A 54934-nucleotide genomic window follows, 5' to 3' on the forward strand; every position below is an offset into this window, starting at 1 on the left:
ACACGCTCGATCGCGTCGATCATCAGCGGATCATCGACTTCCAGCGTCTCGTCGGGTTCGCGCATGTTCGGCGTGTACAGCGCGGGGATCTTGCCGGGGTTCAGCCGGGTGATCGAGGGCAGCGACCAATGCGACAGCGGCTTGTCGGATTTTGGATCGCTAAGGATCAGTGTCGCATCGCCGACCGATACGATCACATCGCGAAGGCGCGCCTTGGGCGTTTCCCGCCACGCGCCCTGCGCCTCGAGGCGTTCGAATTCTTTCAGCGCCGTCATGATCGTGGGAACTGCCCGGATTTTTCCGACACCATAACGTCGGCGTGATCCGGGTCAATATCCCCCGAGGGGCAGGGGATTGGCCTGGCCGTCACTCTTCCCCGTCGGGGATGCGCATTCCCTTTTCGCGCGCCAGGGTCCGCATCCGTCCCTGCAGCTTTTCAAAGGCCCGCACCTCGATCTGGCGGATCCGTTCGCGCGACACGTCATAGCGCGCGGAAAGATCCTCCAGCGTCATCGGGTCGTCGCGCAGGCGGCGTTCCATCAGGATGTCCTTTTCACGATCGTTCAGGACATCCATCGCGGCAAGCAGCATCTGCCGACGTGTATCCAGTTCCTCGGATTCGGCATAGGCGTCCGCCTGATTGGCGTCTTCGTCTTCCAGCCAGTCCTGCCATTGCGCGGTGGATTCGCCGTCGCCTGCGCCGACCTGCGCGTTCAGCGATGCGTCACCACCCGACAGGCGGCGATTCATGTCGATGACTTCCTGTTCGGTGACGTTCAGATCATTTGCGATCTGGGCCACGTTTTCCGGACGCAGGTCGCCATCTTCCAAGGCGCCGATTCGGGATTTCGCCTTGCGCAGGTTGAAGAACAATTTCTTCTGGGCGCTGGTCGTGCCCATCTTCACCAGCGACCAGGACCGCAGGATATATTCTTGGATCGAGGCGCGGATCCACCACATCGCATAGGTCGCCAGACGGAAGCCCTTTTCGGGGTCGAAGCGCTTGACCGCCTGCATCAGGCCGACATTCGCCTCGGAAATCACTTCGGCCTGGGGCAGGCCATAGCCGCGATAGCCCATCGCAATCTTTGCGGCCAGCCGCAGGTGGCTGGTGACCATCTTGTGGGCGGCCTCGCTGTCCTCGTGATCGACCCACGCCTTGGCCAGCATATATTCCTCTTCGGGTTCCAGCAGGGGAAACTTGCGGATCTCTTGCAGGTACCGGTTCAGACCCTGTTCGGGACTGGGGGCGGGGAGATTGCCATAATTTGCCATCAGCGGGGCCTTTCACAACAGACCGGGAAACGCGGCGTGCGGGCATGGGGTTCCCCATGCGCGGGGTGCAGCGCCTTGGAAGTCAAAGTCGGGTCACGACGCCAGATATTCTGCCGAGGTTTCCGGGCCAAGTAACGTGGGAATGCTTCACGTTCATGTCAAGCGCGCGTGTCCGCCGCGTGGCCCCCGCTGTCAGACGGGTGACGAAGCTGGTTCAAAAGATTGGCCATGTCGGCGGGCAGCGGGCTGTCGAAGGCCAGCGGTTCGCCGGTGATCGGGTGATCGAAGCCCAGATGCGCCGCATGCAGGGCCTGACGCGAAAACGCCGCGATCCGCGCCGCAACCGGGCCAAGCGCCTTGGCCGAGGCCTTGCGTGCCCCGCCGTAAACCGGATCGCCGATCAGACCCAGCCCGGCATGTGACATATGCACGCGGATCTGGTGGGTGCGGCCGGTTTCAAGGCGGCATTCGACCAGCATCGCGGCGGGCGGCGTGCCAAAGGACTCGATCATCCGGGCGCGGGTCACCGCATGGCGGCCCTTGTCGAAATAGACCGCCTGCTTTTGCCTGTCGGTTCCGTGCCGGGCCAGGCGCGAGGTGATCTTCAGGATCGCGCCATCCTCGAAGCTGACGCCGGGTGTGCCGCGCAGGCGGGCATCCGCGCCGTCAATCACTCCATGAGCCAGCGCAAGATAGCGGCGCTGCGCGCTATGCGCCTCGAACTGGGCGGCAAGGCCGTGATGGGCGCGGTCCGATTTCGCGACGACCAGCAGCCCCGAGGTGTCCTTGTCGATGCGATGCACGATGCCCGGACGCTTTTCGCCGCCAATCCCCGACAGGCTGTCGCCGCAATGGGCCAGCAGCGCGTTGACCAGCGTCCCCGACGGGCTGCCCGGCGCGGGATGGACGACCATGCCCGCCGGTTTGTCGACGACGATCAACTCGTCATCCTCATAGGCGATGACCAGCGGAATCGCCTCGGGCCGGGTTTCGACGGGTTCGGGATCGGGCAGGGCGATCAGGTATTCCTGCCCCTCGCTAACGCGCGCCTTGCCGTCGCGAACGACGCCCGATGGCCCCGAAATCGCGCCATCGGCCAGAAGTTTCGACAGACGCGACCGCGACAGGCCCGCATCCTCTGGCACCGCAAGCGCAAGCGCCTTATCAAGCCGGTCAGGCGGATTGGCCGGAATGGTGACGACAAGGTTGGACATGGACGACGATCTTAACGGCTGGAAGGAAACGGCGAAAGCGGTGCCAGAGCTGCGCTTTCTGCGGATGCTGGTGACCGGGCTGGCGCTGGTCATGGGGCTGGGCATGATCGCCATTGTGGCGCTGCTGTGGATTCGGCTGGGTCAGCCGCAGATGCCGCAACTGCCCGACGCGATCAGCCTGCCCGAAGGCGCAACCCCCGAGGCGGTTACCTATGGCCGCAACTGGACGGTCATTGTCACCGATCTGGGCGAGGTGCTGCTGTATGATCAGGGGGGCAGCCTGCGCAGCCGCACCCCTTTGACGGCGCCCTAGGCGTCTTTTTCAAGCGCGTCCAGGCGGGCCTTCAGCTCGGCATTTTCGGTACGCGCCTTGATCGCCATTTCGCGCACAGCCTCGAATTCCTCGCGGGTGACGAAATCGCGGTCGGCCAGCCAGCGATCGACCCAGCCCTTCATCGCGGTTTCCGCCTCGGACTTGGCGCCCTGCGCCACGCCCATCGCATTGGTCATCAGCTTCGAGATATCGTCGAAGAACTTGTTTTCCGTGGTCATCGGTTCTGGACCCCCTTGATCTGCTTGGCCTGTATATGGGCCGGGTCGCAAAAAGGTTCAATCCGCCCTGAACCGGCGGGCAAGCTCACGTCCCGGTGTGATGGGCCCGGTCTTGGTTGACATCGCCCCTTGCGTGACTAGCGTGCGCCGCGTCAACCAGCCGAGGCCGCATGATCCCCTTTCCCGATATCAGCCCCGAGATTTTCACGATCAATCTAGGCGGGCTGTCACTGTCGCTGCGCTGGTACGCGCTGGCCTATCTGGCGGGCCTGCTGCTGGGCTGGCGGATCATGGCGCGGATGATGCGCGGCGCGGCGATCTGGGGTGATCGCGCACCGATGAAACCCGAAGAGGTCGACGACCTGCTGACCTGGGTGATCCTGGGGGTGATCCTGGGCGGGCGGCTGGGCTTCGTCCTGTTCTACGAACCGGGCTACTACCTGTCCTATCCCGCCGAGATCATCAAGGTCTGGCAAGGCGGGATGAGCTTTCACGGCGGCTTTGCCGGCGTCATCGTCGCGGCCTGGCTTTACGCACGCACGCGCGGCATCCCGCCGCTGCGGCTGGCGGATGCGATGGCTGTCGTCGCGCCGATCGGGTTGTTCTTTGGCCGGATCGCGAATTTCATCAATGCCGAATTGTGGGGTCGTCCGACCGATCTGCCCTGGGGCGTCATCTTCCCCGGCGAGGCCGCGCAAAGCTGTGATGGTGTCGCCGGAGCCTGCGCCCGCCATCCCAGCCAGCTTTACGAAGCGGGGCTGGAAGGGCTGTTGCTTGGCCTGATCCTGCTGGTCGTGGTGCGGGCGGGCGGGCTGCGGCGTCCGGGTCTGTCCTTTGGCATTTTTCTGGCGGGTTATGGCGCGGCACGGATGTTCGTCGAGTTGTTCCGCGTTGCGGATGCGCAGTTCATCACCCCCGACAATCCGCTTGGCCATGTCATCGGCGGCCCTGTGATTGGCCTGACTATGGGGCAGGTGCTGTCGCTGCCGATGGTGGTTCTGGGCCTGCTGTTCGTGTTGCGCGCGATGGGGCGGATGCCGGTGGCGCGGGCCGCATGACGCCGCTGGCCGATCTGATCATCCAGCGCATCCATGCAACGGGGCCGATCACGCTGGCCGATTATATGGAACTGTGCCTGCTGCATCCCGATCACGGCTATTACGCCACGCGCGATCCTTTTGGTGCTGCGGGCGATTTCACCACCGCGCCCGAGATCTCGCAGATCTTCGGTGAACTTTGCGGATTGGCGCTGGGACAGGCCTGGCTGGATCAGGGCAGGCCGGGTGCCTGCACGCTTGCGGAACCGGGGCCGGGGCGCGGAACGCTGATGGCCGACATGCGGCGCGCGATGCGTTCCGTACCCGGAATGTCGGAAGCTGCACAGACCCATCTGATCGAGGCGTCGCCCCATCTGCGCCGAATGCAGGCCGATCTTCTGGGTCCGGTGACCCATCTGGATCACGTCGATGCCTTGCCCGATGCCCCTCTGTTTCTTGTCGCGAACGAGTTTTTCGATGCGCTGCCCATTCGTCAGTTTCAGCGCGTCGAGGGCGGCTGGTCGGAACGTGTCGTGACCCTTGGTCCCGACGGGCTTGTCTTTGCGCTGGCGCCGCCCGTCGATTTGCCACGTCAGGGTAAGATCGGCGACGTGATCGAGGATTGCCCGGCCGCCACGCCGATCATGATGGCGATCGCGGGCAGGATTGCACAGCATGGCGGCGCTGCGATCATCGTCGATTACGGTGGCTGGAACGGATTTGGCGATACGTTTCAGGCCCTGCGCGGGCATCAAGCCGAACACCCGCTGGCCCACCCCGGCGAGGCCGATCTGACCGCGCATGTCGATTTCGCGCCGCTGGCCGCCGCGGCGCTGCGCGCCGGGGCCCAGGTGTCGCGACCGCTGCATCAGGGCGCGTGGTTGCTGGGCCTTGGGGCCGAGGCGCGGGCGCGGCGGCTGATGGCGGCGGGCGATCAGGGGGCGATGTCTGCGCTTCGCCGCTTGACCCATGCCGATGAAATGGGTCACCTGTTCAAAGCGATGGCCATCTGGCCGAAGGGGGCGCCCCCGGTGCCCGGATTTGACGCGCTGAGGCTGCATGCAAACCACGCTTGAGATACTGACCCATCCCTTGCTGCAGGACACGCGCCACGGGTTCTTCACCCGCAAGGGCGGAGCCTCGTCGGGCCTGTTCGCGGGACTGAATTGCGGTCGGCGGTCGACCGACCAAAGCGAGATGGTCGCCATAAACCGTGCCCGCGTGGCAGTGGCGATGGGCGTCGCACCCGAAGGTTTGGCGACGGTCAAGCAGATCCATTCTGCCGATGTGGTGACCTTGACCGATGGCGATGATGTGGTCGCGACCCGCGATATCGCAGCGGATGGTCTGGTCACGAACCGTCGCGATCTGGCGCTGGCCGTGCTGACCGCCGATTGTCAGCCGATCCTTCTGGCCGATAGCAGGGCCGGTGTGATCGGCGCCTGTCATGCCGGGTGGCGCGGCGCGCTTGGCGGCGTGATCGAGGCGACGGTGCAGGCGATGCAGACGCTTGGGGCGACGCAGATCAGGGCGGTGATCGGGCCGTCGATCAGCCAGCGCGCCTATGAGGTCGGTCACGACTTCATGGAGGATTTTCTGGCCGAAGATCCCGATCATCACCGCTATTTCGCGGGCGGCCCGAACGGCAAGCCGATGTTCGATCTGCCATCCTTCGGATTGTCGCGCCTGCGCGACGCCGGGGTCGTGGCCGAATGGTCGCAGCATTGCACCTATTCCGATCCGGACCGCTTTTTCAGCTATCGCCGCGCGACGCATGAAGGCCAGGTTGATTACGGTCGCCTGATTTCTGCAATTTCTTTGCCCTCGTGATTTACTATCTCAGGCATGGGTTGGTATTGCCGTTTGTTTATTAAACTATGGCGTGTATCACGCGGAAATAATTTCAATCCTTAATGGAAATTTGTTTGATTCTTCCTAGTTTTCGTTGACACGTTCTTGTGATTGACGTTCCATGAATGGGCGATTTGGCTGGGCGGCCATGTTTTCGCTGATTTGGTATATTTGTGGAGTGTTAATGATGAAACTAGGGACCTGGCTAAGTGCGGCAGTCATCGTCGTCGGAACGGCGTTCGGCGCCTCTGCCAAAACCGTCAACGATACGTCGAACGTGGTGTTCATCGTCGACGAATCCGGCTCGATGAGTGGCGAGCACAACTTTCTGAAAGACGTTGTCACATCGCTGGATTCGGCCTTGGCCGCGGCCGGGGTGACGACGCGCAGCTATGGGGTGGTCGGTTTCGGCGCAAGCTTCAGCAACCCCGGTTCGCCGCGAACGCTGACCGATTTCGTCAGCGCCGAAGACGCCAAGACCGCGATGTCCGGCCTGCGGCTGAACGGTGGCACCGAGGACGGCTATACCGGCATCAACCACGCGCTGGATAATCTAAGCTATGCCAGCGGAGCCGCGATCAACTATGTTCTGGTCACAGATGAGGACCGTGACAATGTCGACAACGCGCTGACCTATGGATCGGTCTACAAGGACCTTGCCGATCGCAAGATCCTGCTGAACGCGGTGGTCAATGCGCGGTATAATTCGGATGGCGGTTACGCGCTGGGGATCGACAGCACCGGCGAGGCTTATGTGGCCGACGGCAGTGGTGGCTTCACCCGTTCGACCGGCGGCGTGGCTGTCAGCGGTTCGGGCACGACCATCAGCAATTATGTTCAGCTGGCATTGGATACGGGCGGCGCCGCATGGGACCTGAACCAGCTGCGCGCAGGCGGCAATACCGCGATGTCGTTCACTCAGGCCTTCCTGGATATCAAGGTCGAAGAAATCACCACCCAGCCGACCGACCCGAGCCCGGTTCCGGTTCCGGCAGCCTTCCCGCTGTTGCTGGGCGGTCTGGGCGTGATGGGCGCGATCGGTCGCCGTCGTCGCAAGAACAGCTAAGCGATACTTGAAGTTGAACGGAAAGGGCGAGTTACCTCGCCCTTTTTTCGTGGCTTACGCCCGATTTTTGCGGCGGCGTGCGGCGAAGATCCCCATCGCGCCCAGCAACAGCGCGCCTGACGCTGGTACCGGGACAGATGAAACATCCCTGACCGACACCTCGTCGATCGTGAAGCTGGCAGTTCTGTTCCAGAAGTTAAATGACCCAATATCGGTGGTCAGATAGCTGCGATAGCCGAGGTTGAACATATAGCTGAGGGTCTCGCCTTCCACCAATCCAGCATACAACGCTTTCGTATCGCCGGAACTCATCGAGATGTTTTCCTGGTCAGCTCGTACGTATTCGAAGGTGCAATTGCATTGGGTGCCGGCAAGAATCCACCACTTTGCCTTACCGCCGTTGCCGTAGTCGTTACCCCAGACGTCCGGCCCATCCGGGGTGTAAAGCTCTGCCGAAAAGCTGGTTTGATCGCCCGGGTTAAGCCTGGAGTTCAGAACCGGAAGACCATAGCTGTTTCCGTCTGCAAGGAAGAGGTCTTCGTCAACGTGGATGTCGTTGCGATCGTCGCCATAAATGGTTCCCTGTAATTCTGAATAGGTTGTCCCCAGATAGGTCAGCTTCAGATCATAGCGGTAGGTGGCTGCACTTGCCGGTGCGGCGGCGGCTGCGGTGATGGCCGCGGCTGCCAGGAATTGAAAAACCTTCACGATGTACCCCTTTTTTCAATGCCGTAGGAAAGTCACGGCACCGTGATGGGTAAGGTATCCTGTCGGTCTAAAGAAGAATTTAAATGTTGCGCATCGCGCAACTACAGGGCGTATTTCGCGGGTGGGTCAGACCGCGGTGCGCACCCGCTCTTCCACGATTTCGAAGGGCACGGAAGGCTCGTCCTTTGCGCCGCGAATGACCAGCGAAGTCCTGACACTGGCGACATTGGGGGCGGCGGTCAGATTCTCGGTCAGGAATTTCTGGAAGGTCGACAGATCCGGCGAAACGCATTTCAGGATGAAATCGATCTCGCCGTTCAGCATGTGGCATTCGCGGACCAGCGGCCATTCCTTGACCAGCCCCTCGAAGGCGGACAGATCGCGTTCTGACTGGCTGGCCAGGCGGACCATGGCAAAGACCTGCACCTCGAAACCCAACTCGCGGGTATTCAGATCGGCATGATAGCCCCGGATATAGCCCAGTTCTTCCAATGTGCGGACGCGGCGCAGGCAGGGCGGGGCCGAGATCCCGACACGACGGGCAAGTTCGACATTCGTCATCCGGCCATCGGCCTGCAATTCGGCCAATATCTTGCGGTCGATGTCGTCGAGTTTTGCGCCAGCCATGCTGCCCTTAGTCATTTTGCCGTTTTGTTTTCCGGAAACTACAATGCTGGCCCCGGGTGCGCAACAATGTTTCTGTGGATAAGCCCCCGGCGCAGGGCATTGCGCGGGGCGGTCGCGATGTTTACCTAGGCGCGGAACACAGGAATCCGGGGACGCTGGCCATGACTGACCGCACGCATGTCAAACTTCTCATCATCGGTTCGGGGCCGGCGGGCTATACCGCCGCCGTCTATGGTGCGCGCGCCATGCTGGAGCCGATGCTGATCCAGGGCATGCAGCCCGGCGGGCAGCTGACGATCACCACCGAGGTCGAGAACTGGCCCGGCGAGGTCGAAATTCAGGGCCCCGAACTGATGGTCAAGATGGAAGAGCATGCCCGAAAGATGGGCACCGAAATCGTCACCGACATGGTGACCCGTCTGGACCTTCAGCAGCGGCCCTTCGTTGCCGAATGCGACAGTGGCCGCCGAGTGACTGCCGACGCGGTCATTCTGGCGACCGGTGCGCAGGCGCGTTGGCTGGGCCTGCCAAGCGAAGAGAAGTTCAAGGGTTTCGGCGTCAGCGCCTGTGCCACATGCGACGGCTTTTTCTATCGCAACCGCGAAGTGCTGGTCATCGGCGGCGGCAATACTGCCGTCGAAGAGGCGCTGTTCCTGACGAAATTCGCAAGCAAGGTCACGCTGGTTCATCGTCGCGACAGCCTGCGCGCCGAAAAGATCCTGCAGCAGCGGCTGTTCAACCATCCCAAGGTCGAAATCGTGTGGGATCACGAACTGGCCGAGGTGAAGGGCGCCGAGGATCCGATGGGCGTCACCGGTGCCGTGCTGAAATCGACCAAAGATGGCAGCACGCGCGAGGTTGCCGCCGACGGCGTGTTTGTCGCCATCGGTCACGCCCCGGCCAGCGAGTTGGTCAAGGATCAGCTGGAATTGCACGACGGCGGCTATGTGAAGGTCGAGGCCGGCTCGACCCGCACGTCGATCGCGGGTGTCTTTGCGGCGGGCGACCTGACCGATCATATCTATCGTCAGGCCGTGACCAGCGCGGGCATGGGCTGCATGGCGGCGTTGGATGCCGAGCACTATCTTGCCACGCTGGACGAGGCCGGCCAGCCCGATCCGTCGCATGGCGAATTGCCGGAAACGACCCCGGCAGAATGATCGCAACAGGGCCGGTCCCCACCCGGCCCAAAGCGTTCCGGTGAAAGGCGGGCCTGATGCAATTCTCGAACCGGATCGCGATCCCGCAACTGTTTGTGTCCGACGCTGCGGCCGACAAGCTGCGAGACGAGGCGCAGAAGCTGCCCGGCTGGAACCTTTGCGGGGAACAGGGCCAGATCTTGCGTTTGCTGATCTGCGGCGGTCTGTTCCCGCTGCGTGGCTACATGTCGCAAGCCGAGGCACAGGCCGTCGCCGCGACCGGCACCTTGCCCGGTGGCCATGTCTGGCCTTGCCCGATCACCCTTCGGATCACCCCGGATTTTTCGGCCGGGGTCGAGCCTGGGCAGGATATCGCGCTGTGGCTGGACGGGCAGGTCGTGGCGATCCTGTCGGTCACCGACAGTTGGGTCATGGATGGGGAGCTGCATCTGGGCGGTCGGATCAAGGGGCTGCCCATGGGGGACGGCACGACGACACCCAATAATCTTCGGGCGATCTGGGACCGCATCGGGGCCGATCGGGTGGTTGCCGGGTCTGACTTGCGCGATCTGCCCGCCGATGCACCAGCCATCCTGATGACTGATGCAGGCAGGATCCCTGCGACGCTGCCGGGACTGGTTCAGGGGTTTGCGCTGCCGCATTTCGATGCGCAGGACCGTCCCATGATGAGGGCGATCATCGCACGTAATGCGGGCGCGACACATCTGGCGGCCAAGGATGCCGCTGGGATCGCCGACGCGTTGGCCGATCTGGGCCTGTCGGTTCACGGTCAGTCATAAAAACCTGCCGGATCATGAACCCCAGTGTGCTATGCTGCGTTGCAGCATCGTGGCTTGCAGCGAATTGAGATAGCTCTGATGGATTGGCGATCCTCGCTTGAGATATATGATCTGGCGACCGGGCAATGCCGGGTGATCTTTCAGACGCCCCGTCTGATCGAGGCGCCCAATTGGCATCGTGATGGCTGGTTTCTGGTCAATGGCGACGGGCGGCTATGGCGTATCGACCCGCAGCGCCCCGATCTGCGTGCCATCGATACCGGCGGGCTGATCCGCTGCAACAATGATCACGGGTTTCTTGACGATGGTCGGATCGTGTTTTCCTGTCACAACGACCAGGGCTCGGGCATCTATGTGCTGAACCCTGATGGCCCGGCCGAAATGCTGTCAGAACGTCCCAGTTGGTGGCATGGCGCGGGCAGGGGGGCGATCACCTATGCCTGTGTGCGGGGCCGCGACCGCGTGGTGCGGATCGCGCTGCTGGATCTTGCCAGCGGTCGCGAAACCGTGCTGTCGCCGGGGCCGGGTCATCATGATGGGCCGGATCTTTCGCCCTGCGGCGCTTATGTCTGGTTCAACAGCGACCGGGGCGGCCATGCGCAGATCTGGCGTGTGCCAAGCGCGGGCGGCGACGCCGAACAGGTGTTTAAGGACCGCCACGTGAACTGGTTTCCGCACCCGTCGCCCGATGGGCGGCATGTGCTGTATCTGGCCTATCCCCCCGGAACCGAAGGCCATCCCCGCGATCTGGATGTCGGGCTGTGGCTGATGGCGCCCGATGGCAGCGACCGGCGTCAGGTCGTGGCGCTGTTCGGCGGGCAGGGCACGATCAATGTGCCCTGCTGGGCGCATGACGGACATGCGTTTGCCTTCATGCGCTATCGTCCTTTGGCGCAAGACAAAGCCCCCGCCATGTGAATGACGGGGGCTGTCTGACGCCGCACGGAGCCGGACGGCGTCGGGTCGGATCAGTGAACGCTGACCGGGGTCAGTTCATTCTGACGTGCCAGCATGAAGGCCATCGAACGATCGCGCACAAGGGCAAGACGCTCGCCCTCGGTGTCATGGACGGCATACATGCGGTCCAGCCCCGGCACCTGTTCCTGAATTTCCTGCGGAAGGCTTTGGGTGGCCACTTCGCGGATATAGACGGTGTTTTCTTCTTCGGTTTCACCGAAATCGAATTTGGTATCCATGATACACCTCTTATTTTTGGCTGATCGGGATGGTCTGCACAACCTGCTGCGGGGCAACCCGTTTCAAATCGATGTGAAGCAAACCGTTTTCCATCAGGGCCGAGACGACCTCGACCCCGTCTGCCAGAACGAAACTGCGCTGAAAGGCGCGCGCGGCGATCCCGCGATGCAGAAACACACGGTCGCCATCGGCATCGGCCATCTTGCCGCGAATGACCAGTTGGCGATCCTCGGTCGTGACCGACAGGTCCTTTTCGCCAAAGCCCGCGACGGCCAGCGTGATCCGGAACCCGTCCGGCGCGATATGTTCGATATTGTAGGGGGGATAACCCTCGGCCCCCTTGGCGGCACGTTCGGCCAACCTTTCCAACTGATCGAACCCCAGAAGGTAGGGATGCGCCCCCAGCGAAATCTTGCTCATCTTCAGCCCTTTGCCTGTCAAGCGACTGCCTGGTGCGGGCCCCGTTGCGGCGACCCGATTGGTTACAATATGTGAACCCGACCGCCGGGACGCAAGATCTTGCCTGACCGCAACAGGGGTCGAAATAGCGCCCGTCGGGGGAACGAGCCTGTTAACAGGGACAAAACAACGCGCTATAACAAAGAAACCCCGCGTCCAGCCGAGCGTCGCCAGATGAATATGCACCACGAAATGTCCCATGATGAAATTGTCCGCTGCAAGCTGACGGCACTGCGCATGGAACATCGCGATCTGGACGAGGCAATCGCCGCCCTGTCCTCGCAACAGCTGACCTCGTCGATCAGCCTGCAACGGCTGAAAAAGCAGAAGCTGTCGTTGAAGGATCAGATCGCGCGGCTGGAAGATGAACTGACGCCCGATATCATCGCCTGATTGCGAGCGGCGTCCGTGCAGGCTATGGCCTCTGCAGCAAAAGCCAAGGGGGACGCGCATGACCACGCCGGTCGGAATTATCATGGGCAGCCAGTCGGATTGGCCGACGATGAAGGAAGCCGCCAACATCCTTGATGAACTGGGCATCGCCTATGAAGCCCGGATCGTCAGCGCCCATCGCACGCCTGATCGCCTGTGGGAATACGGCAAGACGGCCGCGGGGCGCGGGTTGAAGGTAATCATCGCGGGCGCGGGCGGTGCCGCGCATCTGCCCGGCATGATGGCCTCGAAGACGCGCGTGCCGGTGATCGGGGTGCCGGTCCAGACGCGGGCGCTGTCGGGCGTTGATTCGCTGTATTCGATCGTGCAGATGCCCAAGGGATATCCCGTCGCGACCATGGCGATCGGCGCGGCCGGTGCCGCCAATGCCGGTCTGATGGCGGCCGGCATCCTTGCCATCGCTGACCCCGCCCTGGCCCAACGCCTGGACGATTGGCGCGAGGCGCTGTCGGCCTCGATCCCGCAGGAGCCGCGTGATGAGTGACATCAGGACCATCGGCATTCTGGGCGGCGGCCAGTTGGGCCGCATGCTGTCGGCGGCGGCCAGCCGTCTGGGGATCCGCTGTCACATCTATGAACCCGGCGCCGCGCCCGCGGGCGATGTGGCCTGGCAGGTGACGACCGCACCCTATGAAGACGAAGCCGCGCTGCGCGCCTTTGCCCAATCCGTCGATGTCATCACCTATGAATTTGAAAACGTGCCGACATCGGCGCTGGATCTGCTTGAAACGATCCGCCCGATCCATCCCAACCGTCGCGCATTGGCCGTGTCGCAGGATCGTCTGTCGGAAAAGACCTTCCTGAACGAAATCGGCCTGAAGACCGCACCCTTCGCCAATGTCGAGGCGCAGGGCGATCTGCCCGCTGCCATCGCTGCGGTGGGCACGCCCGCGATCCTCAAGACCCGGCGCATGGGATATGACGGCAAAGGGCAGCTGCGGATCAGCGATCCGGCGCAGGCCGGATGGACCGGCGCCCCTTCGGTTCTGGAAGGCTTCGTCGATTTCTCGGACGAGATCAGCGTGATCATCGCGCGCGCCGCCGACGGGCAGGTCGCGGCTTTCGATCCCGGTCTGAACGTGCATCGCGACGGTATCCTGCACAGGACCACGGTGCCCTGTGGCCTGCCAGCCGCGTTGACCACGGACGCGATCCTGATGGCGGCAAAGATCGTCAATGCGCTGGATTATGTCGGCGTGATGGGGGTCGAGCTGTTCGTGACGCCGTCCGGCCTGATCGTGAACGAGGTTGCGCCGCGGGTCCATAACTCGGGCCATTGGACGCAGGCGGGCTGCGTCGTCGATCAGTTCGAACAGCATATCCGCGCTGTTGCGGGGTTGCCCCTGGGCGATGGCAAACGTCACGCCGATGTCGTGATGGAAAATCTGATCGGCGACGATATCGACCGCGTGCCGCAGCTTCTGTCTGAAAGCGGCTGCCAGCTGCATCTCTATGGCAAAGGCGATGCCAAGCCGGGTCGCAAGATGGGCCATGTGAACCGGATCACCGGCCAGACCCGGAGCGTAACCTGAACATCATGCGCGACCCGCGGGGGTCCGGGGGCAGCCAGCCCCCGGCCGTCGCGGGACGCAATTACTCGGCTGCCAGTTTGCCCGCCGTCTCGGATCCGGGCTTCATGCGAAAGCCGCGTTCCAGCTGATCGAAGGGGGCGACCGGGTAATCGCCGGAAAAACATGCGTCGCAATGCTGCGGGCATTTTGCGTTCCGGCCTTCGGCCTCGCCGACCGCACGATACAGACCGTCCAGCGAAACAAAGGCCAGGCTGTCGACACCGATCCAGTCGCGCATCTCGTCGGGTGTCATCTGGGCCGCCAACAGCTTGTCGCGGTCGGGTGTGTCGACCCCATAGAAACAGGGCCATGCCGTCGGGGGCGAGGCGATGCGGAAATGAACCTCGGCCGCGCCCGCATCCAGGATCATGTCCTTGATCTTGCGGCTGGTGGTGCCCCGCACCACGCTGTCATCGACCAGAACGACGCGCTTGCCCGCGATCAGCGACCGGTTCACGTTCAGCTTCAGGCGTACACCCATGTTGCGGATCTGTTCGGTCGGCTCGATGAAGGTCCGGCCCATATACTGGTTGCGGATGATTCCCATGCCGTAGGGGATGCCCGATTCCTGTGCAAAGCCGATCGCGGCCGGGGTGCCGCTGTCGGGAACGGGACAGACCAGATCGGCCTCGATCGGGGCCTCGCGGGCCAGTTCAACACCGATCTGACGACGGGTCTCATAGACCGAGCGGCCGCCGATGATCGAATCGGGCCGCGAGAAATAGACATGCTCGAAAATGCAGAAACGACCGGTCGACGGACCGAAGGGGCGACTGCTTTCGACTTCGCCCTTCGAGATCACGACCATTTCGCCCGGCTCGATCTCACGCACGAAATCGGCGCCGATGATATCCAGGGCGCAGGTTTCCGATGCCAGACAGAACCCCTCATCCCCGATCTTGCCCAGAACCAGCGGACGCACGCCCAACGGGTCGCGCACGCCGATCAGCTTGGTGCGGGTCATGGCGATGACGCTGAACGCGCCTTCTACGCGGCGCAGGGCGTCCTTCATCCGTTCGGGAATGTTGCGCTGGATCGACCGCGCCATCAGGTGGATGATGCATTCGCTGTCGCTGCTGGACTGGAAGATGCTGCCGCGTTCGATCAGTTCGCGGCGCAGGGCGGCGGCATTGGTGATATTGCCGTTATGCGCAATGGCGCAGCCGCCCATCGAGAATTCGCCGAAGAAGGGCTGCACGTCGCGGATCGCGGTCGCGGCCTTGGTCCCGGCGGTGGAATAGCGCACATGCCCAATGGCCAGCGGCCCCGGCAGCGTCGCCATCACCTCGGCCTTCGTGAAATTGTCACGGACATAGCCGAAACGGTGGGCGCTGTTGAAACCCTGTTCGGCATCATGGGCGACGATGCCCCCTGCTTCCTGCCCGCGATGTTGCAGGGCATGCAGGCCGAGAGCGACGAAATTCGAAGCATCTGCAACGCCGATGGCGCCGAAAACACCGCATTCCTCGTGCAAACGGTCCGAATCGAACGGGTGGGCCAGGAATGGTTCCATGGGCGATCCTGAATGGCTTTGGGCTGTCGAGGGCTATGTAGTGCGGACAGACCCTAAAGTCACGCCCCCGAAATCACTCGGGGGCGGATTTTGCGTCATCTGACTGTCATGATCGCCGCGATGGCGGCTTAGTTCGCGGGGGTGTCGTCGGCGTTCACCTCGGCACCGCCGCTCAGCGGGCAGGTGCGGACCATCTGTTCATAGCGGCGCACGATCCAGCCCGGCGCATCATCGGGGATCTGTTCGTCCATCTGGCCGCGCATCCGTTCGAACACGGCCGCTGAACGCGATTGTTCAACCATCGTGATCTGCTGGCTGGTCATCACGCGGTCATAGACGATGAAGGCGATGGCGACCAAAAGGATGCCGCGGGCCACGCCGAACAGAAAGCCCATGCCCTGATCGATGCCCCCAAGCGCCGAGCGCTGCACGACCGAGGAAAACAGCGGGGTGATGATCGAAAAGACCACAAGCGCCAGCGCAAAGACCACGGCAAAGCCGGCGATCGTTGCAAGTTCGCAACTGTCGCCAAGGAAACGTTCCAGCACCGGCAGCTGTGCGATCATCGGCCGGACGGCGGCCGCGAACAGAAAGGCCAGCACCGCCGCCGCGATCCAGCCAAGAATGGCCAGCGATTCGCGTACGAAGCCGCGCGACCATGCCAGAATGGCCGAAAGTACGATGACCGCCGCAACGACCGCGTCAATGATGGTAAAGCCGTCCATAAATCCTGCCCCTGCGCCGGATATCGTTTCAAATCAGGCGATTCAGCCGGCGCCGAAGATTTCGCCCACAAATCCTGTCAGATCGGAAATGCGCCTTGTGCCCATTCCGTCCGCGCCCTCGACCTTTTGGCCTTCGGGCAAAATCGCTTGTGAAAAACCAAGTTTCTGCGCCTCTTTCAACCTGTTTTCCGCCTGAGAAACCGGACGCAGCGCGCCGGAAAGGCTGATTTCACCGAAAAGAACGGCCTCGGCGGGCAGGGCGCTGTCCTCGCGCGCCGACAGCAGCGCCCCCGCGATCGCCAGGTCGGCGGCGGGTTCCGCGACCCGCATCCCGCCCGCGACGTTCAGGAACACATCCAGCCCGGTGAACGGGATGCCGCAACGCGCTTCCAGCACGGCAAGGATGGTGCTGACCCGGCCGCTGTCCAGCCCCACGACCGTGCGGCGCGGACTTGCCAGGGTCGAGGGCGCCACCAGCGCCTGAACCTCGGTCAGGACCGGGCGCGTGCCCTCGATCCCCGCAAAAACGGCGCTGCCGGGCGAGGGCTGACCGCGTTCCGACAGAAACAGCGCCGAGGGGTTGGCGACCTCGGCCAGCCCTGCGCCTGTCATCTCGAAAACGCCGATTTCGTCCGCCGGTCCGAACCGGTTCTTGACGCTGCGCAGCAGCCGGAACTGGTGGCCGCGCTCGCCCTCGAAATACAGGACCGTATCGACCATATGTTCGACCACGCGCGGCCCGGCGATCTGCCCGTCCTTGGTGACATGGCCGACGATGATGATCGCAACGCCGCGTTTCTTGGCAAAGGTCACCAGTTCATGTGCGGCGGCGCGGACCTGTGCGACACTGCCCGGTGCGGCCTCGACCGTATCGGACCACAGCGTCTGCACCGAATCGATGATCGCCAGATCGGGACGCTCGGTGTCGAGGGTGGTCAGGATGTCGCGTAGGTTGGTTTCCGCGCCCAGCCGCACCGGCGCATCGGCCAGTCCCAGACGCTGCGCCCGCATGCGGACCTGGGCGCTGGCTTCTTCGCCGCTGATATAGATGGCCTGCTGTCCGCGCCGGGCAAAGGCCGCCGCGCCCTGCAGCAGAAGGGTCGATTTCCCGATACCGGGATCGCCGCCGACCAGCACCGCCGAACCCGGCACCAGCCCGCCGCCCAGAACCCGGTCCAGTTCGGCCATGCCCGACTGGCTGCGCGGTGGCGGCGGTTCATGCGTGGCAAGCCCCGACAGCGGCACCGAACGCCCCTTGGCCGCGCCAAGCCCGCGTCCCGGACCCTGTGACAGCGGGGCTTCTTCGATGATCGTGTTCCATGCGCCGCAGGCATCGCAGCGCCCGGCCCATTTCTTGTGTGCGGCACCACAGGCGGTGCAGGTGAATGCGGTAACGGATTTGGCCATGCCATATCTTGTGGCATCGGGGCGCAGGGGCCGCAATATGCTTTTGCCGCACGGGGAAATTCCCTCACGGCATTGTCGGCTTGATCTTCGTGCGTTCGGCGGTCAGGTTCCACGCGATCCCTGCAAGGTTTGCCCATGTCCAGTCCCGCCCCGTTCTCGCGCTATGAATTCCTGATCGCCTGGCGTTACCTGCGTGCCCGCCGGGCCGAGGGTGGGGTCAGCGTGATGACATGGATCAGCCTGATCGGGATCGCGCTGGGGGTGATGGCGCTGATCGCGACGCTGGCCGTGCGTGCCGGGTTTCGGGCCGAATTCGTCGATACGATCCTTGGCGCGAATGCCCATACCAGCGTCTACATGGCCCCGGACCGGTTCGAAAACGAACTGACTGGCGAGGTCTATGTCACGCCCGGCCGGATCGCCGATTATGATGCGATGGCGCAAAAGCTTGCCGATATCGACGGCGTGACGCGCACCGCGCCGGTCATTCGCGGGCAGGTCATGGCGACCGCGAACGATGCCTCGAACGTGGCCGAGGTCTATGGCATCCGTCTGGACGATTTGAAGGCGATTCCGCGTATCGTCGATCCTGAAACCTCGTCGGGCGAGATCGAGGATTTCGGCAGTGGCATTGCCATCGGCTCGGGCATTGCGCGCGACCTGAACCTGCGCCTTGGCGACAAGCTGCGGCTGATCGCGCCGCAGGGGGCCAAGACCGCCTTTGGCACGACGCCGCGGGTCAATGCCTATACCGTGACCTATGTGTTCAGCGCCGGACGCTATGACATCGACCAGACGCGCATCTACATGCCCCTGACCGAGGCCCAAAGCTATTTCAATCGCGAAGATGTCGTCGACGAGATCGAGGTCTTTGTCAGCGATCCCGAAAAGGTCGATGACTGGACGCTGCCGCTGTTGCAGGCGGCCGGCGACCGCGCCCAGATCTGGAGCTGGCGCGACAGTTCCGGCAGCTTTCTTGCGGCGCTGGACATGGAGGATGACGTGATGTTCGTGATCCTGTCTGTCCTTGTGCTGATCGCGTCCATGAACATCACCTCGGGGCTGATCATGCTGGTCAAGAACAAGGGCCGCGATATCGGCATTCTGCGCACCATGGGCCTGACCGAGGGCGCGGTGCTGCGCGTCTTCTTTCTGTGCGGGGCCTTCACGGGCATCATCGGGACCATCGCAGGCGTGATCCTTGGCGTGCTTCTGGCGTTGAATGTCGACAGTATCATGGCGCTGATCAACAGCCTGACGGGCGGCAATGCCTGGCAGCCCGAAGTGCGCGGCATCTATCGTCTGCCCGCCGATCTGCGCGCCTGGGACGTGTTCCGCGCCGTGGCCCTGTCGCTGACCCTGTCCTTCGTGGTCACAATCTTCCCCGCGCGCCGCGCCGCGCGCATGAACCCCGTCGAGGCGCTGCGCTATGAATGATGTTCTGCAACTGACCGGCGTGTCCAAGACCTATGGCAAGGGCGGCCCGGCCCCGGTCGAGGTTCTGTCCAGCATCGACCTGCGCGTCGCGCGGGGCGAGGTGGTGGCGCTGGTCGCGCCGTCCGGGGCGGGCAAATCGACGCTGCTGCATATCGCGGGGCTGTTGGACACACCCGATTCCGGGCAGGTTCTTCTGCGCGGGCGCGACATGACCGGTTTGCCCGACAAGGCCCGGACCGAGGCGCGTCGCGCCGAACTGGGCTTCATCTATCAGTTCCACCATCTGCTGCCCGAATTCAGCGCCGCCGAGAACATCGTGCTGCCGCAGCTTGCGAACGGCACCCCGGCCCGTGCGGCGCAGGCGCGTGCCGCCGATCTGCTGGATCGTGTCGGTCTGGGCCATCGCGCCGCCCACCGCCCGGCCGAACTGTCCGGAGGCGAACAACAGCGCGTGGCCTTCTGCCGCGCCCTTGCCAACGGCCCGGCGCTGCTTCTGGCCGATGAGCCGACCGGCAACCTTGATCCCGACACCTCAGACAGGGTGTTCGATGTGCTGATGGCGCTGGTCCGCGAAACCGGGCTGTCGGCGCTGATCGCGACACATAATCACGACCTGGCTGCCCGGATGGATCGAGTGATCCGTCTGAAGGAAATTGTTGCCTGAACGACCTGAACCCGGCAACCTGCCGTCAAAAGCATTATGGTACCGGAGGGGGCTTGGATGCGGGCAGTGGTGTTTTCTGGTCTGGGTGCGGTCACCCTTGCGGCGCTGATCGGGGCATGCGCGCCGGATGCGCAGGTGACGACCGCGCGCAGCGATTACAAGGAACTCTGCGTCGAATGCCACGGGCCGACCGGCAGGGGTGATGGCCCGCTGGCCCAGGGGCTGGACCCAAGACCCGCCGACATTACCCAGGTCGCGGCGATGAATGGCGGCGTCTTTCCCAAGAACCGCGTCATGAGCCATATCTACGGCTTCACCCCCGGTCGCAGCGAAAGCCCGATGCCGCAATTCGGCGATCTGCTGAACGGGCGCACGGTAATGTACGATTCCGGCGACGGCATCGAAACCCCGACCCCGTGGCGTCTTGTCGCGCTGATGGAATATGTCGAGGGGATGCAGGAATAGGTGCGAGTTGACTGATCGTTGCGGCGATGATGGTGCCGACGAGCGCAGCCGCAGAATCGTTGAGTCGCATCAGCCTGCGGTCGTCATGCCCGAGCAGGCAGAAGGCTTTACGCGGCTCCTCAAGTTTCTGAAATTTGAGTTGGTTCACATCCGCCTGAAATGGCGCGTGTATCAAGCGTTCTACGGGACGAACACTGAAAGATTGGATTTGCTGAACAGTGTTTCCGGTACCACCGCAGTTATTATCCAAGATGCTTTGTATAACGACGTTATACTTAGCCTGTGTCGTCTAGGTGATCGTGCGAGCAGCAGGGGACGAGCCAATAACAGTTATAAGGCCCTTCTTGAGATGTTAGAGGAAGGTCCGCTAAAACTCCGACTTTCGGAACTCATTCGTGAATTTGGCGATATGTGCAAGCCTTTGATAAGTCGTAGGAACTGGTTCGTAGCGCATTCCGACCGCCGCGCAGTGTTCGATGGTGCCGGGGAAGGAGTGGTGTCAGGGCCCGAAGTGGACTCTGCGATAGAGGCAGCGCGATCGGTGCTGACCTTCATCTACTCAGAAATGTTCGACACAAGGATTTCGACAGAGGTTGTTTCACATTACGCACATGACGAAGTCGTATTTCTACGTACGCTGTACCACGGGAAAAATCAGCTATCGCATCTGGAAGCAAATGCCTTGGCAAAATTGAACCAGCCGGGCGATCCGCGGCAGACGCCGCCGGAATTCGCCGCGCTGCGTGAAATCCGCGAAATGCCCGAGTGGTTGAACTATAGACCGCCCGAGAAGCGAGACTAAGATATCAGACGTCCAGTTCTTCCACGAAGCGCGCGTTTTCCTGAATGAATTCGAACCGCAGCTCGGGCTTTTTGCCCATCAGGCGCTCGACCAGATCGCCGGTTTCGCCGCCCTCGTCGTCATCGATGCTGACCCGGATCAGCTTGCGCGTCTTGGGGTTCATTGTGGTTTCCTTCAGGTCCTTGGCGTCCATCTCGCCCAAACCCTTGAAGCGCTGGACGTCGATCTTGCCCTTGCCGCCCAGACCCTTGGTCAGCATCCGGTCCTTTTCGGCGTCATCGGCGACATAGATCCGATGGGCGCCCTGCGTCAGGCGGTACAGCGGCGGGCAGGCCAGATACAGGTGGCCCTTGTCGATCAGCGGGCGCATCTGGCTGAAGAAAAAGGTCATCAGCAGGCTGGCGATATGCGCGCCGTCCACATCCGCGTCGGTCATGATGATGACCTTGTCATAGCGCAGATCATCGATGTTGAAGCGGCTGCCCATGCCGACGCCAAGTGCCTGGCAAAGATCGTTGATTTCCTGGTTCTGGCCCAGTTTGGAACTGGCCGCGCCAAGCACGTTCAGGATTTTGCCGCGCAGGGGCAACAATGCCTGGGTCTGACGTTCACGCGCGGCCTTGGCCGATCCGCCCGCGCTGTCGCCCTCGACGATGAACAGTTCGGTGCCGTCGCGATTGCTGTTGGAACAATCGACCAGCTTGCCCGGCAGGCGCAGCTTCTTGGTGGCTGATTTCCGCGCGGTTTCCTTTTCCTGACGGCGGCGCAGGCGTTCTTCGGCGCGCAGCACCAGAAAGTCCAGAATCGCGCTTGCCGATTTCGTGTCGGCGGCCAGCCAGTTGTCGAAATGGTCGCGCACGGCGTTTTCGACCAGACGTGCGGCCTCGGTCGTGGCAAGGCGGTCTTTGGTCTGTCCGACGAATTCGGGTTCCCGGATGAAACAGCTGACCAATGCACAGCCGCCGGTCAGCAGGTCCTCGCGGGTGATCTGCGCGGCTTTCTTGTTGCTGACGCGTTCGCCATAGGCGCGGACGCCTTTCAGGATCGCGGACCAGAACCCGGCCTCATGCGTGCCGCCTTCGGGGGTGGGCACGGTGTTACAATAGGATTGGATGAACCCATCGCGCGAGGGCGTCCAGTTGATCGCCCAATCGACCTTGCCGGGCGCGTTGAAGCGCTTGAAATCCACGCTGCCGGCAAAGGGGCGTTCGGCATAGGTCGAGGATCCGGTCAGGGTTTCGGCCAGATAATCGGCCAGACCGCCGGGGAAATGGAAGGTGGCCTCGACCGGGGTTTCACCATCGTCGATTTCCGATTTCCACCGGATCTCGACGCCGGAAAACAGATAGGCCTTGGATTTGACCATCTTGATCAGGCGTGACGGCTTGAACCGGTGATGGCCGAAGATCTGTTCATCGGCGTGGAAGGTCACGGTGGTGCCGCGCCGGTTCGGGGCGGCGCCGATCCTGGCGACCGGACCTTCGGGAATGCCGCGCGAAAACCGCTGTTCGAACAGTTCCTTGTTTCGGGCGACCTGCACGATCATGATGTCCGACAGCGCGTTCACGACCGAGGCGCCGACCCCGTGCAGACCGCCTGATGTCGCATAGGCATCGCCCGAGAACTTGCCGCCCGCATGCAGCGTGCACAGGATCACCTCCAGCGCGGATTTGTCCGGAAACTTGGGATGCGGATCGATGGGAATGCCACGCCCGTTGTCGCGGATGACGACGCTGTGATCTGCCAGCAGCTCGACCTCGATCCGGGTGGCGTGGCCTGCAACCGCCTCGTCCATCGAGTTGTCGAGGATTTCCGCGACCATGTGGTGCAGCGCGCGTTCGTCGGTGCCGCCGATATACATGCCGGGACGCTTGCGGACAGGTTCCAGCCCTTCGAGAACTTCGATCGAAGAGGCGGAATAGCTGTCGGCATTGGCGTCGGCGGCGGAAAGAAGATCGTCGGCCATCGGGTCTGCTCGTCAATTGATTATGTCGCTTTGGCAAACTATCTCACGCGACAGCGTGCCGGGGCAAGTGGTTGTGGGGCAGTGGCCCGCTTTCCGCAAGTCCTAGCGCGTCTATTCCGGCTCTGCGAGGCGCTGTTCCCACATTTGCTGAAAGCCGGGTCGCGTCTGGCAATCGACCAGCCAGGCGTTGATGGCAGGAAACTGCGCCATCAGCGGTTGATACCCTTGGGCATAACGCAGCACTTCGGCCATGTTGATATCGGCAACCGTGAAACGATTTGCGACCATGTGGCCGTGCTTTGCCAGATGTTCCTCGACCACGGTCAGCGGACGGATCAGGCGGTTTGCGGCCTCGGCCACGGCGGCGGCTTCGGAACCCGACAGGCTGCGCCCGGTCGCATGCAGATACAGCAGGGTCAGCGCATCGCTTTCGATGGCGGTCGCCGCATACAGGCTCCATTGCAGCATAAGCGCGTCTTCGCGCGCGTCCGCGGGCCCAAGCGGCACACCGTATTTGCGCGCCAGATACAGCGTGCAGGCCAGCGATTCGGACAGAACCAGACCCTCATCCTCGATCACCGGAATCGCGCCGGCCGTAGACAGGCGCGTAAAGGCGGGTGATCTTGTGTTCAGCGGTGCGTCCGGCGCGTCGGGATCTGGCAGGCGATAGGCCTGAATGACCGGCACTTGCCGGAACGGCAGACCAAGTTCGTGGCAAAGCCAGATGATGCGCGAGGCGCGCGAACGGGTGACACCGTGGATCGTCAGCATGGCAAGTCCTTTCACTTGCGGGCAGATTATCCGATCCGCCGCGCAAGCCTATCGAAATCGCATCGCCGTTAGCGCAGGCCCGCGCGCGCTGCCGCGCGGTCGATGGCGGATACCACGGCGGCCGGGTCGGCATGGTGCGGCATATGGCCGACACCCGGCAGGACGGTCAGCCGCGCATTGGGCAGATCCTGCACCATCCTGCGCGAATGATAGTCCAGCCCCACCGTGGTGTCGCGGTCGCCATGAACGATCTCGATCGGCATGGACAGGCGGGGATAGCGTGGCGCCATGGCGGTGACATAGGGCTTCAGCCCGTCGACCTGCTGGGCATTGTTGATGAAGCTGTCGCGCCGCAGGGTCAGCCCGGCACCGACATAATCGGCATAGCCCGGCGGGACCGGGTTTGGCGCGAAGATCCCTGCAATGGCATCCTGCACGCGGCTCTCGGGCGCATAGGCGGTGATCAGCGGCACGGCCGCGGCCTTGCCGACCGGGCTGGTGATGAAGGGATACCAGTTGCCCAGATCCCCCGGCCATGGATAGGTCGCCCCGGCCAGCAGCACCACGGCCGCCGTGTCGCCCGGATCGCGCAACGCCCAGCCCATCGCGACGGCGCCGCCATAGCTGTGGCCCAGAACGATCGGGTTCCGCACGTCCAACTGTGCCGCCGCCTGTCGCAGCAGTTCGGCCTGGGCGATGGGGTTGTCGGTCCGCGGACCCAGATCATCGGTCCAGCCCAGTCCGGGTCGGTCAAAGCTGATAACGCGATAGCGGTCCTGCAGGCGTTCGACCAGATCGAAGGTGAAATCGCGACTGTTCCCGCTTGCCCCATGCAGCAGCACGAGATCCGGGCCCGAGCCACGGATATCCGCATGGACCTGTCGTCCGTCGACCTGCAACAGCTGTCCGGTCGGTGGATAGGCGGCCTCGGCCCGCGCCTCGCGCTTGCTGGCCTGCTGATCGACCGCGCATCCGGTCACGGCCAGCAGGGCAAGGCCGGCCAGACAGGCCCCGGTCATCCATGAATAGCGTCCCACGACATCCCCTTGTTGCGCCTGTCCTGAACAGTCACGAGGGCGCGCCGGTTCCGGATGCACCCCTCACGCAGCCGTGAAGGCAGGGGTGGCAGGCACCTGCCGATGTGATCGCGTGCCGGTTTATCTGGCATCCGCGTGGGTGTAAGCAGGGCGCGACCCTTTTGCCCCAGGTAGCCGATGTTCCGCGCCCGTTTGCTTGCACTTGTCCTGACTGCCTGTCCGGTGACGGCCTTTGCCCACCCCCATGTCTTTATCGAGGCGGCGGTCCGGCTGATCTATGACGGCGACGGGCGGCTGGACGGGGCCGAGGTCACATGGACCTATGACGATTTCTATTCGCTGCTGATCCTGTCCGATTACGGTATGGACCCGGATGGCGATGGGCAATTGACGCCGCAGGAACTGGCACAATTGCAGGGTTTCGATGCCGATCCGGATCCCGATTTCGACGGGCGGCTGTTCCTAAGCGTGAAAGGGCAGCCCGTGGCGCTGACCCCGCCGGCGGATTTCACGGCGGCCCTTGATGATGGTCGTCTGGTTTCGCGTCATATCCGCAGGTTGCAGGAACCGGTGGATGGGGCGCAGCCTGTTGATCTTCGCGTCTATGATCCTGAATTCTATGTCGATTTCACAATGCCCGACGCCCCCGTCATCGACGGGCGCGACGATTGCAGCGTCGCTGCCGTTTCGGGCGATGCGCGGGCCAAGGCGGCAGCCTATCGCAAGGCTGTCGATGCCGCGCTGGCCGATGACGCCTTGGCACAAGAGGAATTGGTGGTCGTCGATATCGGCGCCGTCGGCGCGGATCAGGCGCGGATCACCTGCGGGGCAGGGGCATGAGCCGCCGTATCCCCCGCATCCTCGCGCTGACCGGGCTGATCGTGGGGGTCGTGTGGCTGGCCTTGTGGCTGGGCGGCGGGCTTGAGGCGATGCAGGCCTGGGCAGCCGATCAGCAACGTCAGGTTCAGACCCTGATCGCGGGCGCGGTCCGGCGCTTGCGCGCGGGTGAACCGGGCTCGGGGGCTGCGCTGATCGCGGTGTGCTTCACCTATGGCGTGGTCCATGCAGTCGGGCCGGGACACGGCAAGGTGCTGATCGGCGGATATGGAATCGGCACCCGCGTTCCGGTTCTGCGCCTGTCGGTCCTGTCGGTTCTGGCGTCGCTGGCGCAGGCCGGGGTCGCGGTCGTTCTGGTCTGGGGCGGGATCAATCTACTGAACCTGACGCGCGAGGCGCTGACCGATCTGGCCGAACAGGAACTGACCGACCTCAGCACCGTTCTGATCGGACTTGTCGGTCTGTGGCTGATGCTGCGTGGCCTGCGTCAGCTGTTGCGACAGCAGGCAGCGCATGACCATCACCACCATCATGACGAGAATTGCGGTTGCGGCCATGCCCACGGGCCCAGCCCGGAACAGGCGATGCAGACCCGCAGCATTCGCGACGCCGCCGCCCTGATCCTTGGCATCGCGATCCGGCCCTGCACCGGGGCGCTGTTCCTGCTGATCCTGACATGGCGTCTGGATATCTTTGCGATGGGCGTGGCGGGCAGCTTTGCCATGGGGCTGGGCACGGCCGCCGTGACGGTGGCCGTGGCGATCCTGTCGGTCTGGGCGCGCGAAGGCGGTTTGTCGCTGTTGCCCGAACCCGGCGCCGGGGCGCGCGTCCTGCAGGTGGTGCCGGCGATCGTGATGGTCGCGGCTGGCGGTCTGATCGCGCTGATCGCGACGGGCATGCTGATCTAGGCCTGCGACCGCGCGCCGCAGGCCGGGCCACGCCGATTTGACCTAGGTCAATGTCCTGTCGCCCACCGTGATTAATGTAGCCATGCGAAACAGGAGCATGGCCCATGTCCACCAGCCAGACGCCGCCCAGCCTTTATGCGGCGCGCGAGCCGATCTTTCCCAAACGCGTCCACGGGCGTTTCCGCAGCCTGAAATGGGCGGTCATGGCGGTGACGCTGGCGATCTACTACATCACGCCGTGGATCCGCTGGGACCGTGGGCCGGACATGCCCGATCAGGCGGTTCTGGTCGATCTGGCCAACCGTCGCTTCTTCTTTTTCTTCATCGAGATCTGGCCGCATGAATTCTACTTCGTCGCGGGTCTGCTGGTCATGGCGGGGCTGGGGCTGTTCCTGTTCACCTCGGCCTTGGGGCGGGTCTGGTGCGGCTATGCCTGCCCGCAAACCGTCTGGACCGATCTTTTCATTCTGGTCGAACGCTGGATCGAGGGCGACCGGAACGCCCGTATCCGACTGCACCGCGCGCGATGGGATGTGAAAAAACTGTGGCTGCGGGTGTCGAAATATCTGGTCTGGCTGCTGATCGCGCTGCTGACCGGCGGGGCCTGGGTGTTCTATTTCACCGATGCCCCGGCACTGCTGGGCGATCTGCTGCGGTTTCAGGCCCATCCGGTCGCCTATGCCACCATCGGCGTGCTGACCGCCACCACATTCCTGTTCGGCGGTTTCGCCCGCGAACAGATCTGCATCTATGCCTGTCCCTGGCCGCGGATCCAGGCCGCCATGATGGATGAAGATACGCTGACCGTCGCCTATCGCGAATGGCGGGGCGAGCCGCGCGGCAAGGGCAATGTCAGACGCCGCAGCCCCGAAGCCGCCATGGATGCCGAGACCGCCAGCCATGCCGCAGGCCCCAGCGCGGGCGCCAGATACCAGCCGACACGCTATCCCGGCCTGCCAAGCGGCGTCGGCGGCCCGGTCGCACAGGATGCGGCGGGCGATTGCATCGACTGCATGGCCTGCGTCAATGTCTGCCCGATGGGCATCGACATTCGCGATGGCCAGCAACTGGAATGCATCACCTGTGCGCTGTGCATCGATGCCTGTGACGAGATCATGGACAAGATCGGCAAGCCGCGCGGGCTGATCGGCTATCTGGCGCTGAAGGATGAAACGGCCGAACGGGCGGGCGCCGCACCACGCCCGATCATGCGGCATATCCTGCGGCCGCGCACCCTGATGTATTTCACCCTGTGGTCGGGAATCGGGGTCGCGCTTGTGGTGGCGCTGTTCCTACGCTCGCCCGTGGATGTGAATGTCTCGCCGATCCGCAACCCGATCTATGTCACCCTGTCGGATGGCGCGATCCGCAACATCTATGAGGTGCGCTTGCGCAACAAGCAGCATGACGCGCATCCCTATGTCTTCGGCGTCGCGGGTGCCGATACCCAGGACCTTATCCTCAGCATCGAGGGGGCCGAGGACGCACGCGTGACCGTCGCCCCGGATGAAACCCTGACCAGCCGTCTGTATCTGACCGCGCCCGCGGGCTCGGCCCTAAGTCTGCGCGAAAGCGCGCCGCTGACCCTGACGGTGGACGGGGGCGCGCGTATCCGCACCAGTGTTAAGACCGTCTTTCACGGAAAAGGAGAGTGATCATGGCAAGGGAACTGACAGGGCGGCATGTCCTTGCGATCACGGTCGGCGCCTTCGGTACGATCATCGCCGTGAACCTTGTTCTGGCGGTGAATGCCGTTGGCAGCTTTCCGGGGCTGGAGGTCGCCAATTCCTATGTCGCCTCGCAGCAATTCGACCGCGACCGTCAGGCGCAGGCGGCACTGGGCTGGTCCGTCACGTCGGCCCATGACGGGCGGATGCTGACCCTGACGGTCCGTGACGAAGCCGGGCTGCCCGTACGACTGGATGATTTCAGCGCGACGATCGGCAGGCCGACACATGCCGGGGCGGATGTCACGCCGGATTTCGGATATGATGGCGGTGTCTACCGCGCCGAATTGCAGCTTGAACCGGGGGCGTGGATCATTCACGTCACAGCCCTGGCCCCCGACGGCACGCCGTTTCGGCAGCGGTTGGATCTTCATTCCGATGCGCAGGTGCGGCGATGACGGATCTGTCCCTGCCTTCGACCAGCGCCTGCCCGGCCTGTGCCGCCGCCCCGATTGCGCAACGCGTGGCGCATGCGGCCGCGCCCGACGCCATCATCCTTTCGCTGCCCGGTGTTCACTGCGCCATGTGCATCACCGATGTGGAACGCGCATTGATGGCGCGGCCCGGTGTGCGGGCGGCGCGGGTGAATCTGACACTGAAACGCGTTACCGTGCAGGCGCCGGGGCTGGGCGCGGATGATCTGATCCCCGCACTTGCCGCGATCGGCTACGAGGCGCATGAGCTGGACCCCGACGCCCTGTCGGCCACGGCCGCGGATAAGCAGGGCCGCGACCTGTTGATGCGGATCGGCATCGCCGGGTTCGCGATGATGAATGTGATGATCCTGTCGGTGGCGGTCTGGTCGGGCGCCGATGCGGCCACGCGCGATCTGTTTCACTGGATTTCAGGTGCGATCGCGCTGCCGACCGTGGCCTTCGCGGGGCAGCCGTTCTTCGGCAGCGCATGGGCGGCACTGCGTGGTGGACGCCTTGGGATGGATGTGCCGATCTCTTTGGCGCTGATTCTGGCGACAGCGATCTCGCTTTATGAAACCACGCAATCGGGGCATCACGCCTATTTCGACGCGGCGGTGATGCTGTGCTTCTTTCTGCTGATCGGGCGCTATCTGGATCACCGCACACGCGCCATCGCCCGCTCGGCCGCGGCGGAACTGACCGCGCTGGAGGTGCCGCGCGCCCATCTGCTGTGCGATGGCGGCGAACAGGTCGTGCCCATAGCCCAGCTTGTGCCCGGCGATCTGATCCGCGTTCGCGCGGGCGGTCGCATTCCGGCGGATGGCGAGGTGGTCGAGGGGCGCAGCGAAACCGACAGGTCGCTGCTGACAGGTGAAACCCTGCCGATGCTTGCCGAACCCGGCACGATCCTGTCGGCGGGCGAGGTGAACCTGTCCGGTCCCTTGACATTGCGGGTGATTGCGGCGGGCAAGGACAGCTCGCTGTCGCGCCTGACCGCGCTGGTCGAGGCGGCCGAGGCCGCGCGCGGGCGCTACAGTTCGCTGGCCGAACGCGCCTCGCGCGCCTATGCGCCAATGGTTCACCTGATGGCGGCGCTCAGCCTTGCCGGGTGGTTCTGGGCGACCCGCGATCTGCGGCTGTCGATCAATGTCGCGGCTGCGGTGCTGATCATCACCTGTCCCTGCGCCCTTGGTCTTGCGGTTCCGGCGGTGGTCACGGCGGCATCGGGGCGGCTGTTCCGCCGTGGGTTGCTGATCAAGGACGGCACCGCGCTGGAGCGTCTGTCCGAGATCGACACCGTCGTTTTCGACAAGACCGGAACGCTGACCATGGGTCGGCCTCGGCTGGCGGCAGGCGACGATCTGCCCGATGACCTGAGGGCCGTGGCTGTTTCCCTGGCTGCGGGGTCGTCGCATCCGCTGTCGCAGGCGATCGTCGCGGCCTTCCCGGATCAGCAACCGGCCCGGATAGACGGGATCGGCGAATATCCGGGGCAGGGCGTCTCGGGTGTCTGGCAGGGGCGTCGCGTCAGCCTTGGCCGCGCCGATTGGCTGGGCATCATCGACGACGACATGCACCGCAGCGGAAGTTCGGCCTGGCTGTCGATCGAGGGTCAGGCACCGCGCCGCCTGGATTTCATCGATGAACTGCGCCCCGGCGCGGCTGACACGGTGCACCGGCTGCGGGCACAGGGGCGGCGTGTGATTCTGTTGTCGGGTGACCGGCCCGCCGCCGTGGCCGATGTCGCTGCGCGTCTTGGCATTGGCGAATACCACGCGGGCATCGACCCGATCGGGAAGGCGCAGATGGTTGGCGCGCTTGGGGATGACGGGGCAAAGGTGCTGATGGTCGGCGACGGGCTGAACGACACGGCCGCGCTGGCGCGGGCACATGCCTCGATCTCGCCTGCATCGGCGCTGGATGCGGCACGGGTGGCCAGCGATGTGGTGCTGACCGGGCAGGATCTTGGCGCGGTGGCCGATGCCTTGCAGACCGCGCGCAGGGCCACCGCGCGCATCCGCGAGAATTTCACCATCTCGATCCTTTACAACCTTGTCGCGGTCCCGGTTGCGATTGCCGGTTTTGCCACGCCGCTGCTGGCCGCCTTGGCGATGTCTGCCAGTTCCATTACCGTGACGCTGAACGCGCTGCGGCTGCGACGCTGAAAGGGCGAGATGGAGATACTCAGCATTCTGATACCGGTCTCACTGGGGTTGGGCGCCCTGGGCCTTGGTGCCTTCATCTGGGCCCTGCGTGGCCGTCAGTTCGAGGATCCGAAAGGTGACGCGGAACGCATCCTCAGCGACGAATGGGATGATCGCCCACGACCCGACTAAGTAAGGTGTCAACGAAAAACGCCTGCCGGGCGTGGCAGGCGTTTCCTTGTTTTGTGGATTGAAGGATCAGGGGCCGACGACGCGGCATTCCTGTTGCCGGGTTTGCAGCCTTTCGCAGGCAAGCCGCGCATCCGCCTTGGTCAGGTTGACGAAATTCGCCTCGAAGCCACGGACGGTGTCGGCGACATGACGATTCGCGCCTTCCAATGCGGCACCGCCCTGAAGCGCGGTTTGCAACAGCAGCCGATCGGCTTCGACCTTCGAGCGGTACAGGCCAAGCGTCACGCCCCAATTGCGACCACTGTTCTGCGGCCGCGACACGATTTCCAGCGCCGCGGGTTCCGAGATGTCACCCTCGCCCATCGCGGCCAGGATGACGGTATCGGTGCGCGGTTCGGGAACCGATGAGGCCAGCAGCGACATTTGCCCGGTCAGGGCGCGTTCGGTCGGCGTCGGTTCCGGCAAGGCGGGCGCGATGACGGCGGTGCTGGCATCGCTGGTCCGTGCGCTGCGCGAACGCGGTGCCGGGATCGGACGGGTCGAGGTCGACAGGACGGGGGCCACGAGGCTGGCCGAACCCTGTCCTTCGCTGACGGCCATTTCGACCGCGGCCGCCACATCGGTTGCCGGCGTTCCCGGGCGCAGCCGGGGACGCGCGCTGGAAGTCAGGCTCATTCTGCCGGGGGTCGAGGAACTGGCGGCTGCGGCACGCACGGCTTCTGCGATCTGCATCGGAGAGGCGATGGCCGCGGTGCTGGCGCTGCGGGCAGGGGCGGCACGTTCCGGCGGGGCCGAGGCGTTCAAGGTCAACGCTTGTGGCTGGGCGACCACCGGTTTCGGTTCGACCTGTGCGCGACGGACCGTTTTCTGGGCGATCAGACGCGGGGGCTTGGGCCGGGTTTCGCGGACGCGTTCGGGCACACGCGCAAAGCTGGAATCCAGCAGCTGCGACATCACCTGATTGCGCTGCGCGGTGGAGGTTCCACCAAACACGGTGGCGATCAGGCGCTTGTTCCCGCGCTGCGCCGAGGCCGTCAGGTTGAAGCCCGCGGCGCGGGTATAGCCTGTCTTGATCCCGTCCGCGCCCTTGTAGGCGTCCAGAAATCGCTTGTTGGTCGAGGAAACCTGCGCAATGCCCGCATCGGCGGAACGGCGCGAGAACAGATTGTAATATTGCGGGAAATCATAGAAAAGATGCCGCCCCAGAATGGTCATGTCATAGGCGGTCGAATAGTGACCTTCCTGGGTCAGGCCGTTGGCGTTGCGGAAATTCGTGTTCCGCATGCCAAGGGCGCGGGCCATCTGGGTCATCTGCTGGGCAAAGGCATCCTCGGACCCGGCGAGCCCTTCCCCGATGGCGGTGGCCGCATCATTGGCAGACTTGATCGCCGCCGCGCGCAGAAGATAGCGCAGCTCGATGCTTTGGCCGGCTTTCAGGCCCAGCTTTGACGGCGGCTCTGCCGCGGCGTTCGAGCTGATCTTGAACTTGGAATCCAGCCGGACCTGACCACGCTCGACCGCGGTGAACGCCATATACAGCGTCATCATCTTGGTCAGCGACGCCGGGTGAAGCCGGGTGCTTTCGTTCTGCTTGTAAATCGGCTGGCCGGTGCGCGCGTCGATCACATAGGCCGCGAAGGGGGCGGCCCACGATCCGGCAGGCACAAGCGCCGCCACGAGGATCACCGCCCACAGCCGGGCGATCAGGGGGAATCGGGTCACTGTCTCGGTCTCTTCTGCCTCGGGAAGGCATGTCGTTTGTCGCATGCCTTTCGTTAATAAGCCGATAATAGCACGACTGAATCCGCCGGGAAACCTTGCATTTGTGTGATTTGACCCATCAGGCGGCGAATTGACCGCGCAATTGGCAGCAATTTCGGCGGGGGCTTTTATCCCGGGCAGTTTCAACTATATTCCGGCTTTGACCTTCCGCAATGATCAGGCCGACGTTACCGCGATGACGCACTGGATGAACGACCCGGACAAGCCGGCAGACCAATCCGATCTCGCCGTGAAACCGCGTGCCAAGTCACAGCGGCCACCGATGTACAAGGTGTTGATGCTGAACGACGATTTCACACCGATGGAATTCGTTGTCCATGTGCTGGAACGCCTGTTCAACATGACCCACGCCCAGGCGATCGAGATCATGTTGACGGTTCATCGCAAGGGTGTCGCGGTTGTCGGCGTCTTCTCACACGAGATTGCGGAAACGAAGGTCGCGCAGGTGATGGAACTGGCACGCCGCCAGCAGCACCCCCTGCAATGTACCATGGAAAAAGAGTAGTCACTTGACCACATCCCGATTTCAACTGGCTTTCCCGGACGGCCATCCCGGAGGCGACGTGCTGGTCATTGGTGCGCGTGCCGCCGATGATCTTGATCCGCTGACCGCCGGCCGGACTCGGATCGAACAGCCGATGTTCACGGATCATCAGGCATTGACCGCGCGCGGCTTTGACGCGGCGCCGTCGGTCGATGGCGTCTTTCAGACCGTGATCGTCAAACTGCCCCGCGCAAAACCCGCCGCGCGCGCCCGCATCGCCGCGGCCGCCGCCAGGCTGGGCGATGGTGGTGTGATCTGGGTCGATGGGCAGAAGACCGACGGCGTCGACTCCCTTCTGAAGGAAATTCGCCGCCTGACCCCTGTCGATGAGGTGCACAGCAAGGCGCATGGCAAGATATTCCGGATCGATGCGGCATCGCCCGATTGGGTGCCCCTCGACTGGGCCGCTGCGCCGCGTGAGGTCGCGCCGGGCTTTGTCACACGGCCGGGTGTGTTTTCTGCCGACGGTATCGATCCGGGATCGCAGCTGCTTGCACGTCACCTTCCCGAAAAGCTGCCGACGCGACTGGTCGATCTGGGCGCAGGCTGGGGCTGGCTGTCGGCGCAGGCGCTTGCACGGGCGGGCGTCGAGGTGTTGCATCTGGTCGAGGCTGACCGGATCGCGCTTCAATCCGCCGAAGACAACATCAAGGATGCGCGGGCCCATTTCCACTGGGCCGATGCGCGGGATTTCCGTCTGCGCGACCCGGTGAATGGCGTGATCATGAACCCGCCCTTCCATGACGGGCGCGACGCCGATCCGCGTCTGGGGGCGGAATTCATCGCCAATGCCGCGCGGTTGCTGACCGGGGCGGGACGTCTGTGGATGGTCGCCAACCGGCATCTGCCCTATGAGACCGTCCTGCGCGAGAACTTTGCCCAGGTCACCGAAATCGGCGGCGACACACGTTTCAAGATTTTCGAGGCCAGCGGCGCGGGTCGCGGGTCCAAGAACCAGAGGCGCTGATATGGGTTTTTCCGTTCAAGGCAAGACCGCGATCGTCACGGGTGCCGGTCGTGGAATCGGTCTGGCGATTGCGCAGCATTTCGTCCAGGCCGGCGCGAATGTGATGTTCGTGGACAATGACGAGGAAAGTCTGGAACGGCAGATGTCGGATTACGACACCGAAAACGGTCCAGTCCGCTACTTCACCGGCAATATCTGCGAAAAGCTGTGTTCGGCCAATCTTCTGTCAGCGACGCTGGACGCGTTCGAGCGGGTCGATATCCTGGTGAACGCGCATCGCTTCGTCAAAGGATCGGACCCGCTGGATACCGATCCCAGTGTTCTGGAGGAAATGCTGCGCCAGAACATGATTTCGGGCCTGCGCTTGTCGCAGATGATTGCCAAGCGCATGATCAAGCAGGCCGAAGGGCAGGCCGATGTGCAGCAGGCAGGCGCGATCGTGAATATCTCGAACCTTGCGGCGTCGCGTCCGGTGCCGGATCTTCTGGGCTATTCCATCGCCTGCGCCGCGCAGGAACAGTCCACGCGCGGGTTGGCACTGGCGCTGGCGCCGCATCGTATTCGTGTGAATGGCGTCCGTTTCAGCAGCGTCATGTCGCATGAATTGAAATGCGCGCTGAAAGAAGACGCTGATCTGCGCGACCAGATCGTATCAGGCACGCCCTTGGGGCGCATCGCCGCCGCCGATGAGGTCGCCGAGGCGGTCCATTACCTTGTCAGCGAAGGCGCGCGTTTCGTGACCGGGCAGGTGATGACGGTCGATGGCGGGCGTTGCCTTGCAGATCCGGTCACCGCGCAGGCGCTTTAACCCTGTTCGGGATAGGCGGCCTTGCAGGCCTGCACGGCCGCCGCAGCCTGCGCTGACAACTGGGCCTTGCGACTGGCAAGGTTGTCGCGCTTGCGCTGTTCCGCTGCGGGGTCGATGGCCACGCGATAACGCTCGGTCGTGATATGCTCGCGCCAACAGGATCGTGTGATCGTGCGGACATTGCCGTCGTTGTCGCGATAATGGTCACGGCACTGGGTCAGATAATCGCGTCCGACCTGACGTTCTTCCCAGGCATAGCCACGGCCCAGATTGCCCTCGACCTCGGCAAGAAGGCGGCTGACATTGCGGTATTCGTCGGTATTCCGACTGATGCAGCGTTCCTGCTGGGTGCCGCAGGCGGCCAGCAGAAGGGTGACGAGGATCGCGGTGTTGCGGGGCATCTTCAGTCTCTTTACATCGGGTGAAAAGATGCTAGCCGCCGGTGCCTGTACTGGCAATTCACGATTGGGGTCCACATGCAAGATCAACGCCGCCGCGCCGCCGACTGGTTCCGCGACCTGCGCGACCAGATCGTCGAAGCCTTCGAAGGGCTTGAGGATCGGGCAGGTGGCGACGCCATGCCGGGGCGGTTTCAGGTCACCCCGACCCGCCGCGGCGAGGATGGCGGCGGCGGTCTGATGTCGGTCATGCGCGGCGGTCGTGTCTTTGAAAAGGTCGGCGTCAACTGGTCCGAGGTGCATGGAACGCTGGCCCCCAAGGCCCAGACCGCAATGGCCGCGCGTGGCGTTCCCGGCATCGCCGAGGATCCGCGCTTCTGGGCAAGTGGCATCAGCCTTGTCGCCCATATGCAGAACCCCCATGCGCCCGCCGTTCACATGAATACGCGCATGTTCTGGACCCCCGGCGCGTGGTGGTTCGGCGGCGGATCTGACCTGAACCCCTGTCTGGAATATGCCGAGGATACCGCCCATTTCCACGATCAGCTGCGTCAGGCCTGCGACGCGCATGACCCGGATTACTATCCGCGGTTCAAGGCCTGGGCGGACGAGTATTTCTTTATTCCCCATCGCGGACGGGCGCGCGGTGTCGGGGGTATTTTCTACGACGATCTGAACAGCGGCGATTGGGATGCGGATTTCGCGTTCACCCGCGCCGTCGGACAGGCGTTCCTGCCGGCATTCCTGCCCCTTGCCGAAAAGCGGATGGCGCAGGACTGGACCGATCAGGACCGCGATGCGCAGCTGGTTCATCGCGGGCTCTATGCCGAATACAATCTGGTCTATGATCGCGGCACCAAATTCGGTCTGGAAACGGGCCACAACCCCGAGGCAGTGCTGATGAGCTTGCCCCCCTTGGCGAAATGGATCTAGCGTCGCTGTTTGCGGCGCTTCAAGGCGGCGTCGAGACCGGCGCCCTGACGGGATTTGTCGTTGCCTCGATCGTGATGGAAATCACGCCCGGTCCCAACATGGCCTATCTGGCGATCCTTGCGCTGGGGGACGGGCGCAGGGCGGGCTATGCGGCTGTGCTGGGCGTGGCCTTGGGGCTTTTGATCGCGGGGCTTGCGGCCTCGCTTGGGCTTGGGGCGGCCATCGCATCCTCGCCACTTGCATGGCAGACCCTGCGCTGGGGCGGTGTGCTGTATCTGTTGTGGTTGGCATGGGATGGCTGGCGGGACGGGCGCGGAACCGTCGAACATGCGGCGCGCGGGTCGTCACTGGGGCGGTTCTTTCGCCGTGGCCTGATCGTCAACCTGCTGAACCCAAAGGCCTTTGCCTTCTATATCACGGTGCTGCCCGGCTTCATCGTGCCCGGTGCGAATATCACCGGGCAGGCGGTCGGGCTGTCGCTGATCTATGTTGCGATCGCCACGATCATCCATGCCGCGATCGTGACGGGGGCGGCGGCCTCGCATCGCGCGCTGCGCGACCCTGCGCGGCAACGGCGGATCCGCCGGGTATTGTCAGTGCTGTTGGCGTTCGTGGCATTGTGGCTGGCGGTCCGGACGGCAGGCTAGGCGCGCTCATCCTTGGGGCTGCCCATGACGACATGGGTGGTGATCGTCGCGATCCACGGAAATGCACCCAGCACATCCGAGTGGAACTGTTTGTAGGCCGCCAGATCGGCAACCTCGACCCGCAGCAGATATTCGCTTGCACCGGTGATGTTGTGGCATTCGCGGACGGCGGGCGCGGCGATGCAGGCCCGTTCGAACGCAAGCTGGGCATCGTTTGAATGCCGCGACAGCCCGACCGAGACATAGGCGATAAAGCCCAACCCCCGCGCACTCGGCGGCACGACCGCACGATAGCCCGAAATGATCCCCCGACGTTCCAGATCCTGCACGCGTCGCAGGCAGGCCGATGGCGACAGCCCGACCAAAGCCGCCAGTTCCGTATTGGGAATGCGGCCATTGCGACGAAGTTGGTGCAATATCTGGGCGTTTATACGATCTGTTTCGATGTCAAGTTGCACATTATTTCCATTCTGTCGGCACAAAGGTCAGAAATTGCGCCTTTTGCGCGATAACATTGCGTGGCTATGAAAGTGAGTGCAATGACCGATCAGATCCTTCTTGCCCTTGCGGGCTTTGCCTTCGTCACCTCCGTCACGCCGGGGCCGAACAACATGATGCTGCTTGCCTCGGGTGCGAATTTCGGGGTTCGGCGCACGGTGCCGCATATGTTGGGCATTTCGCTTGGGTTCGGGGTGATGGTGATGATCCTCGGGCTGGGGGTCGACCGCCTGATCGCCTCATCTCCGGCGCTGGCGCAGGCGATGAAATGGCTGAGCCTTGGCTATATGGCGTGGCTTGCGTGGAAGATCGCCAATGCCGGACAGCCCAGATCGGAAGGTGCGGACAGGGGGCGACCACTGACATTTCTACAGGCAGCCGCGTTTCAATGGGTGAACCCCAAGGCCTGGGCGATGGGGTTGGGTGCCTTGTCGGCCTATGCCGCGGGGGCGGGCGGCGCAGTGGTTGTCGCGCTGGTCTTCGCGCTGGTGAACCTGCCGGCCGTGTCGATCTGGGCCATGCTGGGGCAACAGATGCGCAGCCTTCTGTCCACGCCCGCACGGCTGCGGCTGTTCAATGTGTCGATGGCGGTTCTGCTTGTCGCGACAATGTTGCCGGTCGCGATGCACTAGCGCCTATACCGTGACCGCCAGCAGCCATCCGACCCCCAGAACGATCAGCCCCATCCCGCACAGTTGCAGCGCGGTGGTGCTTTGCCGAAACAGACGCCCCGAGACCAGCTGCGCCAGCACGACCTCGATCAGGGCCAGCGTGCGGACATTCGCGGCGGGCGTCAGGGCAAAGCCGATGAACCAGAACAACGAGGCAAAGGCCCCCAGCGCCCCGGCGGTCAGCGATTGTCGCCACATGCGCAGGATCGCGCACAGCCCGCGCCGATCGCGCAATCCCATCCAGATCAGCATCGCGGCCGATTGCAGCGCAAGGGTCAGCACAAGCACGGTCAGCGCCCGAATGAAGAACCCACCCTCGGGCAGGCTCAGCAGTGCCCCGCGAAACCCGATGGATGACAGGCCGAACAACGCCCCGGCGGTCACGCCCGTTGCAATTCCGCGCAGCCCGGCCCGCGACCAGCGCGCACCCGATGCCAGAACCACGCCCAGTGTCGCCAGTGCAATCGCGCCAAGACGGGCCGGGCCCAAAGGCTCGGCCAGAACCACGGCGCCGATGATGGCCAGCGTGACGGGCTCGGTCTTCATCAATGCGGTGGCGACGCCGAATCCCTGACCGCGCATGGTCAGCAGCATGAAGGCGGTTGCCCCGATCTGCGCCGCCGCGCCAAGTGCCGCATAGGCGACCGTATTGCCGCCCAGGGCAGGGACCGCGACAAAGGGCGCAAGCGCGATCAGTGACAGCGCGGCGAAGGGCAGGCCGAACAGGAAACGCACGGCGGTCGCCCCGACCGTCCCGACACTGGCCGTCAATCCGGCCTGCGCGGCATTGCGGCCGGTCTGGGCGACCGCCGCGATCAGCGTCGCCCAGACCCAGATCATGCGCTGCGAACAGCCTCGATCATGCGGGCGACATTGTCGGGATCGGCATCGGGGGTGATGCCATGGCCCAGGTTGAAGACATGCGGCCCGCGGCGCAGCGCACGGGTGATCCGCTGTGCCTCGGCCACAAGGTCCGGGCCGCCCGTGACCATATGCCGCGGGTTTAGATTGCCCTGCACACAGCCATCGACCTGCAGGTTCCCCGCGACCCATTCCGCGCTGACGGAATTGTCGGTGGCGACACAATCGGCGCCGGTCGCCTTGGCAAAGCCGATATAGCGGTCGCCCGCCTCGCGCGGGAAGGCGATGACGGGAATACCCGGATGCAGGCGCTTCAGTTCCGAAATGATGCGCCGCGCGGGGGCGATCGCGAAATCGTCGAAATCCTGACCCTTCAGGCTGCCGGCCCAGCTATCGAAGATCTTCACGACCTCGGCCCCGGCCTGGATCTGGGCCGACAGGTACAGGATGGTTGCCTCGGTGATGCGGTCGATCAGCGCTGAAAACGCCGCGCGGTCGGTGGACTTGAATGCATGGGCCGGTCCCTGATCCGGCGTGCCGCGCCCCGCGATCATATAGGTCGCGACGGTCCAGGGCGCACCGGCAAAGCCGATCAGCGCGGTGTCCTGCGGCAGTTCCCGCGCCAGGATCCGGATCGTTTCATAGATCGGCGACAGCGTTTCATGAACGTCATCGGCCGGGCGCAAGGCGTCGACCTGCGCGGCCTCGGTGATGGTCGACAGGCGCGGCCCTTCGCCCTTGACGAACCACAGATCCGCGCCAAGAGCCTGCGGGATCAACAGGATATCGGCGAACAGGATTGCCGCGTCGAAGCCAAATCTGCGGATCGGTTGCAGCGTGACTTCGGCTGCCAGATCGGGGTTGTAGCATAGCGACAGGAAATCGCCCGCCTGTTCCCGCGTGGCGCGATATTCCGGCAGATATCGTCCCGCCTGACGCATCATCCAGATCGGGGGGGTCGGCAGCGTCTCGCCCGCCAATGCCCGCAGCAATAGTTTCGTCATGTGGCCTCCTTGCCCCGCCATCAAGGCGAGCCAGAGGTCGTTGTCAAGCGTCGCGCCGCCCGCTATGCGAGGGGCATGACACAGATGCCCGACAGTTCCCGCCCGCTGAAGATCGGTACCCGAGGCTCGGTCCTTGCGCTTGCGCAGGCGCATGAGGCGCGCGCGCGCCTGATGGCCGCGCATGACTTGCCGATCGAGGCCTTCGAAATCGTCGTGATCAAGACGACCGGCGACCGGATCACCGATCGCCCGCTGAAGGAAATTGGCGGCAAGGGTCTGTTCACGCGCGAAATCGAAGAGGCGCTGACCGAAGGCGGCATCGATATCGCCGTGCATTCGATGAAGGACATGCCGACCCTGCAGCCCGACGGGCTGATCATCGACTGCCTGCTGCCGCGCGAGGATGCGCGCGATGCCTTTGTCAGCCCGACATTTGCCTCGATCGCGGATCTTCCCCATGGCGCGACCGTGGGGTCGTCCAGCCTGCGCCGCCGTGCGCAGCTGGCCCATGTGCGCCCCGATCTGCATCTGGTCGAGTTTCGCGGCAATGTGCAGACGCGGCTGAAGAAACTCGACGATGGCGTCGCGGTCGCGACCTTCCTGGCAATGGCAGGTCTGCGCCGGCTGGACATGCTGCATGTCGCCCGCAGTGCGATTGATCCCGCCGAGATGCTGCCCGCAGTGGCCCAAGGCGCAATCGGGATCGAGCGGCGCGTGGATGATCATGCGACTGCGGCACTGCTGCATCCGCTGAATGACACAGAGACCACGCTTCGTATCAGTGCCGAACGCGCGTTTCTGGCGCGGCTGGACGGGTCCTGTCAGACCCCGATTGCGGGTTATGCCCATCTTTCCGGATCAGAACTTGTCCTGCAGGGTCAGATCCTGCGCAGCGATGGTTCCGAGGCAATCGCGGGGACACGTCAGGGTCCCGTTGCCGATGGTCCTGCGATGGGGCGCGATCTGGCCGAGGAATTGCTTGGCAAGGCCGGGACAGGGTTCTTCGATCACCTCGCCTAGAACGACGGTTCCCTCTGTCGAATGCCAAAAGGCGGGGATGGCCCCGCCTTTGTTCCTTCTACCGCGAAGGCCGCTATCTGGATCAATAGCTGCGGATCAGCCCGACCAGACGGCCCTGAACCTTGACCGATTCCTCGGGCAGAATGCGCGTTTCATAGGCCGGGTTGGCCGCCTCGAGTGCGATCATCGAGCCCTTGCGGCGATAGCGCTTCAATGTCGCCTCATGCCCTTCGACCAGGGCAACAATGATGTCGCCATTGTCCGCGTTCGACTGTTCGCGAATGACCACCACGTCGCCGTCATTGATGCCAGCCTCGATCATGGAGTCGCCCTTGACCTCCAGCGCGTAGTGGTGTTCGCGCCCCGACAGCATGCTGCTGGGCACCGATACGTGATGCGCAACCTCTGAAATCGCCTCGATCGGCACACCGGCGGCGATGCGCCCCATCAACGGCAGATCGGTCGCACCACTATCGACGATCCCGATGGCACCGCGCGGGCGCGTGGGCCGGTCGTTGGAAATGACTTTGGGCGCGAAACCGGTCCTGGTTGCTGCGGCTGGTGCGGCCTGCGCAAGGCTTTCGGGCAGGCGCAGGATTTCCAGCGCGCGCGCACGGTGCGGAAGGCGCCGGATGAAGCCACGTTCTTCCAGCGCCGTCACCAGTCGATGGATGCCCGATTTGGACCGCAGATCCAACGCATCCTTCATTTCGTCGAAAGAGGGCGGAACGCCATCCTGCGCCATGCGCTTTTGGATGAATTCCAGCAGTTGGATCTGCTTTTTCGTCAGCATGTGCCGCCCTTTCGCCTTGCGGTGTTCTTTCTATGTTCTAGACCAAGCCCAGAATCACGTCAATGAACAGAACATCGCGAGGTGAAAAAGTGGTTAACTGCCGCCATGTAGCGGCAGATATTCCATCATCTCGCCTTTCGCGCGTGCGCGATCCCCCGAGGGCCGCACCAACAGCGCATCAGCCTGTGACAGGATCGACAGCAGTGATGAATCCTGACGGTCGAACGGGGTGATGGTCGGCTGCCCATCTTGCCGGTCCAGTTTGGCGCGAAGATAATGCTGGCGATTTCCTTCTGCGACCAAATCGACGCCAAGCATCGCCTTGCGCGTCTGATCCAGATCCGTGAACCCCTGCATCCTTCGGATAAGAGGTTGCATGAATATCTTTCCGCAAACAATTGACGATACTGGATTTCCAGGCAGTCCAAGCATCGCGGTTCCGTGCAGGTCGCCAGCCATCAACGGCTTGCCCGGGCGCATCGCGATCTTGTAGAAGGCGCGTTCCAGACCCAGTTCCGCGGCGACCTTTCCGACCAGATCGTGATCGCCGACCGAGGCCCCGCCGATGGTGATCAGAAGATCGGCATCCCGTGCCATGTGAAAGCATTCGCGCAGGCTGTGTTCGGTATCTGCGGCGATGGGCAGAAGCGTGGTTTCGGCGCCGACCTCTTGCGCCAGCGCGGCGATGGCCAGGTCGTTGGAGCTGATGATCTGACCATCACGCGGGGTGTCGCCGGGGCGGACAAGCTCATCCCCGCTGGCCATGATCGCGACCTTCGGGCGACGCGCGACCATCACCTGCGGCACGTTCATCGCGGCAAGAAGCCCGATATCCGCCGCAGTCAGCCGGCGGCCTGCGGGAAGTTCGTCTGCCTCGGCGAAGTCGCAGCCCCGGCTGCGGATATGCGTGCCATGCGAGGCTTCGGTGATCGTCAGAAGATCGCCTTCGCGCCGGGTATTTTCCTGCATCTCGACGCGGTCAAAGCCATCGGGAACCGCCGCGCCGGTAAAGATGCGGATGGCTGTGCCGGGCTGGGCAGTGCCGGTCCAGGGATGACCTGCGGCGGCTTCACCGACAATGCGCAGGCTCTGGCCCGCATCTGCGCTGCGCCATGCATAGCCGTCCATTGCCGCCGCGTTGAACGGCGGCTGCGTCATGCGCGAGACTGCCGGTTCAAGCAGGATCCGTCCCAACGCATTTTCCAGCCCGATCAGTTCGGGTTTCGGCTGCGGCGCCAGTGCAAGAACCCGCTGCAAGGCCTCGTCGACAGAGATCATGTCGCGGCCTCGTAATCGCCCGACTTGCCGCCGGATTTGCGGACCAGCCGAATGCCTTCGATCTGCATCGATTTCTCGGCCGCTTTCAGCATGTCATAGATGGTCAGGCAGGCGGTGCTGACGGCGGTCAGGGCCTCCATCTCGACGCCGGTGCGGCCGGTCGTGCGCACGGTCGCGGTGACGCGGATCCCGGGAAGGTCCGTGTCGGGCGTCAGGTCCAGCGAGACCTTGCTGATCGGCAGGGGGTGGCACAGCGGGATCAGGTCCGAGGTACGCTTGGCCCCCATGATCCCGGCCAGTCGGGCGACGCCGAGAACGTCGCCCTTCGCGGCCCCGCCCTGCGCCAGCGCCAGCGTTTCCGCACGCATCACGACGCAGCCTTCGGCCGTCGCTTCGCGCGTCGTCTCGGCCTTGGCAGAGACATCGACCATATGCGCCTGACCGGCACTGTCGAAATGTGTCAGGCTCATGTCGCGGCACCGGTCTTGACGTTCAGAATGGCGCGGGTGGCTGCGGCCACGTCCGGCTGACGCATCATGCTTTCGCCGATCAGGAAGCGATGCGCGCCGACCTGCATCATCTGGTCCAGATCATCCGCTGTGAACAAACCGCTTTCACAGACGATATCGCGATCATCGGGAATACGTGGCGCAAGTTCGCGCGTTACATGAAGTGTTACATCGAACGTCTTGAGATTTCTGTTGTTTATCCCGATCATCCGAGACTTCAATTGCAGCGCGCGGTCCAGTTCCTCGGCATTGTGGACCTCGATCAGCGCATCCATGCCCCAGTGCTGGGCGGCGTCTTCCAGGTCGCGGGCAAGACTGTCCTCGACCGAGGCCATGATGATCAGGATGCAGTCCGCGCCCCAGGCGCGCGCCTCGGCGACCTGATAGGTGTCATACATGAAATCCTTGCGCAGCGCGGGCAGGTCGCAGGCCGCGCGTGCATCGGCCAAAAATTCCGGCGCACCCTGAAAGCTGGGCTTGTCGGTCAGCACGGACAGGCAGGCCGCGCCGCCGTCCTGATAGGCACGCGCCAAGGCGGGCGGATCGAAATCGGGACGGATCAGGCCTTTGGACGGGCTGGCCTTCTTGATTTCGGCGATCAGTGCGGGTCCATGCCGCGCCTTGTCGGACAATGCCTGCGCAAATCCGCGCGGGGCGGACGCGGCGCGGGCGTCGGCTTCGATATCGGCAAGCGGTCGCGCGGCCTTCGCAGCGGCGATCTCTTCCAGTTTATAGGCTTTGATCTTGTCGAGAATATCCATGCTGTCGTTCTAGCCGTGCTTTGCGAAGGGGAAAAGGGCGGTCAGGCCGCCCAGTCGATCTGGGGCAGGCGCTGAGCTTGTAGCCAGGTGTTGACCTGGCTGAAGGGGCGGCTGCCGAAAAAGCCGCGCCGCGCCGACAGGGGCGAGGGATGCGCCGATGCGATCACCAGATCCTGTGGCCGGGGCAGATCACCCACTGCCTTTTGTGCATGGGCGCCCCACAGGATAAAGGCCGTCGGGCCGTGTCGCTGCGCCTCGGCGACGGCTTGACGGGTCAGCGCGTCCCAGCCCCAGCGCGCATGAACCCCTGCCTGACCGGGCAGTACCGACAGGGAAGTGTTCAGTAACAGCACGCCCTGTTCTGCCCAGCCGGAAAGATCGCCGGTGATGGGCGCGGTGCCGATATCCTGAACCATTTCGGCAAAGATGTTTTTCAGCGAGCGCGGCAAGGCGATACCGGGGTTTACGGAAAATGCCAGGCCATTGGCATGTCCGGGGGTCGGGTAGGGGTCCTGACCCAGAATGATCACGCGGGCCTGTTGTGGCGATGTCGCCTGCAAGGCGGCAAACAGGTGGCCCGGGCCGGGAAGCCAATCGTCCAATTCCGCAAGACGATCACGCAGGACCGGCCAGTCCTGTTCGAAGAAGGGCAGATGCGCCCAGGCGGCGGGCGGTGTCACGCTTCGGGGGGGCCGGTCACTTCGGCCAGTTCGACAAGCTTTACCTTTGCAGCGCCGCTGTCCAGTGATTGCGCGGCCAATTCCGCGCCCTGTCGCAGGTCGTCTGCCTTCTCGGCGATCAACAGGGCTGCCGCGGCATTCAGCAGGACCGCATCGCGATAGGCACCCTTTTCACCGTCCAGCAAGGCACGGAAGGCGGCGGCGTTGTAGGACGGCTCGCCGCCCATGATCGACTCGAACGGGTGGCGGGGCAGGCCGGCATCCTCTGGCGTGACGATGAATTCCGACAACTTGCCATCCTTCAGCGCAACGACCTGCGTTTCGCCCGCGATGGTGATTTCGTCGGTGCCATCGCTGCCATGAACCAGCCACGCCGCATCCGAACCCAGATCGCGCAGAACCTCGGCCATCGGGCGGATCCAGTCGGCGCTGAAGGCACCGGTCAGCTGACGGCGCACAGCGCCGGGGTTGGTCAGCGGTCCCAGCAGGTTGAAGACGGTGCGGGTGCCAAGTTCGGTCCGGGGTGGGCCGACATGGCGCATGGCGGGGTGATGCATCGGCGCCATCATGAAGCAGATGCCCGCCCGGTCCAGCGCCATTTGCGAGGTCGCGGGACCGCCCATGACATTGATGCCCATCTGGGTCAGGGCATCCGCCGCGCCCGATTTCGACGACAGGTTGCGGTTGCCGTGCTTGGCGACCGGCACACCTGCGCCCGCCACCACGAATGCCGTCGCGGTCGAGATGTTCAGCGTGCCCTTGCCGTCGCCACCGGTGCCGACGATGTCCATCGCACCCTGCGGGGCGGTGATGCGGTTCATCCGGGCGCGCATGGCGCGGGCGGCGGCGGCGATTTCATCGACCGTTTCGCCGCGCACACGCAGGGCCATCAGCAAGCCGCCGATCTGCGCGGGGGTCGCCGCCCCGTCGAACAGGGCCGAGAACGCCGATTCGGCCTCGGGTCCGGTCAGGGGGCGCGTGGCGGCGATCCCGATCAGCGGGCGGATATCTGTTGTCATGCGGCTTTCTCGCGCGGGGTGCAGCGGGCAAGGAAATTGCGGATCATGTCATGGCCATGTTCCGAGGCGATGGATTCGGGGTGGAACTGCACACCCTCGATCGGCAGATCCTCGTGGATCAGGCCCATGATGGTGCCGTCATCGGAATGGGCGGTCACGCGCAGGCAATTGGGCAGGCTTTCCGGCTGTACCGTCAGCGAATGATACCGTGTCGCGTTCAACGGCGAGGGCAGGCCGGTAAAGACCCCGGTGCCGTCATGGGTGACCGCATCGACCTTGCCATGCAGGATGCGGTTGGCGCGAACGACCTTGCCGCCAAAGGCCTCGCCAATGGCCTGATGGCCCAGGCAGACCCCGAACAGCGGAATGTTGCGGTCGGCCGCAGCCCGGATCAGGTCCAGGCAGATGCCCGCCTGCGCCGGATCGCAGGGACCGGGCGAGATCACGATCCCGTCGGGTTCCAATGCCAGCGCCTGTTCCACGGTCAGGGCATCGTTGCGCCTGACGGTCACGTCGGCGCCTGCCTCGCCCATGTAATGTACAAGGTTCCAGGTAAAGCTGTCGTAATTGTCGATCAGAAGGATCATCGTCTCGCCTAGGTCGCGCGGTGGTTTCCCCCCGCAAATCGGTTCGCTATAGATGGTCCAAAGCGCGACGGGGGGTCAAGCCCGCGCAAGGGATGGAAGGGGCGATGGCAGGCGGTTTCTGGTCAGGTTTGCTGCACGGCAGCGTGATCTGTGTGGTCGCGTTGGCGGGATTGTCGTTGATGGCGCCCCGAACGCCGGTGGTTTCGCAGCCCGACTCGCGGGTGGAAAAGCCTGCTTCACCCCCGCCGCCGCAGGATCGGCCTGATCGTCCCGCCGCATCCGACATCGATCTGCCTGCCGGTTCCGAATTCGGGCGGGCCGGTGATCTGCCGCCGCAATCGCCGCAACCGCTGATCGCGCCCGCGGGACGGCTGGATCAGACCGAGGCCCCCGCCGTCACCCCACCCGAGGCAGAACCCGCGCCCCTTGCGGTCAATGATCCGGTCGCCCGTCCGCATGCGGATGACGGGATCGGTGCCGATCAGGGGCCGACCCAGCCTGCGGTGGCGCAAGGCGAAGCGCGGGCCGATTTCACCCGACCGTCGGCCTCGCTGGCGCCCGCGGCGCAAGACGGACCCGCGGCGCCAAGCTTTGCGGCGCCGGACGTGCTGCCGGATACTTATCCGGTGGCCAGCCCCGCCGCCGAGCCTGAACCGACGGATGTGCTGCCCATCGCGCCAAGCCAAACCCCCGGTCTGTCGCGTCCCGCGCTGGATCTGTCCACGCCGCCTGACCTGTCAGACCTGAAATAACTGGATCGGAACTGAAGATGAAACTGAACCCCGCCATGGCCGCCACCTTCGCGCCCCCGGTCATGGAAGCGCGCCGCTGGCTGTCCGAGGTGACGATCCCCGCCGATCTGCCGCTGATCAATGTCAGCCAGGCCGCACCGGTCGATCCGCCGCCCGAGGGCCTGCGCCGCGCCATCGCCGAGGCCGCGCTGTCGCTGCCCGAGGCGCATCTTTACGGTCCCGTTCTTGGCAATGACGATCTGCGTCAGGCCGTCGCGCAGGAATTCAGCCGCGCCTATGGCGGCGCGATCGGGGCGCGCAACGTGGCGATCACGCAGGGATGCAATCAGGCGTTCTGTGCCACGATGGCGACGCTGGCGGGGGCCGGCGATGACGTGATCCTGCCGACGCCGTGGTATTTCAATCACAAGATGTGGCTGGACATGCAGGGCGTCACCACCCAGCCCTTGTCCTGCGGACCTGACATGCTGCCCGACCCCGAACGGGCCGCGGCAATGATCGGGCCGCGCACGCGGGCAATCGTGCTGGTCACCCCGAACAATCCTTCGGGCGCGGAATATCCGGCCGAACTGGTGGCGCGTTTCTTCGATCTGTGTCAGCGGCATGGTCTTGCGCTGGTCGTGGACGAAACCTATCGCGATTTCGACAGCCGCGACGGCGCACCCCATGATCTGTTGGCGCGCACCGATTGGGACGGGACGCTGATCCAGCTTTACAGCTTTTCCAAGGCCTATCGCCTGACCGGCCATCGTGTCGGGGCGCTGATCGCATCCGTCGCACGCATGGCGGAAATCGAGAAATTTCTGGATACGATCGCCATCTCGCCCTCGCAACTGGGGCAGATCGGTGCGCTGTGGGGGATGCAGAACCTTGGTGACTGGCTTGCCGGCGAGCGCGCCGAGATTCTTGCGCGTCGGCAGGCGACAGAGCAGGCGATCACCGCGTTGGATGGCTGGGTCCTGAAATCCGCCGGTGCCTATTTCGCGTGGGTTCAGCACCCTTCGGCCAGATCCTCGGCCGATCTGGCGCGCGACATGGTCGGCCAGATCGGCGTTCTGGCCCTGCCCGGAACGATGTTTACGCCCGATGGTGATCCTGTCGGGCAACAGCATATGCGCCTGGCCTTCGCCAATATTGATCGCGCCGAAATTACTGAATTGGCCGAAAGGCTTGCCCAGATCCGCGCCTGAACACTTGTGGCCGCCCGACCTGCGGCCTAAAGACAGCGCTGACACGACCCCAAGGAAGGCCGCGCCATGAAAAACCTGCGCACGCATGGAAAATCCACGATCGTCTGGCTGCTGATGGGCATGCTGGTCCTTGGCCTTGGGGGCTTTGGCGTGACCAGCTTCTCGGGCGGTTCGTCCGAGATCGGCTCGGTCGGTGGAACCAAGGTGACCGCGAATGATTACGCGCGGGCGCTGACGAACCAGATTCAGGCCTATTCGCAGCAGGCAGGCCAGCAGGTGACCATGGCGCAGGCGCAGGCCATCGGCCTGCCGCAGTCGATCCAGGCGCAATTGTTCACCGCCGCCGCCCTGGGCGAACAGGCCCGCAGGATCGGTGTTTCGGTCGGCGATCAGCGCGTCGTCCGGTCGATTTCGCAGGCCGACGGCTTCAAGGGCCCGAATGGCAGCTTTGACCGCGCGGCCTATGGTGCGGTTCTGCGCAATCAGGGTCTGAGCGAAGGTGAATTCGAGGAACAGGTTCGTCAGGACGAAGCGCGCCTGCTGTTGCAACGTGCCGTGATCGGGGGCGTGACCGCCCCGCAACCCCTGGTCGAGCAGACCGCAGGCTGGCTGCTGGAGCGGCGCGATATCAGCTGGCACGAACTGACGGAAGAAGAGCTTGCCGCCCCGGTCGAGGATCCGGATGAAGCGACACTGAAATCCTGGCACGAGGCCAATGCCGCCCGTTTCACCGCGCCCGAAACCCGCAAGATCACCTATGTCTGGCTGACGCCCGAGATGTTGCAGGATGAGGTCGATCTGGACGAGGCCGCGTTGCGTGACAGCTATGAACAGCGCATCGACGAATTCCAGCAACCCGAACGTCGCATCACCGGCCGCCTGATCTTCCCCTCGCTGGAAGAAGCCGAGGCCGCGAAAGCGCGTCTGGACAGTGGTGAGGTTCCGTTTGAAACCATCATCGCGGAACGCGGTCTTTCGGTCGATGAGATCGATCTGGGGGAAATGACCCAAGATGATCTGGGCGCGGCTGGCGAGTCGGTCTTCGCGCTGGACGGTCCGGGCGTCGTCGGCCCGATCCAGACCGATCTTGGCCCGGCGCTGTTTTCGATGAACGCCATTCTGGACCCGATCGACATCTCGTTCGAACAGGCGCAGGCGGACCTGCGAGGCGAGGCGGCGCTGGATCGGGCGGCCCGGATGATCGACGACCGCCTGGACGAATATGAGGACCTTCTGGCCGGTGGCGCGACCCTGGAAGATGTCGCCGCCGAGACGCCGATGGAGCTTGCCCAGATCGACTGGTCGGATGACATGAACCCCGATCACGGCAGCATCGCAGCCTATCCCGCCTTCCGCGAACAGGCCGTCGAAGTGACCGAGAACGATTTTCCGACATTGGAGCGTCTGAATGACGGCGGCATCTTTGCCATGCGTCTCGATGAGGTCGTCGCACCGACGCTGATCGCCTTTGACGAGATCCGGGACGAGGTCGCCGAGGATTGGCGCGCGGAAGAACAGCACCGTCAGTTGCTGGCCCGTGCCGAGGAACGCCGCGTCGAGGCCGCCGCCGACCCTGTGCCTGAAACCGATCAGCCCGAAGATGGTGACACCGCAGCGGCCGATGACAACAGCGCCCCCGTCGCCCTGACCTGGACGCAGGATACGGACCTGACCCGTGATGGCTGGATCGACGGGCTGCCCATGGATGTTCTGACGCAGGCCTTTGCCATCGACGAACCCGGTTCGGTCGAGGTCGTGGATGCTGGCAATCGTGTCTTTCTGGTTCGTCTGGACGCGGTTCACGCCGCCGATCTGGGCACCGAGGACGGGGTGCGTGTCTCATCCGCCGTGCAGCAGCGGCTGGGCCAGTCGCTGCAAACCGATATCTTCGACTATTATGCCCGCGCCGCGCAGCGTCAGGCCGGGATCGAAGTCAATCAATCGGCGATCAACGCCATCAACGCACAGATCCAGTGATGAATCTTTCGCCTGAGTTCACGGATTTCGAGGCCGGCTGGGCCGAAGGTCGCAACCAACTGGTCACGATCCGTCTTGCCGCCGATCTGGACACGCCGGTCAGCCTGATGCTGAAACTGGCCGAGGCCGCCCCGATGAGCTTTATGCTGGAATCGGTCACGGGTGGCGAGGTGCGGGGCCGTTACTCGATCGTCGGCATGAAGCCCGATCTGATCTGGCAATGTCGCGACGGCAAGGCAACGATCAATCGCAGCGCCCGTTTTGCCGATGATTTCCAGCCCGATGACCGCCCCGCATTGGACAGCCTGCGCGCGCTGATCGCGGAAAGCCGGATCGATCCGATGCCTGACGGCGTGCCACCGGTGGCAGCCGGGCTGTTCGGCTATCTGGGTTACGACATGATCCGGCTGGTTGAACATCTGCCGAATGTGAACCCGGATCCGCTGAATCTGCCCGACGCGATGATGATGCGGCCCTCGGTCGTGGCGGTTCTGGATGGCGTCAAGGGCGAGGTGACGCTGTGCGCCCCCGCGTGGCACGACGGCAGCGACAATGCCCGTGCTGCCTATGCCCGCGCCGCCGAACGGGTCATGGATGCGCTGCGATCACTGGACCGTCAGCCGACCGAGCCGCGCGCCCTGGGCCAGGACGCGAAGATCGGCGAGCCGATCTCGAATTTCGCCAAGCCCGACTATCTGGCCGCGGTCGAAAAGGCCAAGGAATATATCAGCGCGGGCGACATCTTTCAGGTGGTTCCGTCGCAGCGTTGGCGCATGGATTTTCCGCTGCCGCCCTTCACGCTGTATCGCAGCCTGCGTCGCACCAATCCTTCGCCCTTCATGTTCTTTCTGAACATGGGCGGTTTCCAGATCGTCGGTGCCAGCCCCGAGATCCTTGTTCGTCTGCGCGAGGGCGAAGTGACCGTGCGGCCGATTGCCGGCACGCGTCCGCGCGGCGCCGATGAAGCCGAGGATCGCGTCCTTGAAGCCGATTTGCTGGGCGACCAGAAGGAACTGGCCGAGCATCTGATGCTGCTTGATCTGGGCCGCAACGATGTCGGGCGCGTCGCACGCCCCGGCACCGTGCGCCCGACCGAGCAGTTCACGATCGAGCGTTACAGCCACGTCATGCATATCGTCTCGAACGTGGTGGGCGAATTGCGTGAGGGTGAAGATGCGCTGTCCGCGCTGCTGGCCGGGTTGCCTGCGGGGACTGTCTCCGGGGCGCCCAAGGTGCGCGCGATGGAGATCATCGACGAGTTGGAGCCCGAAAAGCGCGGGGTCTACGCCGGTGGCGTCGGCTATTTTGCCGCCAATGGCGAGATGGACATGTGCATCGCGCTGCGCACCGGGGTCATCAAGGATCAGGCGCTGTATATTCAGGCCGGTGGCGGCGTCGTCTATGACAGCGACCCCGAGGCCGAGTTTCAGGAAACCGTGAATAAAAGCAAAGCCTTGGCGCGGGCGGCAGAGGGCGCTGCACGCTTTGTCCGCGGAAATGGCTAGGATATGAAAAAGGCGGTCCCGAAGGACCGCCTTTCTTGTCTGCGTGGCGCGGCTTAGTTGGCCGGCTGCTCTTCGGGCATTTCCTCTGCTTCGGTCGCAGCGGCGCCGTCCATTGCCTCTTCGGCGTCAACTTCACCCTCGGCCGGGGTCATGCTGTCGGCGGCTGCCGGGTCCATCGTGTCGGTGCCACCTTCGGCAGGTGCGATCGCGTCCGTACCGCCCATCGCATCGCCTTCTGCGGGGGCCATGGCGTCACCTTCGGCGGGTGCCATCGGATCGCCTGCGGCAGGTGCCATCGGGTCGGTCGCCATGGCATCGTCACCTGCTGCCGGGGCCATCTCGCCTTCGGCCGCCGGGGCCGATTCCTGATCGCGGAACACGTATTCCGGCGCGGCGTCGGCTTCGTCCTTGGTCAGTTCGCTGGTGATTTCCTGCGCGTCATAGTTCACGGTCAGGGTTTCCCAAGGCACGGCGATCTGCTTTTCACCGATGCCGAGGAAGCCACCGACACCGATCACGGCGGCGATCATGCTGCCGCTTTCGCCATCGACGATCAGGTCGTTGATGTCGCCGATCCCTTCGCCATCGGGCGAGGTGACGGTGGCGTCGGTAATCCAGTCAAGACGCAGTTCATTTGCGGCTTGCTGCTGGGCAACCTTGCCGCTGGCGGCGACTTCCTGGGCCATGGCCTCTTGTTCGGCTGCCGCAGCATCCGCGTCGGTCGTTTCCTCGGCGCCTGCCTCGGGCATTGCCGTGCTGTCCATCTGCGCCGAGCTTTCGTCGGCAGCAGTGGCCGCGGGATCGGCGGCAGTGTCTTGGGCATAGGCAGCCGTCATCGACAGGGGCAGGGCAAAAGCGGTGGTCAAAAGAAGCTTACGCATGTCTTCCTCCAGTTAGTTCAACGTCCTCCGCCACGTCGGCGGCGCGTTTCGGGAAGACAATGACGGGCCCCGTATCGCAGTTCCTTGGACTGACAAATGATGTGCGGAAACGCGCCAAAGGTCCGTTTCCCAGGCGGTGTCCTGAGAATGTCGGAATCTATTATTACCATTTTAGATCATAGGGTTGCACTGTGTATTTCGTTCTCGCAAATACTTGCCGGAAAACTGGATGCGTCGCGCAGACAAAAGCCGCCCAACGCGAATTGGGCGGCCTGGACAGGTGATGGGGCTGGTTTCCGGGCCTAGTCGTCGCCGCGGAACGGCTGAACATATTGCAGCGCCATGTCCCAGGGGAAGAAGATCCAGGTGTCCTGGCTGACCTCGGTCACATAGCTTTTGACCATCGGCTTGCCCTTCGGCTTGGCATAGACGGTCGCCAGATGCGCCTTGGGATACATCTGGTGGATAAGTTCCAGCGTCCGACCGGAATCGACCAGATCATCGACGACCAGTATGCCCTCGCCATCGCCCATCAGTTCGGCATCCGGCTGTTTCAGCACTTCCAGCTGGCCCTGACCCGCCTCGTTGCCGACGCCCTTGTAGGACCGGATCGAGATCGTATCGATGGTGCGAATGTCCAGTTCGCGCGCGACGATCATGGCCGGTACAAGTCCGCCACGGGTCACGGCCACGACCGCACGCCACGGGGTTCCGTCCAGCCGCCAGGCCAGTGCGCGTGCATCGCGGTGCAGTTGGTCCCAGCTTACATGAAAGCCTTTTTCGTGGGGCAGGCGGTCCATCATCTTGTTCTCCTTCAGTGGCGCAGGATCAGCGACAGACCCAATGCGCCTATCAGCGCAGCGGCCACGCGGTCGATCCACAGCTTCGCAGCATAATAACGCCGCCGCAGTAGCGGCAAAGCCATAAGACAGGCAAGCCCCGTATAGAAGGACATCTCGACCGTCAGCGCGGTTGCATAGATTGCCGCCTTGTCGCTTGCCCCGATCTGGGCGGGAAAGATCGACAGCAGCACCGCCGAATAGAACAATGCGGGCTTGGGGTTCGACAGGTTCAGGATCAAGCCGCCCAGAAAACCGGTGCCGCGGCGCGATTCGGCCGGGTCGGGCAGGGGATCGGGTGCCCCGCGCCACATCTTCCAGGCGATCCAGACCAGATAGGCGCCGCCCAGCACCTTCAGGACAACGAAGGTCCAGGGCAGGATGCGGAACAGGACCGTCAGACCCAGAAGCGAGAACAGGCACCAAAGCGACGCGCCAAGCGCCAGACCCCAGCCATAGGGCAGGGCGCGCCTGCGCCCCATCGAGAACGCGCTTTGGCTGACGGCGATGACGCCGGGGCCGGGCGACAGGATCGCCACGGCCAAGGTGCTGACGAACAGCGCCAGTTGCTCGACCGTGACGATCAAGATCCTAGTCCTTCTTGACGGTGGCGATGTCGGGCGCGTCCACCGCCTTCATGCCGACGACGTGGTAGCCCGCATCGACGTGGTGGGTTTCGCCGGTCACGCCCGCACCCAGATCCGACAGCAGGTACAGCGCAGAATTGCCGACATCTTCCTGCGTCACATTGCGGCGCAGGGGCGAATTCAGCTCATTCCACTTCATGATATAGCGGAAATCGCCGATCCCGGATGCGGCCAGCGTGCGGATCGGACCCGCGCTGATCGCGTTCACGCGGATGGCGTCCTTGCCGAAATCCTCGGCCAGGTAACGGACGCTGGCTTCCAGCGCCGCCTTGGCGACACCCATCACATTATAGTGCGGCATCACGCGTTCGGCGCCGTAATAGGTCAGCGTCAGCAGCGAGCCGCCATCGGTCATCATCGCCGCCGCACGCTTGGCCACGGTGGTGAACGAAAACACCGAGATGTCCATCGTCTTAAGAAAAT

At 63.7% G+C, this 54934-nt stretch carries 62 protein-coding genes (2 of these 62 cut by a window edge); 32 read left to right on the forward strand and 30 right to left on the reverse strand.

The genetic code is table 11. The features are described from left to right. The 3 genes from BMX67_RS10425 to BMX67_RS10435 all read right to left on the reverse strand — a co-directional run. Positions 1-275 carry the start of a hypothetical protein gene (locus tag BMX67_RS10425; RefSeq protein WP_090734676.1) on the reverse strand. 748 nt of this gene lie to the left of the window's left edge, so the window shows 275 of its 1023 coding nt (coding positions 1-275); its start codon is at positions 273-275; its stop codon lies beyond the left edge, outside the window. A 91-nt stretch (positions 276-366) separates the two neighbouring features. Further along, on the reverse strand, positions 367-1275 hold the full coding sequence (gene rpoH, locus BMX67_RS10430) for an RNA polymerase sigma factor RpoH (RefSeq protein WP_090734678.1): 909 nt from the start codon (positions 1273-1275) through the stop codon (positions 367-369). 158 nt (positions 1276-1433) lie between these two features. Continuing rightward, positions 1434-2489, reverse strand: a complete 1056-nt coding sequence (locus BMX67_RS10435) for an RluA family pseudouridine synthase (protein WP_090734680.1) — start codon at positions 2487-2489, stop codon at positions 1434-1436. On the opposite strand from BMX67_RS10435, the gene BMX67_RS10440 reads away from it, so the two are divergent. After that, positions 2488-2802 carry a DUF6476 family protein gene (locus BMX67_RS10440; protein WP_090734681.1) on the forward strand — a complete coding sequence of 105 codons (315 nt, stop codon included), beginning with the start codon at positions 2488-2490 and terminating at the stop codon, positions 2800-2802. The genes BMX67_RS10435 and BMX67_RS10440 overlap by 2 nt on opposite strands. Here the strand turns inward: BMX67_RS10440 and BMX67_RS10445 are convergent. Continuing rightward, positions 2799-3041 carry an accessory factor UbiK family protein gene (locus BMX67_RS10445; RefSeq protein WP_090734683.1) on the reverse strand — a complete coding sequence of 81 codons (243 nt, stop codon included), beginning with the start codon at positions 3039-3041 and terminating at the stop codon, positions 2799-2801. The two genes, BMX67_RS10440 and BMX67_RS10445, sit on opposite strands and share 4 nt — an antisense overlap. A 170-nt stretch (positions 3042-3211) precedes the next feature. On the opposite strand from BMX67_RS10445, the gene lgt reads away from it, so the two are divergent. From lgt to BMX67_RS10465, 4 genes are all read left to right on the forward strand, one after another. Beyond that, positions 3212-4099 carry a prolipoprotein diacylglyceryl transferase gene (lgt, locus tag BMX67_RS10450; protein WP_090734684.1) on the forward strand — a complete coding sequence of 296 codons (888 nt, stop codon included), beginning with the start codon at positions 3212-3214 and terminating at the stop codon, positions 4097-4099. Next, positions 4096-5154, forward strand: coding sequence for a class I SAM-dependent methyltransferase (locus BMX67_RS10455; RefSeq protein WP_090734686.1), 1059 nt, complete (start codon positions 4096-4098; stop codon positions 5152-5154). The genes lgt and BMX67_RS10455 overlap by 4 nt, the downstream gene beginning before the upstream one ends. Beyond that, positions 5138-5908, forward strand: coding sequence for a peptidoglycan editing factor PgeF (gene pgeF, locus BMX67_RS10460; protein WP_090734688.1), 771 nt, complete (start codon positions 5138-5140; stop codon positions 5906-5908). The genes BMX67_RS10455 and pgeF overlap by 17 nt, the downstream gene beginning before the upstream one ends. Positions 5909-6116: 208 nt before the next feature. Further along, positions 6117-6995, forward strand: a complete 879-nt coding sequence (locus tag BMX67_RS10465; RefSeq protein ID WP_175479876.1) for a vWA domain-containing protein — start codon at positions 6117-6119, stop codon at positions 6993-6995. Positions 6996-7049: 54 nt separating this feature from the next. Here BMX67_RS10465 and BMX67_RS10470 read toward each other — a convergent pair whose 3' ends face one another. Together BMX67_RS10470 and BMX67_RS10475 are read right to left on the reverse strand one after the other, a co-directional pair. Beyond that, positions 7050-7703 (reverse strand): VPLPA-CTERM sorting domain-containing protein, encoded by a 654-nt coding sequence (locus tag BMX67_RS10470; protein WP_090734691.1) that lies wholly within the window; start codon positions 7701-7703, stop codon positions 7050-7052. 126 nt (positions 7704-7829) lie between these two features. Beyond that, positions 7830-8330: an Lrp/AsnC family transcriptional regulator gene (locus tag BMX67_RS10475; RefSeq protein ID WP_090734693.1), complete on the reverse strand. Its 501-nt coding sequence runs from the start codon at positions 8328-8330 to the stop codon at positions 7830-7832. Positions 8331-8491: 161 nt separating this feature from the next. Here BMX67_RS10475 and trxB point away from each other — a divergent pair, with 161 nt between their 5' ends. From trxB to BMX67_RS10490, 3 genes are all read left to right on the forward strand, one after another. Beyond that, positions 8492-9490 carry a thioredoxin-disulfide reductase gene (gene trxB / locus BMX67_RS10480; protein ID WP_090734695.1) on the forward strand — a complete coding sequence of 333 codons (999 nt, stop codon included), beginning with the start codon at positions 8492-8494 and terminating at the stop codon, positions 9488-9490. 56 nt (positions 9491-9546) lie between these two features. Further along, on the forward strand, positions 9547-10269 hold the full coding sequence (locus tag BMX67_RS10485) for a bifunctional sulfate adenylyltransferase/adenylylsulfate kinase (RefSeq protein ID WP_090734697.1): 723 nt from the start codon (positions 9547-9549) through the stop codon (positions 10267-10269). Positions 10270-10347: 78 nt separating this feature from the next. Further along, positions 10348-11187 carry a TolB family protein gene (locus BMX67_RS10490; protein ID WP_090734699.1) on the forward strand — a complete coding sequence of 280 codons (840 nt, stop codon included), beginning with the start codon at positions 10348-10350 and terminating at the stop codon, positions 11185-11187. A 50-nt stretch (positions 11188-11237) separates the two neighbouring features. Here the strand turns inward: BMX67_RS10490 and BMX67_RS10495 are convergent, their stop codons facing one another. Both BMX67_RS10495 and BMX67_RS10500 read right to left on the reverse strand, forming a co-directional pair. After that, positions 11238-11465 (reverse strand): DUF1150 family protein, encoded by a 228-nt coding sequence (locus tag BMX67_RS10495; RefSeq protein ID WP_090734700.1) that lies wholly within the window; start codon positions 11463-11465, stop codon positions 11238-11240. A 10-nt stretch (positions 11466-11475) separates the two neighbouring features. Further along, positions 11476-11886, reverse strand: coding sequence for an Hsp20 family protein (locus BMX67_RS10500; protein ID WP_090734702.1), 411 nt, complete (start codon positions 11884-11886; stop codon positions 11476-11478). A 213-nt stretch (positions 11887-12099) separates the two neighbouring features. Between BMX67_RS10500 and BMX67_RS10505 the strand changes: the two genes are divergently transcribed. The 3 genes from BMX67_RS10505 to BMX67_RS10515 are packed head-to-tail and all read left to right on the forward strand — an operon-like array spanning position 12100 to position 13910. Then, positions 12100-12318, forward strand: a complete 219-nt coding sequence (locus tag BMX67_RS10505; protein ID WP_090734703.1) for a YdcH family protein — start codon at positions 12100-12102, stop codon at positions 12316-12318. Positions 12319-12376: 58 nt separating this feature from the next. Beyond that, the gene (gene purE / locus BMX67_RS10510; protein WP_090734705.1) at positions 12377-12862 is read left to right on the forward strand and encodes a 5-(carboxyamino)imidazole ribonucleotide mutase; all 486 of its coding nucleotides are present in this window, start codon (positions 12377-12379) and stop codon (positions 12860-12862) included. Continuing rightward, complete coding sequence (locus BMX67_RS10515) at positions 12855-13910, forward strand: 5-(carboxyamino)imidazole ribonucleotide synthase (RefSeq protein WP_090734706.1); 1056 nt, start codon at positions 12855-12857, stop codon at positions 13908-13910. Before purE ends, BMX67_RS10515 begins: the two co-directional genes overlap by 8 nt. Before the next feature lie 61 nt (positions 13911-13971). Here the strand turns inward: BMX67_RS10515 and purF are convergent, their stop codons facing one another. From purF to radA, 3 genes are all read right to left on the reverse strand, one after another. After that, the gene (gene purF / locus BMX67_RS10520) at positions 13972-15462 is read right to left on the reverse strand and encodes an amidophosphoribosyltransferase (protein WP_090734708.1); all 1491 of its coding nucleotides are present in this window, start codon (positions 15460-15462) and stop codon (positions 13972-13974) included. 128 nt (positions 15463-15590) lie between these two features. After that, positions 15591-16187, reverse strand: a complete 597-nt coding sequence (locus tag BMX67_RS10525) for a CvpA family protein (protein WP_090734709.1) — start codon at positions 16185-16187, stop codon at positions 15591-15593. Between the two features lie 42 nt (positions 16188-16229). After that, entirely contained in the window at positions 16230-17594 is a 1365-nt protein-coding gene (gene radA, locus BMX67_RS10530) for a DNA repair protein RadA (protein ID WP_090734711.1), read from the reverse strand. A 135-nt stretch (positions 17595-17729) separates the two neighbouring features. Between radA and BMX67_RS10535 the strand changes: the two genes are divergently transcribed. The 4 genes from BMX67_RS10535 to BMX67_RS10550 are packed head-to-tail and all read left to right on the forward strand — an operon-like array spanning position 17730 to position 20962. Next, entirely contained in the window at positions 17730-19031 is a 1302-nt protein-coding gene (locus BMX67_RS10535) for a lipoprotein-releasing ABC transporter permease subunit (protein WP_090734712.1), read from the forward strand. Beyond that, positions 19024-19695, forward strand: coding sequence for an ABC transporter ATP-binding protein (locus tag BMX67_RS10540; RefSeq protein ID WP_090734714.1), 672 nt, complete (start codon positions 19024-19026; stop codon positions 19693-19695). Before BMX67_RS10535 ends, BMX67_RS10540 begins: the two co-directional genes overlap by 8 nt. A 57-nt stretch (positions 19696-19752) precedes the next feature. Further along, on the forward strand, positions 19753-20160 hold the full coding sequence (locus BMX67_RS10545; protein ID WP_090734715.1) for a c-type cytochrome: 408 nt from the start codon (positions 19753-19755) through the stop codon (positions 20158-20160). Between the two features lie 7 nt (positions 20161-20167). Further along, the gene (locus BMX67_RS10550) at positions 20168-20962 is read left to right on the forward strand and encodes an AbiU2 domain-containing protein (protein ID WP_090734717.1); all 795 of its coding nucleotides are present in this window, start codon (positions 20168-20170) and stop codon (positions 20960-20962) included. A 4-nt stretch (positions 20963-20966) separates the two neighbouring features. On the opposite strand, the gene parE is transcribed toward BMX67_RS10550, so the two are convergent. The 3 genes from parE to BMX67_RS10565 form a co-directional block, all read right to left on the reverse strand. Beyond that, on the reverse strand, positions 20967-22928 hold the full coding sequence (parE, locus tag BMX67_RS10555) for a DNA topoisomerase IV subunit B (protein WP_090734718.1): 1962 nt from the start codon (positions 22926-22928) through the stop codon (positions 20967-20969). 111 nt (positions 22929-23039) lie between these two features. Further along, complete coding sequence (locus BMX67_RS10560; RefSeq protein ID WP_090734720.1) at positions 23040-23699, reverse strand: glutathione S-transferase family protein; 660 nt, start codon at positions 23697-23699, stop codon at positions 23040-23042. 68 nt (positions 23700-23767) lie between these two features. Then, complete coding sequence (locus BMX67_RS10565; RefSeq protein ID WP_090734721.1) at positions 23768-24718, reverse strand: alpha/beta fold hydrolase; 951 nt, start codon at positions 24716-24718, stop codon at positions 23768-23770. Between the two features lie 195 nt (positions 24719-24913). On the opposite strand from BMX67_RS10565, the gene BMX67_RS10570 reads away from it, so the two are divergent. The 6 genes from BMX67_RS10570 (at position 24914) to ccoS (ending at position 30960) form a co-directional block, all read left to right on the forward strand. Continuing rightward, positions 24914-25576, forward strand: coding sequence for a DUF1007 family protein (locus tag BMX67_RS10570; protein WP_090734723.1), 663 nt, complete (start codon positions 24914-24916; stop codon positions 25574-25576). Continuing rightward, positions 25573-26481, forward strand: coding sequence for a nickel/cobalt transporter (locus tag BMX67_RS10575; RefSeq protein WP_090734725.1), 909 nt, complete (start codon positions 25573-25575; stop codon positions 26479-26481). The genes BMX67_RS10570 and BMX67_RS10575 overlap by 4 nt, the downstream gene beginning before the upstream one ends. 104 nt (positions 26482-26585) lie before the next feature. Next, positions 26586-28136, forward strand: coding sequence for a 4Fe-4S dicluster domain-containing protein (locus BMX67_RS10580; protein ID WP_090734726.1), 1551 nt, complete (start codon positions 26586-26588; stop codon positions 28134-28136). Positions 28137-28138: 2 nt separating this feature from the next. Then, entirely contained in the window at positions 28139-28606 is a 468-nt protein-coding gene (locus BMX67_RS10585; RefSeq protein WP_090734728.1) for a FixH family protein, read from the forward strand. After that, positions 28603-30789, forward strand: a complete 2187-nt coding sequence (locus tag BMX67_RS10590) for a heavy metal translocating P-type ATPase (protein ID WP_090734730.1) — start codon at positions 28603-28605, stop codon at positions 30787-30789. The genes BMX67_RS10585 and BMX67_RS10590 overlap by 4 nt, the downstream gene beginning before the upstream one ends. Before the next feature lie 9 nt (positions 30790-30798). Then, positions 30799-30960, forward strand: coding sequence for a cbb3-type cytochrome oxidase assembly protein CcoS (gene ccoS, locus BMX67_RS10595; protein ID WP_090734732.1), 162 nt, complete (start codon positions 30799-30801; stop codon positions 30958-30960). A gap of 66 nt (positions 30961-31026) precedes the next feature. Here the strand turns inward: ccoS and BMX67_RS10600 are convergent, their stop codons facing one another. Continuing rightward, positions 31027-32682 (reverse strand): D-alanyl-D-alanine carboxypeptidase family protein, encoded by a 1656-nt coding sequence (locus BMX67_RS10600; protein ID WP_342707919.1) that lies wholly within the window; start codon positions 32680-32682, stop codon positions 31027-31029. Between the two features lie 247 nt (positions 32683-32929). Here BMX67_RS10600 and clpS point away from each other — a divergent pair, with 247 nt between their 5' ends. Genes clpS through BMX67_RS10615 form a run of 3 tightly spaced genes read left to right on the forward strand, consistent with a single transcriptional unit; the run spans position 32930 to position 35061 of the window. Continuing rightward, positions 32930-33247 carry an ATP-dependent Clp protease adapter ClpS gene (clpS, locus tag BMX67_RS10605; RefSeq protein WP_139206492.1) on the forward strand — a complete coding sequence of 106 codons (318 nt, stop codon included), beginning with the start codon at positions 32930-32932 and terminating at the stop codon, positions 33245-33247. A 4-nt stretch (positions 33248-33251) separates the two neighbouring features. After that, the gene (locus BMX67_RS10610; RefSeq protein ID WP_245739414.1) at positions 33252-34253 is read left to right on the forward strand and encodes a class I SAM-dependent methyltransferase; all 1002 of its coding nucleotides are present in this window, start codon (positions 33252-33254) and stop codon (positions 34251-34253) included. A gap of 1 nt (position 34254) precedes the next feature. Further along, positions 34255-35061: an SDR family NAD(P)-dependent oxidoreductase gene (locus tag BMX67_RS10615; RefSeq protein ID WP_090734735.1), complete on the forward strand. Its 807-nt coding sequence runs from the start codon at positions 34255-34257 to the stop codon at positions 35059-35061. Here BMX67_RS10615 and BMX67_RS10620 read toward each other — a convergent pair. Then, the gene (locus tag BMX67_RS10620) at positions 35058-35462 is read right to left on the reverse strand and encodes a hypothetical protein (RefSeq protein ID WP_090734736.1); all 405 of its coding nucleotides are present in this window, start codon (positions 35460-35462) and stop codon (positions 35058-35060) included. The genes BMX67_RS10615 and BMX67_RS10620 overlap by 4 nt on opposite strands. Before the next feature lie 75 nt (positions 35463-35537). Here BMX67_RS10620 and hemF point away from each other — a divergent pair, with 75 nt between their 5' ends. Both hemF and BMX67_RS10630 read left to right on the forward strand, forming a co-directional pair. Next, a complete protein-coding gene (hemF, locus tag BMX67_RS10625) occupies positions 35538-36392 on the forward strand; it encodes an oxygen-dependent coproporphyrinogen oxidase (protein WP_090734737.1) in 855 nt (284 codons plus the stop codon). Next, positions 36383-37039, forward strand: coding sequence for a LysE family translocator (locus BMX67_RS10630; protein ID WP_090734739.1), 657 nt, complete (start codon positions 36383-36385; stop codon positions 37037-37039). The genes hemF and BMX67_RS10630 overlap by 10 nt, the downstream gene beginning before the upstream one ends. Here BMX67_RS10630 and BMX67_RS10635 read toward each other — a convergent pair. Next, a complete protein-coding gene (locus tag BMX67_RS10635) occupies positions 37036-37485 on the reverse strand; it encodes an Lrp/AsnC family transcriptional regulator (RefSeq protein ID WP_090734793.1) in 450 nt (149 codons plus the stop codon). The genes BMX67_RS10630 and BMX67_RS10635 overlap by 4 nt on opposite strands. A gap of 93 nt (positions 37486-37578) precedes the next feature. Here BMX67_RS10635 and BMX67_RS10640 point away from each other — a divergent pair, with 93 nt between their 5' ends. Beyond that, a complete protein-coding gene (locus BMX67_RS10640) occupies positions 37579-38169 on the forward strand; it encodes a LysE family translocator (RefSeq protein ID WP_090734741.1) in 591 nt (196 codons plus the stop codon). A gap of 3 nt (positions 38170-38172) precedes the next feature. On the opposite strand, the gene BMX67_RS10645 is transcribed toward BMX67_RS10640, so the two are convergent. Further along, complete coding sequence (locus BMX67_RS10645) at positions 38173-39048, reverse strand: DMT family transporter (RefSeq protein WP_090734742.1); 876 nt, start codon at positions 39046-39048, stop codon at positions 38173-38175. Next, positions 39045-40073 (reverse strand): uroporphyrinogen decarboxylase, encoded by a 1029-nt coding sequence (hemE, locus tag BMX67_RS10650; RefSeq protein ID WP_090734744.1) that lies wholly within the window; start codon positions 40071-40073, stop codon positions 39045-39047. The genes BMX67_RS10645 and hemE overlap by 4 nt, the downstream gene beginning before the upstream one ends. A gap of 84 nt (positions 40074-40157) precedes the next feature. On the opposite strand from hemE, the gene hemC reads away from it, so the two are divergent. After that, positions 40158-41093 (forward strand): hydroxymethylbilane synthase, encoded by a 936-nt coding sequence (gene hemC, locus BMX67_RS10655; protein ID WP_425438977.1) that lies wholly within the window; start codon positions 40158-40160, stop codon positions 41091-41093. Positions 41094-41175: 82 nt separating this feature from the next. Here hemC and lexA read toward each other — a convergent pair whose 3' ends face one another. From lexA to BMX67_RS10690, 7 genes are all read right to left on the reverse strand, one after another. Further along, positions 41176-41886, reverse strand: a complete 711-nt coding sequence (gene lexA / locus BMX67_RS10660) for a transcriptional repressor LexA (protein ID WP_090734747.1) — start codon at positions 41884-41886, stop codon at positions 41176-41178. 93 nt (positions 41887-41979) lie between these two features. Next, positions 41980-43164 (reverse strand): molybdopterin molybdotransferase MoeA, encoded by a 1185-nt coding sequence (locus BMX67_RS10665; RefSeq protein ID WP_090734748.1) that lies wholly within the window; start codon positions 43162-43164, stop codon positions 41980-41982. Further along, positions 43161-43634 carry a cyclic pyranopterin monophosphate synthase MoaC gene (moaC, locus tag BMX67_RS10670; protein ID WP_090734750.1) on the reverse strand — a complete coding sequence of 158 codons (474 nt, stop codon included), beginning with the start codon at positions 43632-43634 and terminating at the stop codon, positions 43161-43163. Before moaC ends, BMX67_RS10665 begins: the two co-directional genes overlap by 4 nt. After that, positions 43631-44434, reverse strand: a complete 804-nt coding sequence (trpC, locus tag BMX67_RS10675) for an indole-3-glycerol phosphate synthase TrpC (RefSeq protein WP_090734752.1) — start codon at positions 44432-44434, stop codon at positions 43631-43633. The genes moaC and trpC overlap by 4 nt, the downstream gene beginning before the upstream one ends. A gap of 41 nt (positions 44435-44475) precedes the next feature. Next, the gene (locus BMX67_RS10680) at positions 44476-45114 is read right to left on the reverse strand and encodes a uracil-DNA glycosylase (RefSeq protein WP_090734754.1); all 639 of its coding nucleotides are present in this window, start codon (positions 45112-45114) and stop codon (positions 44476-44478) included. Next, on the reverse strand, positions 45111-46133 hold the full coding sequence (trpD, locus tag BMX67_RS10685) for an anthranilate phosphoribosyltransferase (protein WP_090734755.1): 1023 nt from the start codon (positions 46131-46133) through the stop codon (positions 45111-45113). Before trpD ends, BMX67_RS10680 begins: the two co-directional genes overlap by 4 nt. Beyond that, complete coding sequence (locus BMX67_RS10690; protein WP_090734757.1) at positions 46130-46720, reverse strand: anthranilate synthase component II; 591 nt, start codon at positions 46718-46720, stop codon at positions 46130-46132. Before BMX67_RS10690 ends, trpD begins: the two co-directional genes overlap by 4 nt. 104 nt (positions 46721-46824) lie before the next feature. Between BMX67_RS10690 and BMX67_RS10695 the strand changes: the two genes are divergently transcribed. The 4 genes from BMX67_RS10695 (at position 46825) to trpE (ending at position 52144) form a co-directional block, all read left to right on the forward strand. Next, complete coding sequence (locus BMX67_RS10695) at positions 46825-47472, forward strand: hypothetical protein (protein ID WP_139206489.1); 648 nt, start codon at positions 46825-46827, stop codon at positions 47470-47472. A gap of 11 nt (positions 47473-47483) precedes the next feature. Next, positions 47484-48662 (forward strand): aminotransferase, encoded by a 1179-nt coding sequence (locus BMX67_RS10700; RefSeq protein ID WP_090734760.1) that lies wholly within the window; start codon positions 47484-47486, stop codon positions 48660-48662. Between the two features lie 66 nt (positions 48663-48728). Then, a complete protein-coding gene (locus BMX67_RS10705; RefSeq protein ID WP_245739416.1) occupies positions 48729-50639 on the forward strand; it encodes a peptidylprolyl isomerase in 1911 nt (636 codons plus the stop codon). Continuing rightward, positions 50639-52144, forward strand: a complete 1506-nt coding sequence (gene trpE, locus BMX67_RS10710; protein ID WP_090734762.1) for an anthranilate synthase component I — start codon at positions 50639-50641, stop codon at positions 52142-52144. The genes BMX67_RS10705 and trpE overlap by 1 nt, the downstream gene beginning before the upstream one ends. A 53-nt stretch (positions 52145-52197) precedes the next feature. On the opposite strand, the gene BMX67_RS10715 is transcribed toward trpE, so the two are convergent. From BMX67_RS10715 to fabI, 4 genes are all read right to left on the reverse strand, one after another. Further along, positions 52198-53025 (reverse strand): PRC-barrel domain-containing protein, encoded by an 828-nt coding sequence (locus tag BMX67_RS10715; protein ID WP_090734763.1) that lies wholly within the window; start codon positions 53023-53025, stop codon positions 52198-52200. Between the two features lie 302 nt (positions 53026-53327). Next, positions 53328-53828 carry a xanthine phosphoribosyltransferase gene (gpt, locus tag BMX67_RS10720; protein ID WP_090734765.1) on the reverse strand — a complete coding sequence of 167 codons (501 nt, stop codon included), beginning with the start codon at positions 53826-53828 and terminating at the stop codon, positions 53328-53330. Positions 53829-53839: 11 nt separating this feature from the next. Continuing rightward, positions 53840-54451, reverse strand: a complete 612-nt coding sequence (locus BMX67_RS10725) for a LysE family translocator (RefSeq protein WP_245739417.1) — start codon at positions 54449-54451, stop codon at positions 53840-53842. Between the two features lie 4 nt (positions 54452-54455). Further along, a protein-coding gene (gene fabI / locus BMX67_RS10730) for an enoyl-ACP reductase FabI (protein ID WP_090734767.1) crosses the window boundary here: on the reverse strand, positions 54456-54934 show its 3' portion. 349 nt of this gene lie beyond the right edge of the window; only the last 479 of its 828 coding nucleotides appear in the window; its start codon lies off the right edge, out of view; its stop codon occupies positions 54456-54458.

This window comes from Paracoccus homiensis (assembly GCF_900111675.1).
Lineage (GTDB): Bacteria > Pseudomonadota > Alphaproteobacteria > Rhodobacterales > Rhodobacteraceae > Paracoccus > Paracoccus homiensis.

Bases quoted from the DNA above. Each gene is read 5' to 3' on its own strand.
- BMX67_RS10560 (WP_090734720.1), bottom strand. From the start codon at position 23,699: ATGCTGACGATCCACGGTGTCACCCGTTCGCGCGCCTCGCGCATCATC.
- purF (WP_090734708.1), bottom strand. From the start codon at position 15,462: ATGGAACCATTCCTGGCCCACCCGTTCGATTCGGACCGTTTGCACGAG.
- radA (WP_090734711.1), bottom strand. From the start codon at position 17,594: ATGGCCAAATCCGTTACCGCATTCACCTGCACCGCCTGTGGTGCCGCA.
- hemC (WP_425438977.1), top strand. From the start codon at position 40,158: ATGCCCGACAGTTCCCGCCCGCTGAAGATCGGTACCCGAGGCTCGGTC.
- lexA (WP_090734747.1), bottom strand. From the start codon at position 41,886: ATGCTGACGAAAAAGCAGATCCAACTGCTGGAATTCATCCAAAAGCGC.
- rpoH (WP_090734678.1), bottom strand. From the start codon at position 1,275: ATGGCAAATTATGGCAATCTCCCCGCCCCCAGTCCCGAACAGGGTCTG.
- BMX67_RS10515 (WP_090734706.1), top strand. From the start codon at position 12,855: ATGAGTGACATCAGGACCATCGGCATTCTGGGCGGCGGCCAGTTGGGC.
- BMX67_RS10585 (WP_090734728.1), top strand. From the start codon at position 28,139: ATGGCAAGGGAACTGACAGGGCGGCATGTCCTTGCGATCACGGTCGGC.
- trpD (WP_090734755.1), bottom strand. From the start codon at position 46,133: ATGACAACAGATATCCGCCCGCTGATCGGGATCGCCGCCACGCGCCCC.
- trpC (WP_090734752.1), bottom strand. From the start codon at position 44,434: ATGGATATTCTCGACAAGATCAAAGCCTATAAACTGGAAGAGATCGCC.
- BMX67_RS10615 (WP_090734735.1), top strand. From the start codon at position 34,255: ATGGGTTTTTCCGTTCAAGGCAAGACCGCGATCGTCACGGGTGCCGGT.
- BMX67_RS10690 (WP_090734757.1), bottom strand. From the start codon at position 46,720: ATGATCCTTCTGATCGACAATTACGACAGCTTTACCTGGAACCTTGTA.
- BMX67_RS10505 (WP_090734703.1), top strand. From the start codon at position 12,100: ATGAATATGCACCACGAAATGTCCCATGATGAAATTGTCCGCTGCAAG.
- BMX67_RS10465 (WP_175479876.1), top strand. From the start codon at position 6,117: ATGAAACTAGGGACCTGGCTAAGTGCGGCAGTCATCGTCGTCGGAACG.
- BMX67_RS10570 (WP_090734723.1), top strand. From the start codon at position 24,914: ATGTTCCGCGCCCGTTTGCTTGCACTTGTCCTGACTGCCTGTCCGGTG.
- BMX67_RS10590 (WP_090734730.1), top strand. From the start codon at position 28,603: ATGACGGATCTGTCCCTGCCTTCGACCAGCGCCTGCCCGGCCTGTGCC.
- BMX67_RS10565 (WP_090734721.1), bottom strand. From the start codon at position 24,718: ATGACCGGGGCCTGTCTGGCCGGCCTTGCCCTGCTGGCCGTGACCGGA.
- trxB (WP_090734695.1), top strand. From the start codon at position 8,492: ATGACTGACCGCACGCATGTCAAACTTCTCATCATCGGTTCGGGGCCG.
- BMX67_RS10645 (WP_090734742.1), bottom strand. From the start codon at position 39,048: ATGATCTGGGTCTGGGCGACGCTGATCGCGGCGGTCGCCCAGACCGGC.
- BMX67_RS10580 (WP_090734726.1), top strand. From the start codon at position 26,586: ATGTCCACCAGCCAGACGCCGCCCAGCCTTTATGCGGCGCGCGAGCCG.
- lgt (WP_090734684.1), top strand. From the start codon at position 3,212: ATGATCCCCTTTCCCGATATCAGCCCCGAGATTTTCACGATCAATCTA.
- BMX67_RS10540 (WP_090734714.1), top strand. From the start codon at position 19,024: ATGAATGATGTTCTGCAACTGACCGGCGTGTCCAAGACCTATGGCAAG.
- BMX67_RS10440 (WP_090734681.1), top strand. From the start codon at position 2,488: ATGGACGACGATCTTAACGGCTGGAAGGAAACGGCGAAAGCGGTGCCA.
- BMX67_RS10485 (WP_090734697.1), top strand. From the start codon at position 9,547: ATGCAATTCTCGAACCGGATCGCGATCCCGCAACTGTTTGTGTCCGAC.
- BMX67_RS10705 (WP_245739416.1), top strand. From the start codon at position 48,729: ATGAAAAACCTGCGCACGCATGGAAAATCCACGATCGTCTGGCTGCTG.
- hemF (WP_090734737.1), top strand. From the start codon at position 35,538: ATGCAAGATCAACGCCGCCGCGCCGCCGACTGGTTCCGCGACCTGCGC.
- BMX67_RS10575 (WP_090734725.1), top strand. From the start codon at position 25,573: ATGAGCCGCCGTATCCCCCGCATCCTCGCGCTGACCGGGCTGATCGTG.
- BMX67_RS10640 (WP_090734741.1), top strand. From the start codon at position 37,579: ATGACCGATCAGATCCTTCTTGCCCTTGCGGGCTTTGCCTTCGTCACC.
- BMX67_RS10445 (WP_090734683.1), bottom strand. From the start codon at position 3,041: ATGACCACGGAAAACAAGTTCTTCGACGATATCTCGAAGCTGATGACC.
- BMX67_RS10665 (WP_090734748.1), bottom strand. From the start codon at position 43,164: ATGATCTCTGTCGACGAGGCCTTGCAGCGGGTTCTTGCACTGGCGCCG.
- hemE (WP_090734744.1), bottom strand. From the start codon at position 40,073: ATGACGAAACTATTGCTGCGGGCATTGGCGGGCGAGACGCTGCCGACC.
- BMX67_RS10620 (WP_090734736.1), bottom strand. From the start codon at position 35,462: ATGCCCCGCAACACCGCGATCCTCGTCACCCTTCTGCTGGCCGCCTGC.
- purE (WP_090734705.1), top strand. From the start codon at position 12,377: ATGACCACGCCGGTCGGAATTATCATGGGCAGCCAGTCGGATTGGCCG.
- trpE (WP_090734762.1), top strand. From the start codon at position 50,639: ATGAATCTTTCGCCTGAGTTCACGGATTTCGAGGCCGGCTGGGCCGAA.
- BMX67_RS10535 (WP_090734712.1), top strand. From the start codon at position 17,730: ATGTCCAGTCCCGCCCCGTTCTCGCGCTATGAATTCCTGATCGCCTGG.
- ccoS (WP_090734732.1), top strand. From the start codon at position 30,799: ATGGAGATACTCAGCATTCTGATACCGGTCTCACTGGGGTTGGGCGCC.
- BMX67_RS10695 (WP_139206489.1), top strand. From the start codon at position 46,825: ATGGCAGGCGGTTTCTGGTCAGGTTTGCTGCACGGCAGCGTGATCTGT.
- BMX67_RS10630 (WP_090734739.1), top strand. From the start codon at position 36,383: ATGGATCTAGCGTCGCTGTTTGCGGCGCTTCAAGGCGGCGTCGAGACC.
- BMX67_RS10545 (WP_090734715.1), top strand. From the start codon at position 19,753: ATGCGGGCAGTGGTGTTTTCTGGTCTGGGTGCGGTCACCCTTGCGGCG.
- clpS (WP_139206492.1), top strand. From the start codon at position 32,930: ATGAACGACCCGGACAAGCCGGCAGACCAATCCGATCTCGCCGTGAAA.
- pgeF (WP_090734688.1), top strand. From the start codon at position 5,138: ATGCAAACCACGCTTGAGATACTGACCCATCCCTTGCTGCAGGACACG.
- BMX67_RS10475 (WP_090734693.1), bottom strand. From the start codon at position 8,330: ATGGCTGGCGCAAAACTCGACGACATCGACCGCAAGATATTGGCCGAA.
- parE (WP_090734718.1), bottom strand. From the start codon at position 22,928: ATGGCCGACGATCTTCTTTCCGCCGCCGACGCCAATGCCGACAGCTAT.
- BMX67_RS10495 (WP_090734700.1), bottom strand. From the start codon at position 11,465: ATGGATACCAAATTCGATTTCGGTGAAACCGAAGAAGAAAACACCGTC.
- BMX67_RS10490 (WP_090734699.1), top strand. From the start codon at position 10,348: ATGGATTGGCGATCCTCGCTTGAGATATATGATCTGGCGACCGGGCAA.
- moaC (WP_090734750.1), bottom strand. From the start codon at position 43,634: ATGAGCCTGACACATTTCGACAGTGCCGGTCAGGCGCATATGGTCGAT.
- BMX67_RS10500 (WP_090734702.1), bottom strand. From the start codon at position 11,886: ATGAGCAAGATTTCGCTGGGGGCGCATCCCTACCTTCTGGGGTTCGAT.
- BMX67_RS10435 (WP_090734680.1), bottom strand. From the start codon at position 2,489: ATGTCCAACCTTGTCGTCACCATTCCGGCCAATCCGCCTGACCGGCTT.
- BMX67_RS10715 (WP_090734763.1), bottom strand. From the start codon at position 53,025: ATGCGTAAGCTTCTTTTGACCACCGCTTTTGCCCTGCCCCTGTCGATG.
- BMX67_RS10525 (WP_090734709.1), bottom strand. From the start codon at position 16,187: ATGGACGGCTTTACCATCATTGACGCGGTCGTTGCGGCGGTCATCGTA.
- BMX67_RS10455 (WP_090734686.1), top strand. From the start codon at position 4,096: ATGACGCCGCTGGCCGATCTGATCATCCAGCGCATCCATGCAACGGGG.
- gpt (WP_090734765.1), bottom strand. From the start codon at position 53,828: ATGATGGACCGCCTGCCCCACGAAAAAGGCTTTCATGTAAGCTGGGAC.